Here is a 54,304-nt window from a genome sequence, read left to right on the forward strand (position 1 = left end):
TCGCTCCATTCCTCGATGTAGCCGCAGCCGCCGCGCACTTCCATCGCGTCGCCCGTGACCTTGCGCGCATCGCGGCAGGCGCGGAACTTGATGAGCGGCGTGAGGATGCGCAGCAGTGCGTATGCATCGGGCTCGGCCGCGTCGGAACGGGCCAGCGCCAGCGCCGTCTGGCACACCATCGTGCGCGCCTGTTCGGCCGGCAGGCGCAGCTTGTCGAGCTGGCGCTGCATCAGCGGCATCTGGTCGAGCGTGCGGCCGAAGGCGCGGCGCTCCGATGCGATGAACTCGGCCTCGGCCACCGCGCGGCGCATCAGGCCGGCGGCGCGCACGCCGTTCGACAGGCGCGAGTTGTTGACCATGTCGGCCATCTGCACGAAGCCGCGGCCCGCTTCGCCCACAAGGTACGCGACCGCGCCTTCGAGGCGGATCTCGCCGCTGGCCATCGAGCGCGTGCCCAGCTTGTCCTTCAGCCGGATGATGCGGTAGTGGTTGGGGTTGCCATCTTCGAGCCGGCGCGGCAGCAGGAACAGCGACACGCCCTTCATGCCGGGCAGGCCGTCATCGGCACGCGCCAGCACCATCGCGAAGTCGGCGTCGGGGTTGGAGCAGAACCACTTGTCGCCCGTGAGGCGCCAGCTGCCGTCGGCTTCCTGGTGCGCCATCGTGGCAGTGGCGGCAATGTCTGAGCCGGCCGCCTGCTCGGTCATGAACATCGCGCCTTGCGCCAGTTCGTCGAAGTCGAGCGAGCTCAGGCGCGGCAGGTATTTGGCGACCAGCTCCGGGTTGCCGAACTTCTTCAGCGTACGTGTGAGCGAATCGGTCATCGACACCGGGCAGCACAGGCCGAACTCGGCCTGCACGAACAGGTAGGTCAGCACGTACTTGACCAGCGGCGGCATCTTGCCCTTCCAGCCCAGCGTGTCGTCGCGATGCGAAATGGCGGCCAGGCCGAATTCGCTGAGCGCCAGGCGTTCCATTTCGACGTAGGCGGGGTGCTTCACCACCTTCTGCTCGTCGAGGCCGGTGCGCGTGCGCTGCTTCAGCACGGGCGGGTTGCGGTCGGCGGTGCCGGCCAGCTCGTCGAGCAGGCCGCCCGCGAGGCCGCCCAGGCGCTCGAAGTGCGGCTGCATGTGGCGGCGCAGGTCTTCGGGCAGGTAGAGCGCGAGCAGGGCGTGCAGCTCGGCGTCGGTGGTGAACAGGTTCTGGCCGTGGCGATCGGGGATCGGATGGGCGTGCTCTGAGGACATGCGCTTTGTCTCCATGGTTTCCTTGGTTTGGCGCATTGTTGAAGTCGCGACGATCCGTGTCTAATATCGATTTGGTCTTGTTCGATTCGATCTGACTATCCATGGAATTGCGGCACCTGCGCTACTTCTCCGTGCTCGCCGAAGAACTGCACTTCGGGCGAGCGGCGCGGCGCCTGTCGATCTCGCAGCCGCCGCTGTCGGTGGCGATCCGGCAGCTGGAAGACAACGTGGGCGCGCGGCTGTTCGAGCGCAACAGCAAGGAGGTGCGGCTCACGCCCGCCGGCGAGGCGCTGCGCATCTCGGCGCGGCGCGTGCTGCTGCAGGCGGAAGAAGCCGCCATCGAGGCGCGCGACGTGGCGCTGGGTTCGGCCGGGCGGCTGCGCATCGGCTTCGTGGGCGCGATGCTGTACCGGGGCCTGCCGCAGGCGCTGCGCGCCTTTCAGGCGAAGCATCCGGCGGTGCGCATCACGCTGAGCGAGCTCAACTCCGGCGTGCAGATCGCCGAGTTGCTGAACGACCGGCTGGACATCGGCTTTGCGCACACGCGTCGCGTGCCGCTCGAACTGCAGTACCGGCTGCTGCTGTCCGAACCCTTCGTGGCCTGTCTGCCGGCGGGGCATGCGCTGGCGCGCAAGCGGGTGCTGGCGCCGGCCGACCTGCGCGACCAGCCCTTCGTGCTGTTCTCGCGCGAGGCCTCACCCGACTACCACGAGCGCATCCTGTCGATCTGTGCCGACGCGGGCTTTCTGCCCGAGGTGCGGCACGAGGTGCGCCATTGGCTGGCCGTGGTCTCGCTGGTGTCGCAGGGCATGGGCGTGGCGCTGGTGCCGCAGGCGATGCGGCATTCGGCCTTGCGCGGCGCGGTGTTCAGGCCGCTCGACCGGGTGGTGGCGCAGTCGGAGGCCTATGGCATCTGGCGCAACGGACCGGCCAATGTGCTGGTCGAGCGTCTGCTGCAGGGCATGGCGGACAGCATTGCCGCCGAGCAGGCTCAGGCGTAGAGGGGCTCCTCAGCCATCTGCTCGCACTGGTCTTCCAGCACGAGGATCTGCCCCTTCCAGTAGTCGCTGGAGCCGAACCACGGAAAGTTGATCGGGAAGATCGGGTCTTCCCAGCGCCGCGCCAGCCAGGCGCTGTAGTGGATGAGCCGCAGCGTGCGCAGCGGCTCGATCAGCGCCAGCTCGCGGCGGTCGAACTCGCGGAACTGCTCGTAGCCGTCGAGCAGGCCCGACAGCTGCGACGTGCGCTGCGCGCGGTCACCCGACAGCAGCATCCACAGGTCTTGCACCGCGAAGCCAGTGCGCGCGTCGTCGAGGTCGACGAAGTGCGGGCCGCCGCCGGGGCGGTCGGTGGGCGTCCAGAGGATATTGCCGGGGTGCACGTCGCCATGCAGGCGCAGCTTGCGGGGCTTGAAGTCGGAGGCCGGCGGCTGCAGCGCGAGGGCGGTCGCGCGGACCATGTCCAGTGCCTCGTTGCAGGTCTTTTCCCAGTCGCGCTGCATGTCGAGCGGGATCTTGTCGTTCTCCAGCAGCCAGTCGCGCGAGTCGAGGCCGAAGGTCTGCAGGTCGAGCGCGGGGCGGGCCTCGAAAGGCTTTGCGCTGCCCACGGTGTGGATGCGCGCCAGAAAGCGGCCCACCCATTCGAGCACCTCGAAGTTGTCGAGCTCGGGCGCGCGGCCGCCGCGGTAGGGGCTCACGCTGAAGGCGAAGCCGGCGTGGTGGTGCAGCGTCTTGCCGTCGAAGGCCAGTGGCGGCACGGCCGGCACTTCGCCGGCGGCCAGTTCGAGCGAGAAGCCGTGCTCTTCGAGGATCTCGGCTTCGCTCCAGCGGCCGGGGCGGTAGAACTTGACCACCACGGCACTGCGATCCTCCAGGTAGACCTGGTAGACCCGGTTTTCATAGGAGTTCAGGCCTGTGAGCCGGCCGTCGCCGTACAAGCCGAGCGTCGCGAGCGCGTCGAGCACCACGTCTGGCGTGAGGCTCTCGTAAGGATGTGTGTTCGCGGGCGCCGCGGAAGAAAGGGTCATGCGGCGATTGTCGCCACACGGCGCCCCGCGGGCTCACGCGCTCGCAGGTTGTTTGTAAAGAGAAAGGATATGGCCCGTGCGCGGGTCGCCCTTGCCCGCGAGCACCTGCGCGTAGGCGGCTTGCACCGCCTCGCCGCCATCGTGGTGTTCGGCGTGCAGCCAGGGGGCCTTTGCATCGGTGACGGTGGCCAGGAAGTTGTGCCAGGCCGCGACCATGCGGCGCCCGAACTCCTCGGCGCCCCATTCGGTGGTGCGCTTCTTGATCTGTGCCGGTGCGAAGAACAGCGTGGCGCGCGGGCCCGACAGGTCCTTGCCCGCGCCCTTGGTCGCAAGCTGCTCGACGTGCGTGCCGCCGATGGAGCTGCTGTACGCGAGGTTCGCGAAGCGCTCGTGGATGGCATTGCGCAGCGCGCCATTGCCGGCGAAGTCGACGTACACGCAGGGCGTGTCGGCCGCGATGGTGTCGAGTGCGTCGTAGGTCACCACGCGGTCGTAGCAGCCGAGGCTTTCGCAGAAGGCCACGTTGGCGGGCGAGGTCAGGCCGATCACCTCGATGCCTTCGCGCTGGTGCAGCTGGAAGGCAGTGCCGTAGGCCGTCTTGCTCGATGCGCTCGACAGCAGCATGGTCTTTGCGCCGAAGAAATCGTTGTCGGCCATGAAGTCGTCGATCAGCCACGAGGTGATGAACAGCGGGCGCAGCAGGGCCTGGGTGTCTTCGGTGTCGGCCGTGTAGAGCGGGTCGCTCGTGCAGCGGAAGTACTGGTTGTAGACCGCAGGCAGTTCCGCGCGGTGCGGCGCCACGTCGGTGAAGCGCTCGGGCGAGAGCCGTCCGGGGCTCAGCACCGTGGCCGAGGCCATCGGCCAGTAGCCGTAGAGCCGCTCGCCCACCGCCACGCCCGGGTGCAGCGACTGCACCACGCTCGCAAAGCCCCACACGGGGATGCTGCCCCAGCCTTCTTCGCCGCTCGGGAAGAACTGCCAGTAGCTCATCGCGTCGCCGAAGGCGGCATACGTGATGTTGTTGGAGGTGAGTGCAAAGCTGTCGATGCGCACGCGCACCTGGCCGTCGGCGAGCGCTTCGTCGGTGGCGGTGTGCAGGCGCGTGGTGGCGAGCTGGTCTTTGCGGATGAGGAAGCTGGTGGTGCTCATGAGCGGGGCTCCTGGCAGTTGGTGTCCAGCTACGTTAGCCAAGCTTGATGAAAGGCGCTATCTCGCGGCGGGTTTTGGCGTCACCCGTGAGACATCGGCGGGCATGAAAAAAGCGGCCCGGCTTGTGGCCGGACCGCTTGTTCGCGCGTGCAACGAGCTTTTAGGCGATCGTCAGTTCGACGTCGATGTTGCCGCGGGTCGCGTTCGAGTAGGGGCAAACCTGGTGAGCGGTGTCGACCAGCTTCTGCTTGGCATCTGCATCCAGGCCGGGCAGCGTGATCGCCAGCTTCACGGCGATGCCGTAAGCAGCGCCGCCGTTCGTCGGGCCAAGGGAAACGCTGGAGTCGATGGCGACGTCTTCAGGCACCTTCACGCCGATCTTCGGGCCGACGGCCTTCATCGCGCCGATGAAGCAGGCGGCATAGCCGACCGCGAACAGTTGCTCGGGGTTGGTGCCGGGCTTGCCGGAACCGGGCGAGCTCAGCTTGACGTCGATGGCGCCGTCGCTGGACTTGCCTGCGCCGTCGCGGCCGCCGACGGTGTGGGCTTCTGCGGTGTAGAGAACTTTGTCGAGCTTGGTGGTCATGGTGATTCCTTTGGTGATGATGAAACGGAGGGAGGGTGGTGAAAGGCTTCGTTCTCTCTTGATGGGATCGACCGAAGCGGGAGAAAAATGTTGCGCTGCGTCAGGCTGCCTTCTTGATGCGGTCGCGCAGGGTCTGGATCTGCTGGGTGAGTGAAATCAGTTCTGGCACCGAGCACTGGGCTGCGGCCATCAGGCAGGCCGGCACGTTGGATGCGCGGCTTTTGAGCCTGCGGCCGGCAGACGTCAGCGTGATGTGCACGCGGCGTTCGTCGGCCACGTCACGCACGCGGGCCACGTAGCCGTTGGCTTCGAGGCGCTTGAGCAGCGGCGTGAGCGTGCCCGAGTCGAGCGAGAGACGTTCACCGAGCTCGGAGACCATGAGGCCGTCTTGTTCCCAGAGGGCGAGCATCACGAGGTATTGGGGGTAGGTGAGCTGCAGCTTTTCCAGCACCGGCTTGTAGAGCCGCGTCATGGCCAGGGAGGCGGAGTACACGGCGAAACACAGCTGGTTGTCCAGCTTGAGCATTTCGTCGGCGGGGACTGGGGTGGAGCGCATGGGCTGAATTGTAGCGAGCAATTAGATTGTGTGCAACTTAATTTGCAAGCGGTGGTTTCGGCAGAGGCTACAGTCTGCCGGGAACGGGCATTCTGAACCTGCAAGGCCAGTGAATCCAACTTTCATGTCCGCCTGTTGACCCGGCCCCTGGGGCAGCCCTTAAAAAGGGAAGAACGTCGAAAAAGGTTCTCTTCATGCAATCCACCGCTCGCTCTTTCAGTCCATCCGAAGCCGCGAGGCGACTCGGTGTTTCGGCCAAGGCCCTGCGGCTCTATGAGCAGCGCGGGTTGGTGGAGCCTGGTCGTACCGCGGCGGGGTGGCGGGCGTATGGCCAGAAGGAGATGTCCCGGGCCGCCGAGATCGTCGCGCTTCGCGCGCTCGGCTTCAGCCTTGCGCAGGTGGAGCGGGCGCTGGAAGGTAACTCCCAAGGCCTTGAGCAAACATTGGCGGCGCACCAGATGGCGTTGGAAGCGCAGCTTCGCCAGCTTGCTCGCACGGTCGACAAGGTCCGTGGCGTGCGAAGCGAACTCGCGCAAGGCCGGACGCCGAGCATCGGCGAACTCACAGGCCTGCTGGCACCTGCTGCAGAGGTCCGCGTCGCATTCGAACTGCCGTGGCCATGGGGCGGGGAGCTCTTCGAGCTTCGCGACATGCGCTCCCTGAACTACATCATCGGTCCGCTAGGCAGCGGCAAGACCCAGCTGGCGCATTGCCTCGCCAAGGTGCTGCCCAACGCCACCATGCTGGGTCTGGAGAGGCTTGAAGATGACGAGGTGGCAGCGGCAAAGTCGCGGCTGGATGCCGCTCCCCTGCTGAAGTCCCGCGTCGACGAAGCCCTGACCTGGCTCACGGAAGATGGCGCCACGCCATCGGATGCCTTGACCGCATTGCTCGCCGGCCTGGAGGCCGATGGGCCGGATGCGCTGGTCATCGACATGATCGAGCAAGGCCTCGACCGCGCAACCCAGGAGGCATTGATTGCCTGGCTGCGCCGCCGCGGGCCCGGCGCGCGACCCCTCTTCATGCTCACTCGCTCCTGCGCCATCCTCGATCTGTCGGCAGTCGGACCGGACGAAACCATCATCCTCTGCCCCGCCAACCACAGCCCGCCGACCCAGGTGGCGCCCTATCCCGGCGCGCCCGGCTACGAGGCGGTTGCCACTTGCCTGGCTTCGCCCGAAGTGCGGGCCCGGACTGCGGGAGTCATGCAGCTGCAGGTGGTGAAGAGACCCAGCCTCACCCCTTGAACCGCTTGCGCGTCAACGCCAGCGCAATCCAGAATGCCACCACCGCATACACCGCCAGCACCGCCGCATGCAGCCACCAGTCGGCTGGCCACTGGTCCATGAACAGCGGCCGCACCAGCGCCACCGCATTCGTCAGCGGCAGCCAAGCCGCCACGGCCTTGACGGCGGAGGGCAGTTGCTCGAGCGGAAAGAAAACGCCGCTCAGGAACATCATCGGTGTCATGAACAGCGTGAAGTAGTACGTGAAGAAGTCATAGCCCTTCGCCAGCGCATTGAAGATCAGCGCGATCGACGAAAAAGTGATGCCCGCTCCGATCAGCACCATCCACGCAACGATGAGCTTCGGGCTGTGGCTGATGCCCAGCCCGAGCATCACGAACAGGATCGCCGTCACGGTGAAGATCGACTTGAACGCCGCCCACAGCATCTCGGCCATCACGATGTCGTCGAGCCCGACGGGCGCGTTCATGATGCCGTCCCAGGTCTTCTGCACGTGCATGCGCGAGAACGCCGAGTACAGCGCCTCGAAACTCGCCGCGTTCATCGCGCTCATGCAGATCGATCCGCTCGCCAGGAACAGGATGTACGGCACCTTCACGCCGTCGACCGACACCTGTCCCACCAGCGCGCCCATGCCGTAGCCGAAGGCCACGAGCCAGATCAGCGGCTCGGCGATGTTGCCGATCAGGCTGGGAATGGCGAGCTTGCGCCACACCAGCAGGTTGCGCAAAAAAACGGGCCACCAGCGCAGCGAGATTTCGGGGGCGCGCCATACGGAAGGTGAAGGAGGTGCGGCCGTTGCAGTCGTTGTTGTCGTCATCGTGTTCATGGTCTAGCCGTCCTCGCGAATCTGGCGGCCGGTAAGCTTGAGGAAGAGGTCCTCCAGATTGGCCGGCCGATGAAAGGTGCGCAGGCCGCTGTGCTGCGTCAGCGCATCCAGCAGCCGCCGCGCGTCCTGCGTGTAGAAGAACACCGTCTCGCCGCTGACTTCCACGCGCGCCGCCATCGCCTTCAGCTCGGGCGATTCCGCCAGCGACAGCGCGCCGTTGCCATACACCTCGACCACGTCGGGCTCCAGGTGCTCGGCGATCAGATCGCGCGGGCGACCTTCGGCGATCTTGCGGCCGTGGTCGAGCACCAGCAGGCGCGAGCACAGGCGCTCGGCCTCGTCCATGAAGTGGGTGGTCAGCAAGATCGACTTGCCCTGCTGCAGCAGAACCTGCAGCCGTTCCCACATCAGGTGCCGCGCCTGCGGGTCGAGCCCGGTGGTCGGTTCGTCGAGCAGCAGCAGCTTCGGGTCATTGACCAGCGCACGCGCCAGCGACAGCCGCCGCCGCATGCCGCCCGAGAGCTCGCCCGGCTTCGCATCGGCCTTGTGCGACAGCGCCGCGAACTCCAGCAGCTGCGGCACGCGTGCGCGCACATGCGCCTTGCTGAAGCCGAAGTAGCGGCCGTACACCACGAGGTTCTCGGCGCAGCTGAAATCCGGGTCGAGCGTGTCGAACTGCGTGACCACGCCAAGCTGTGCCTTGATGGCCAGCGCGTCGCGCGGCATCTGCAGCCCCAGTGCGGAGATATCGCCGCCGTCGGGTGCTGTGAGGCCCAGGCACATGCGGATGGTGGTGGTCTTGCCTGCACCGTTCGGGCCGATCACACCCAGGCACTCGCCGGGCGCGATCTCGAACGACAGGTCGTCGACGACCGTGGTGTGGCCATAGCGCTTGTGCAGATGGCTGGCGTGGAACAGAGGGGGTGAAGCGGAAGAGGTGATGGACGGCACGCAACCATTCTGACGCAGTCACCTGAAAATCACGGGCGCTCCAAGCCCTCGATAACCCGAGTCGAACCGCGCCCCGGCGGCCTCACAATCGACGCCCAATTGCATTGCGCGGTGGGAGGCCCAAGGATGCTGCGTTTCTGGTTGGCGCTGTCGGTCGTGCTGCTGCTCGGCGCCTGCGCACCTTTTCATCGGCCCCTGGCGGCTGCGGACCGCAACAAGGTCCAGGAAGTCGATGTACGCGTCGTCGTCGCGCAGGAGAGCTTCATGTTCTCCGCGCAGCCCCCCGGCGTGAGCGCAGCCACGGGCGGCGGGCTGATCGGCGCACTGATCGACTCGTCGGTGCAGCAAACGCGCCAGAAGGAGATGAGCGCCGAGGTGCAGGCCATCGTCGGCCCGCTGCTCGACTACGACTACCGCGTGGAGGCGGGCAAGGCGCTGACCACGCTGCTTGCCGAGCCGAGCTCGTTCCCGCTGAAGATCCGTTCCTCGCAGGTGCTCGCGGCCATGCCGCTGAAGGCCGAGCAGGAAGCCCGCATCGCCGCCACGAAAACCGGTCCCGCCTACATGGTGCTGCTGTTGCAGTACGCGCTTGAGCCCGGCCTGGGTGCCTTCACCACGCGCACCTCGGCCCTGCTCTGGCAGGACGGCCGCAGCGAGCCGAGCTACCGCGCCTCGGCCATCTTCCAGACGCCCATCGGCGGCACCGCGCGCGCCGCCGTGCTGCGAAGGCTCACCGCGAACGACGGGCAGGTGCTGCGCGGCGTGATGCGCGAGTCGATGGCACAGACCCTGCATGCGGTCGCACTCGACATTGCCGGCGCCCGTTCAGGTGGCGTTAAGACTGCGCGCTTTAATGTCAACGGTTCGTGGGTGACTCTGGCCGGCCAGAGCTTCGACGAGCAACCGGGCCGCGTGCTGTTCCGCGACCAGGACGGCGCTATGTATTCGGTCAGGAACACCGCCCCATGAGGTCACGCCAAGGACTTGCCATCGCCACGACACTGGCTGCGCTCTGCACCATGCCCACTTTCTCGCATGCCGTCACCGAGAGCGAGCCGCTCTCCATGGTTTTCGAGCCGGCACCCGAGCCGGCCGAGCGCCCCAACAGCGTGCCGGTCGCGTCGCTGCGGCTCGCGCGCGGCTGCACGCTGTACCTGCCGTCGATCGAGGACGCGCGCAGCAACAAGGCCAATGCCGGCAACCTCACCGTGATGTTGCCGACGGTGCATGCCACGCCCCGGTCCGTGCAGTCGCTGCGCAGCGGCGACGCCACCGGATGGACGCGCGGCGCGCTGCAGTCGACGAGCCGCTACGGGTTCCAGACGGTGCTGGGCACACCGCCCGCGCGCGCCGGTGCCAGGCAGGTGACTGCGGACGTGGCCCTGCGCCTGGCCCACGCGTGGTCGGTCGATCTGAACCTGGTCTCGCACGTCGTGCTCAAGGTGAACTACCGCCTGCCCGGCGGCGAGACAGTCTTGCGCCAGTACCACGGCATGGGCACGCGCACCAACTGGGCCAGCGCCAACGGCGAGTTCATGTCGGTGCTGAATCTCGGCCTCGAAGAGGCGGTGCACAGCATGGCGAGCGATGCCGCCGCGCTCTGCGATGGCCTGCCCTTGCCTGCGCCGGTGGTCGTGCCATGAAGAGCAGGCTGGAACTTCACCTGACCTGCGGTGTGCCGCACGAATCGCAGATTCCGTTATTCGTCGAGGTGTGCGAACAGATCGGGCTGCGGCCGCTGCTGATCGACCATCACCACGACAACAGCGGCAAGCGAAACCAGCAGCTCTCGGCTACCGCCTGGTTGCGCGCCGATCTCGAAGAAGCCAAGGCCGAAGCGATGGCACTGGCGCAATGGCTGGCGCGGGCGGGCATGGCAGTGCTGGGCGTGAAGGTCGATGCGCCCGTGCAGGACGCCGAGCAGCTCGACTGCGCCGGCCAGTATTTCGAGTGGCGCGGCAAGCTGCGTCAGCAGCAGTGCGACATGTCTGCGCTGCAGCAGCTGTGCGAGGCGCACGGCGCGCAGCTGTCTCGAGACAGCCTCCGTGAGGAAGCCTGCACATGCTTCGTGACGCTGCGCAGCTGCGAATCCCTGGAGGAATTCACATCGCGCGTATCGGCCGTGACCGGACAGCTCGAGCGCGACGGCTGGCCGGTGCTGAAGCAGGATTCGGAAATCTGCCTGCTCGACAGCCGCGAGTTGCCCCGCAACTGCAACTGCACCTAGAGCCTGAGCCCGCTGAACTCCATCTTCATCCATTCGATGAACGCCCGCGTGCGCGCGGGCAGCAGCCGCGCATTGGGATAGATCACGCTTACCGGCCGAGGCGGCGGCTCGAAGTCTTCGAGCACCAGCTTCAGCCGACCCTGCGCCACGTGCGGCATCACCTGGTACGAGAAGAAGGTGCCGAAGCCCATGCCCGCTGCGCACGACTCGATGGCCGGCGCGAGGTGGTTGAACTCCAGGCGGTTGTTCGGCGTCACGCTGATCGTCTTGCCGCCTTCGTGGAACAGCCACTGCGCCGGTGCGTCGACGCGGCCTCGCACGCAGGGCGCGCCGTTCAGGTCGCGCGGATGCGTTGGCGTGCCGTGCCGCGCCAGGTAGTCGGGGCTCACGGCCACCACGCGGCGGATGGTGCCCAGCGTTTGCGCCACCAGTGACGAATCTTCCAGCGGGCTGATGCGGATGCCGACGTCGATGCCCTCTTCGAGAAGACTCACGGTGCGGTCGTACAGCCGCACGCTGCAGCGCACCTTCTCGTAGCGCTGCATGAAGCGCACGATGGCGGGCGCCACGTACATGTGGCCGAAGAGCACCGGCGCGGTGATGGTGAGCTGGCCCGCCGGTTCACGCGCCTCGGCCTTCAGCGCAAGGTCGGCGGCGTCGGCCGCGAGCAGCACCTCGCGTGCGCTCGACAGGTAGTGGCGACCTTCCTCGGTGAGCGAAAGGCGACGCGTGGTGCGGTGGAACAGGCGCACGCCCAAGTGCGCTTCCAGCGCGGCGAGCGAGCGCACCACCGCGGGCAGCGAGGTGCCGAGCGCCTCGGCGGCGCGGGTCAGGCTGCCCTGGTCGGCAATCTGCACGAAGGTCTGCATGGCCTTGAAACGATCCATCGGACGATTAAACCGGAAAACGCAGCAGTCAAATACAGAAAAGGCTATTCATTCATTCAATGCAAGAGAGAAGAATCCGGACATCGCACCAGCAATTGAAGAAAAGGAACGCCTCCATGAACGCTGCAGCCGCCAATCGCCCCGCCCAGCCCATCAAGCTCTACGGCACCACGCTCTCTGGCCACGTGCATCGCGTGCGGCTGTTCCTCGCGATGCTCGGCCTGCCCTTCGAGAGCATCGAAATCGACATGCGCAAGCGCGACAACCGCGCGCCGGAGTTCCTGGCGCGCAACCCATTCGGCCAGGTGCCGGTGATCGAGGACGGCGACCTCACGCTGGCCGACTCCAACGCCATCCTGGTCTACCTCAACGAGCGCTATGCGCCCGACCCCGCGCGCTGGATGCCGCGCGACGCTGTCGGTGCGGCGCGTGTGCAGCGCTGGTTCTCGGTGGCGGCGGGGCCGCTGGCGTACGGCCCGGCGGCTGCGCGGATCATGGCGCTGTTCGGCCACACCACCGACCCGACGGAAACCGTCAAGCGCTCGCATGCGCTGCTCTCGGTGATGGAGATGCATCTGCAGAAGCAGCCCTTTCTCGCCGGCCCTGCCGCCACGCTGGCCGACATCGCGAACTACGCCTATGTGGCGCATGCGCCCGAAGGCAGTGTGGCGCTCGATGCCTACCCGAACGTGCGCGGCTGGCTCGAGCGCGTGGAAGCCTTGCCGGGCTTCGTACCAATGGTGCGCACGCCCATCGGGCTGGCGGCGGTCGCATGATCGCCGCGCCGTTCCACGCGGGCGAGCGGGCGTTGCAGGCCCTGGCGGGTTCGCGCGAGCAGATGGAGGTGGCTGGGCCTCGCGTCATTCGCGACTACATGCCTGACCAGCACCGCGAGTTCTTCGGGCTGCTGCCGTTCCTCGTGGTCGGCAGTCTCGACGCGGATATGCAGCCATGGGCCAGCGTGCTCGCGGCGCCCGCTGGCTTCGTGCATTCGCCAGATGCCACGCATCTGCGCGTCGACGCGCTGCCCGCCGCAGGCGATCCGCTCGCCGGCCAGTTGAAGCAGGGCGCCACGCTGGGCCTGCTCGGCATCCAGCCGCACACGCGTCGGCGCAACCGCATGAACGGAACGGTCGAGGCGCTCGATGACGCGGGCTTCATGGTTGCGGTGCAGCAGAGCTTCGGCAATTGCCCGCGCTACATCCAGGCGCGCGAACCGGTGTTCGTTGCGCCGCGTGCCGATGCGCCGCCGCAGGCGCAATGGCTCGACAAGCTCGACCTGGCGGCGCACCGTCTTATCGGCAGTGCCGACACGCTGTTCATCGCCACCGCTTATCCGAACGAGGCGGCGGCGGGTGACGAGGCCGATGCGAGTTCGCACGGCGTCGATGTGTCGCACCGCGGCGGTCGCCCGGGCTTCGTGCGCATCGACGGTGATGACGTGCTCACCGTGCCGGACTTCAACGGCAACCGCTTCTTCAACACGCTCGGCAACCTGGCGGCGCATCCGCGCGCGGGGCTGCTGTTCGTCGACTTCGACAGCGGCGATCTGCTGCATGTGGCAGTCACGGCCGAGATCATTTGGGATGGGCCTGAGGTTGCCGAGTTCGAAGGCGCGGAGCGGCTGATGCGCTTCCATGTCACGCATGCGCTGCGCCGTCCGGGAGTATTGCCGCTGCGATGGGGCGATGCGCAACTGTCGCCCCACCTGGCGGGCACGGGTCAGTGGAACACAGGGATGCGCCCGTTGACCGACGGCCGGTAGCTCCAGCCGCGCAGGTGTTGCGCATCGAGGTCGGGCGCGCGGCGCAGCAGGGCATCGAGGCTGGCCGCCGCCAGCGTGCACGCCAAGGCCTGGCCGGGACATGCATGCATGCCGTGGCCGAAGCCGAGCATGCGGCGCCTTGCGCGCACGGGCATGAAGCTGTCGGGATCGGGGTTGAACGCAGGATCGCGATTTGCCGAGGCCAGCAGCACCAGCACCGCATCGCCTGCGGCCAGCGGCGTGCCGGCGATGGTGACGGCTTCGGCGGCAAAGCGCCGCGTGTTGTGCACCGATGGGTCATGCCGCGCGGTTTCTTCGACGATGGCCTGCAGGCCATCGCGTGTACGAGTCGACACGCGCAGCGAAGGCTCGCGCATCAGCGCTATCAGGCTGTTGCCGACCAGGCCCGCCGTGGCATCGCAGGTCTGCGACAGCAGGCCGGCGACGTTTGCCAGCAGCGAGCGCGACAGCGTTGCATCGCCCGCACTTTCGGCGAGCACGGCCGCGAGCAGCGTGCCGTGCCGTGGCGGCTCGCCTGCCACCAGAACTTCAAAGCGCGTCATCAACTCGCCCGCGGCGGCGCTCGCACGCTGCAACTGCTCGGGCGTGGACAACGGCGACAGGCAGGCCACGAAGTCGCGCATCCACCGGTCCACCTGCGGCAGCGCGTCGTCGGCAAAACCGAGCAGGTGTGCCACGGCCTGCACAGGCATCGAGAACAGCGTGTCGGACAGAGGTTGCTGCTGCGGCACACGCAGCGCCACCTGCAGGGCCGCCGCATGCACCGCGTTCAGGTCGAGTCCGGCCAGTGCTCGTTGCAGAGTGGGCCGATGCGCCTGATGTGCCACGCCGTCGTTCATGCGCACCAGATGGCCGAACACTTCGCCGGCCGCGCTGCCCACGATGGCGCGCGGCACCGGCTCGGCGGGCGGCCGCACGCGCAACGCGCCGTGCGCGAGCAGCACCTCTTCGACTACGTCAGCGCGGCTCGCGATCCAGAGGCGCAGCTTCTCGTTCCACGCGAGCGGCGGCCCGTCGCGCAGTGCGGCGTAGTACGGATAGGGATCGGCATGCGTGACGGCAGCGACCGGGTCGGCGGGCATGTCGGCGAGGGTGGCACTGTGGCTTGAGTTCATGGCCGCAGTGTGCGATCGAAGCCGCCGCCACACTTCGTCCGCGAACGAAGTGTCGGATGCTCCGCCGTCTTACGATGAGCGCATGGACACCACCGCTTCATCCGCCGATTTCCAACTGGCCCGCCTGGCCGGCGCCATCGCCGAACCGGCGCGCGCCCGCATGCTGAGTTGCCTGATGGACGGCCACGCGCGCACTGCCACCGAGCTCGCCACCGTCGCCGAGGTGGCCGCCTCGACCGCCAGCGCGCACCTCGCGCGCCTGAAGGACGAACGGCTGGTCGACCTGCTGGTGCAAGGCAAGCACCGCTACTTTCGCCTCGCCAACGACGACGTCGCCGCCGCGCTCGAAAGCCTGATGGTGGTGGCCGGCGCGCCGCGCACGCCCGAGTTCAAGCCGAACACGCCGAGCCGCCTGCGCAGCGCGCGCACCTGCTACGACCACATGGCGGGCACGGCCGGCGTCGCGCTGCACGACCGGCTGCATGCGCAGGGCTGGCTCAGTGGCCTGCAGAGCGGCTCGTACGAACTCACGTCCGAAGGCGCGATCGCGCTGGAGAGCCTGGGCGTCGAGGTCGATGCGGTGCGCCGCTCGCGCCGCCGGTTCGCCTGTGCCTGCCTCGACTGGAGCGAGCGCCGCCCGCACCTGGGTGGCGCGCTGGGCGCCGCATGGTTGCAGCTGTCGCTGCGCCGCGGATGGGTGCGGCAGGAGCTCGATGGGCGGGCGCTCACGCTCACGCCGAAGGCGCAGCGCGAAATGCCGGAACTCTTCGCGTGAAGTGCCGAAGGATCAGGCCTTCAGCTTGAGCAGGTAGATCAGCGGCCCGGCCATTGCCGTATCGAGATCGAGGAAGCTCTCGAAGTCCTTGCCCGCCATCCAGTACGCGTCCCAGTTGTTGCGCTTGATGGTCTTTTGCCAGACATCGGCCATGGTGGCGCGGCGCACGGCTTCGAGCAGCACGGCCTTGCGCTCGGCCGGCACCTTCTTGCCGGTGAGCACGCCGCGCCAGTTGGCGAGGTCGGCGTCCACGCCCTGTTCGCGCACCGATGGAATGCCCTGGAACGGGCGCTTGGCCGAAACCCCGATGGCGCGCAGCTTGCCGCTGGCCAGGTGATCGCTGAATTCGCTGTAGCCCGAGATGCCGGCGGCTGCCTTGCCCGTTTCGAGCGCCTCGACCACCTGTGCGCCGCCGGGGTGCGGCAGGTAGACCAGCGCCCCCGCGTTGCCGGCCACGCGGGCCAGCATGCCGGCATACATGTGGTCCACGCCGCCGGCCGAGCCGCCGGCGATGACCGTCTTTGCAGCATCCGCGCGCAGTTGCGCGATCAGGTCCTTGGGAGTCTTGATGGGCGAATCGGCCTTTACCGCCACCACTTCGTAGTCGCTGGTGAGCCGTGCCACCGGCGCGACCTGCGCCATCGTGACTGCGGGCTTCTGCAGCGCCACAGCGCCGACCATGACCATGCCGCTCATCAACAGGGTGTCGGGGTCGGCATCGTATTTCTCGACGTACTTCGCCAGGCCGATGGTGCCGCCCTTGCCGCCGATGTTCTCGTAGCTGATGTCGCCCACCGCGCCCGAGGCGATCATCGCGGCGCCGAGCGCGCGGCCGGTCTGGTCCCAGCCGCCGCCTTCGTTGGCGGGAATGACGATGCGCAGCTTGGTAGCGAGCTGCGGTTCGGCCGCGCTGGCCATCGTGGGCCATAGCGCTGCGGGCATTGCGCCCGCGGCAGCTGTCGATGCGATCCATGCCGCAAGGCTGCGGCGAGAGAGGCCGGTCGGCACGAAATGCGACATTTTGTTTCCAGTTCCCTGTAAAAGTAACCGGATGATGTCCGAAAAACGTGTCAATCCCTTGCCTTTGCGGCCTAGGGAAAACCCGCGGGAACGAGCGCTCTCAGGCTTTCAGCTTGAGCAGATAGATCAGCGGGCCGGCCATTGCGGTGTCGGTTTCGAGGAAATTCTCGAAGTCCTTGCCCTCCATCCAGAAGGGGTCCCAGTTGTTCTGTTTGATGGCTTTTTGCCACACATCGGTGGCGGTGGCACGCCGCACCACCGTCAGCAGCGCCGCCTTGCGGTACGGCGGCACCTTGCGGCCGGTGAGCACGCCGCGCCAGTTGGCAAGGTCGGCTTCCACGCCCTGCTCGCGCACCGAGGCGATGCCCTGGAATGGCCGCTTCGACGACACGCCGATGGCGCGCAGCTTGCCGCTGGCCAGGCCCTCGCTGAATTCGCTGTAGCCGGAGATGCCGGCCGCGGCCTTGCCGGTTGCCAGCGCCTCGACCACTTCCGCGCCGCCGGGGTGCGCCTGGTAGACCAGCGACTGCGAAGCGTCGGCCACGCGCGCCAGCATGCCGGCGTACATGTGATCCACGCCTCCAGCGGAGCCGCCCGCGATGACGGTGTTGGCCGCATCGGCGCGCAGCTGAGCGATCAGGTCCTTCGGCGTCTTGATGGGCGAATCGGCCTTCACCGCCACCACTTCGTAGTCGCTGGTGAGGCGGGCGATCGGCGCCATGTTGGCCATCGTGACGGCGGGCTTCTGCAGCGCGACCGCGCCGACCATGACCATGCCGCTCATCAGCAGGGTGTCGGGGTCGGCATCGTATTTCTCGACGTACTTCGCCAGGCCGATGGTTCCGCCCTTGCCGCCGATGTTCTCGTACACCACGCTACCGACCGCGCCTGACGCCAGCATCGCGGCGCCGAGCGCGCGCCCGGTCTGGTCCCAGCCGCCGCCTTCGTTGGCGGGAATCACGATGCGCAGCTTGCTGCTCACAGGTGCATCGGCGGCGTGGGCAGCGCGAGGCCACAGTGCGGCATGTCCCCCGCCTGCTGCTGCGGCCGAGGCCGCGATCCATGCAGAGAAGCTGCGGCGGGAGAGGGGAACGGAACGCGACTGGGTCATCTTCTTTCCGGTTGCTGTGGGGTAAACCGGATGATGTCCGCGAAACGGCGCAATCCCGCGCGGTGGCGGGCAGGACAAACCCTGAGGGCCCGACCTCTGCCGGGGCCCTCCAGAAGCCCTTCTTCTTACTGGAACGCCACCTCGGCAAAGCTGCGCAGCTTGCGGCTGTGCAGCCGCGTCGAGCCCTCTTCGCGCAGGATCTCGATGGCCCGCATGCCGATGCGCAGGTGCTGCTCCACGCGCTCGCGGTAGAAGTGGTTGGCCATGCCGGGCAGCTTGATCTCGCCGTGCAGCGGCTTGTCGCTCACGCACAGCAGGGTGCCGTAGGGCACGCGAAAGCGGAAGCCGTTGGCCGCGATGGTCGCGCTTTCCATGTCGAGTGCCACGGCGCGGCTCTGGCTGAAGCGGCGCTGCGGCTGGTTGCCGGGCAGCAACTCCCAGTTGCGGTTGTCGGTGCTGGCCACGGTGCCTGTGCGCATGATCTTCTTCAGGTCGGGGCCCTCGTAGCGAGTGACATCGGCCACGGCCTTCTCCAACGCGAGCTGGATTTCCGACAGCGCCGGAATCGGCACCCACAGCGGCAGTTCTTCGTCGAGCACGTGGTCTTCGCGCACGTAGGCGTGGGCCAGCACGTAGTCGCCGAGCTGCTGCGTGTTGCGCAGGCCGGCGCAGTGGCCCAGCATCATCCACGCATGCGGGCGCAGCACGGCGACGTGGTCGGTGATGGTCTTGGCATTGGCCGGGCCGACGCCGATGTTGACCATGGTGGTGCCGCTGCAGTCTTCGCGCACGAGGTGGTAGGCCGGCATCTGCGGCAGGCGCGGCGGCGCGGTGCCCTGGCTGCCGTCGAGCAGGTGGCCGTAGGTGGCGCTCGAACCTGCGGCAAGCCCGCGCCGGCGCGTGACCACGTTGCCGGGCTCGATGAAGGCGACGTACTCACTGTTCTCGTCGGCCATGGCCTCGTGGCCCAGGCGCACGAACTCGTCGATGTAGAACTGGTAGTTGGTGAACAGCACGAAGTTCTGGAACCACTCGGGCGCGGTGCCGGAGTAGTGGCGCAGGCGGTGCAGCGAGTAGTCCACCCGCGCGGCCGTGAAGAGCGACAGCGGCTGCGCCTCGCCGTCGCGCGCCTCGTAGGTGCCGTTGGCGATGCCGTCGTCCATCACGCCCAGGTCGGGCAGGTCGAACACGTCGCGCATGAGGGCGCGGCGATCGGCGCTCATGGTGCCTTCGATGTGGTCGTTCTCGGCAAAGGAGAAGTGGATGGGAATGGGCTGCGTGCTGGTGCCCACCTCGAGCTCGACCTGATGGTTTTCGAGCAGCAGGCGGAACTGGTCGAGGTAATAGCGCGAGAACAGGTCGGGCCGCGTCAGCGTGGTCTCGTAGCGGCCCGGGCCGGCCACGAAGCCGTAGCTCAGGCCGGCGTTGGCCGGCGGCGTGTGGCGCGAGACGGTGTGCGTGTGCACCCGCACGAAGGGGTAGCAGGCCCGCACCCGGCCCGGCAGTGCCTCGCCGGCAACGAAGCGCAGCATCGATTCACGCAGATGGGCGAGGCCGCCCTGGTAGATGGCCTTGACCTGTTCGAGTGCAGCGGCGGCATCGGTGAAGCGGGCGGGAGCGACAAAGGTGGGCATGTAGGGCATGCCGTCATTGTGCAATGCGCCCGTCGCGTCAGCCCGGGGCAGTCAGGCCAACAGGCAGGCGAGCACTTTCGTGAGCATGTCTTCTACGTCCGTGGCCTGCACCGCGCCGGGCAGCGCCACGTCGCCATGCATCACGAACACCGGCTTGCCCCATTTGAGCCCCAGCGCCATTTCAGACAGCGTGCCCATGTTGCCGCCGATGGCGACCAGGCACACGCCGCTGCGCGCGACGATGCCGTTGCGCATCTCGCCCATGCCGGTGGGAATGGCCACGCTGAGCCATTCGTTGGCGTTGCGGTCGTCGTCCTCGGGCAGGATGCCCACGACGACACCGCCGGCCTCCGCGGCCCCGCGCGATGCCGCGGCCATCACGCCGCCGCGCCCGCCGCAGACCACGGACATGCCCGCGCCGGCCAGCGCATGTGCCACCGCGTGGGCGGCTTCGCATTCGGCCGGGCCGCCGTCGCCCGGGCCGATGATGGCCACCGGCTGGCGGTAGCGCTCGGGCCCCCGCTGCTTTTGCGCGAGGCGCACCAGCGCCTCAGTGACCGGCGCCGACAGCACCACGCTCGCGCCTTCGCGTAAAGACATCGCCTACTCCCATCACGATCACACACACCACCATCAGTACCAGCGACAAGGCCGCCGCCACCGCGAAATCGGAACCGCCATCGCCCACCTGCGCGAGCAGCATCAGCGGCAGGATGTTCAGCTGCGTGCCCACCAGCGCCAGCGCCGTGCCGTAGGTGCCCATCGCGATCGCGGCCACCATGCAGGCATTCGACAAGACCGAGGGCATCACCTCGGGCGCCACCGTGTCCCAGAAGGCGCGCGCTTTCGAAGCACCCAGCGTGCGCGCCGCCTGCGCCGGGCGCATGTCGAGGTTGGCGAACACCGGGTACAGCGACAGCGCCACGCGCGGAATCAGGTAGTAGGCATAGGCAAAGCCCAGGCCCGACACGCTGTAGATCCAGCTGCCGATGGCGGCCGGGTCACCGCCCAGGCCCGCGAGCAGTTGCGTCACGAAGCCCGCGCGGCCGAAGGCCAGGATGAAGCCGTAGGCAATCACCAGTCCCGAGAAGGCCAGCGGCAGGCCCAGCAGGGTCATCATCCATTGGCGCCGGCCTTCGGGCTGGCGCGCCAGTTCGATGGCGATGCAGGTGCCCACCAGCGCCGAGATTGCGCCCGCCGCGAGGCCGAGGCCCAGCGTGTTGCGCAGCGCACCCAGGAACAGCGGGTTGCCGAACAGCCGCCCGAAAGCGCTGCCGCCATCACCGAATGCCTCTGGCAGCAGCGCCGCGAGCGGCACCGCGAAGAAGAGCGCCATGAAGGCCCATGCGGGCCAGGCGCCAAAGCGTCGCATCACGGCCTGCTTACTTGCCCAGCGCGGCCTGCGCCCAGAGCTTGTCGACTTCGGCCTTGCGCTCCGAGGCCTTCACCACATCGAGCGGCTTGATCTGCGGCGCGGCCGGCATCTTGGCCGCCACGTCGGCGCTCAGCGGCGTGCCCGGCACGGCCGGACGCACGAAGCCCTGTGCGAACAGCGACTGGCCGGCCTCGCTCATGATGAAGTTGAGCCACAGTTTGCCGGCGTTCGGGTTCGGGCCGTTCTTCACGAGGCTGATGGCGTACGGCGCGGCCACGCTGGCTTCCTTCGGAATGACGACTTCCACCGCATCGCCCATGCCGTCGACGTGCTTGGCCTTGAGGCCGTCGTTCTCGTAGCTGATCCACACCGGGATCTCGCCCTTCAGGAACTTGGCGTACGGCGTCGTGCCCTCAACGCGCAGCACATTGCCGGCCGCATGCAGCTTGCCGAGGTAGTCGGTGCCGGGCTGCACGTTGTCGACGCTGCCGCCGTTGGCATATGCCGCTGCAAAGGTCAGCACCTGGCCGATGCCGGTGGAGCGCGGGTCGAGATACACCACCGTGCTCTTGAACTCCGGCTTGAGCAGATCGGCCCAGCCGGTGGGCACGGTCTTCACCAGCTTCTTGTTGACCAGGAAGGCGATGTTGAGCGTGTGGATGGTGAACCAGCGGCCCTCGGCCTCGCGGAACACGGGCGGCAGCTTGTCGAAGTTGACGGGCTTGAAGGGCGCGACCACGTCTTTCTTGGCGGCATCGACGGCCGAGGCTGCGAAGTAGTAGGCGGTGTCGGCCTGCGGGCGGCGCTTGGTCTTTTCGAGCGCGACCACGGTGGCGGCGGAGCCGATGTCGTTGTAGGTCAGCTCGATCTCGGGGTAGCGCTTCTTGAAGTCGCGGAACAGCGACTTCCAGTTGGCCCATTCGGGGCCGGTGTCGAAGGAGACGCAAAGGCCTTCCTTCTGCGCCTCGGCGTACAGCGCCTTCTCGCCCGCGTAGAGCTCGGGGCCGTCGAAGGCGAAGGCGGTGCGTGCCGCGAGGGTTGCCAGCGGCAGTGCGCCGGCGGCCTGGATCAGATGTCTGCGTTGCATGGTGGCTCCTTGAAGGAAAAGGTCAGTGGTCAAGTAAACGAAGGTGTTCGGGCGCGATGGCGATGGCTTCTGCAGCCGGTGCTGCCGACTCGGCAAGGAAGGGCTTGCCCGCACCCGGCACTTCGAAGTCGTAGCGCGTCAGCGCACCCAGGTAGCGCTGCGCGCCGATGCGGCCAGCGAGGCGATTCACGGCGTCGGGCGCCGGGTCGGGCCGGATGTGTTCGGGGCGCACCAGCACATGCAGCGCGGTGCCGAAGGGGCGGTGGCCGGTGTCGGCGAAGACTTCGGCAAAGCCCAGGTCCAGCCGGCCCGGCGCTGCCACCTTCGCGGGCAGGATCGTCGACAGCCCGACGAACTCGGCTACCGCGCGGCTCGCGGGGTTCTCGTAGATCTCGCGCGGCGTGGCGATCTGCAGCAGCCGGCCGTCTTTCAGCATGGCCACGCGGTCGGCCATTACCAGCGCTTCTTCCTGGTCGTGCGTGACCAGCAGCGTGGTGGCGTTGAAGCGCTGCTGTATCGAGCGGATCTGGTCGCGCAGATGGCCGCGCACGCTGGCGTCGAGGGCCGACAAGGGCTCGTCGAGCAGCAGGGCGCGCGGGTCGATGGCCAGCGCGCGGGCAAGAGCCACGCGCTGCTGCTGTCCGCCCGAGAGCTGCGCCACGGCGCGCTGCGAGAAGTCGCCCAGCCCCACGATGTCGAGCAGTTCCTGCGCGCGCTTGCGCCGCTCGGCCGTCGCCACCTTGCGCAGCTTGAGCCCGTAGGCCACGTTGTCGAGCACGCTCAGGTGCGGAAAGAGCGCATAGCTCTGGAACACCATGCCGATGTGGCGCTGGTGCACCGGCGTGCGCGACATGTCTTCGCCGCCGAGCATGATGCGGCCGGTGTGGCCCGTCTCGAGGCCCGCCACCAGCTTCAGCAGGGTCGACTTGCCAGAGCCGCTGGGCCCGATCACCGCGACCAGCTCGCCGGTGCGCACGTCGAGCGACACGTCGTGCAGGCCGTGCGTGCTGCCGGGGTAGTTGTAGCTGACGTTGTCGAACAGAAGGCTCATGCGCGCTGCTTTACAAGGGAAGAAGAAAGAAGCGCCGACGCACTGGCCAGCACAAGAAGGATCACCGTGGCCGCGCAGGCAAAGCCCGTTGCGCCATAGAAGGCCTGCAGCAGCACCACCGGGTAGGTGCGGTTCTGGAAGCTCGTGAGCAGGTTCGACACGCCGAATTCGCCCACCGAAATGGCCGCCACCATCACCAGCCCGCTGATCAGGCTCTGCCGCAGGCTCGGCAGCACGATGCCCGTGAACTGCTGCCAGCCCGAGGCGCCGAGCGTGGCTGCCGCCTGTTCGAGCCGGCCGAGGTCGAGGTGGCGCAGGTCGGTCAGCAGCGTGTTCGTGAGGTAGGGCAGCGTGAGGATCGCGTGGGCCGCGATCAGCAGCGGCATCGAGCCCAGCCAGGGCGCGAGGTCGGTGTTGAACACGATCATGTAGCCGAAGGCCAGCGTGATCGCCGGCACCGCCACCGGCGTGGCGCTCACGATGCGCGCCGCCAGGCTGCCGCCGCGCCGCGCTCCGTGATACAGCGCATAGGCCAGCGGCAGCGCCAGCACGGTGTTGATGGCGCAGGCCGCCATGGCAACCACGAGGCTGCTCACGAAGGCTTTGCGAAAGGAGGTGTCGAGCCAGAGGTCGACATACCACTGCCCCGTGATGCCCGTGGGCAGCAGCGTGTTGGTCCAGTTGCCGCCCACGCTGCCGACCAGCAGCAAGGCGATGGGCAGCAGCAGGTACAGGCCGTAGATGAGCGAGATGCCGCGAACCAAGGTTGTCTCCAATGTCATGGACACCCGGCATACTTTCCGGATGCGCTACTGTTCGCGCCGGACATGCCGCCGCGTTGTCTCGAATTCTAGGAACCGCATGCGAACTTATGGGTGAAAGTTGGATGACGACACTTGAGCAATCGGAAAGCGTTTTTCATGCGGCTTTCACAAAGCGGAGCCATGCATGAAGCGCGACTGCCCCACCATCCAGGAACTGCTGGCCTTCGATGCCGTGGCGCGCCACCAGAGCATCACGCTCGCGGCTGGCGCCCTGTGCATCACCGTGAGCGCTGTCAGCAAGCAGATCGCGGGGCTCGAGGCCTTCCTTGGCCGCGAGCTGTTGCAGAAGAACGGGCGCGGCGTGCAGCTTACGCCGCAGGGGCGCGTGTACTGGCAGAAGATCTCGGGCGGCCTGCGCGCCATCGAGACCGCTACCTTCGAGGCGCGCTCGGGTGACGCGGGCGCCGGGCTGCTCACGCTTGCGAGCGTGCCCACCTTCCTTACCAAGTGGCTGATTCCGCGCCTGCCCGCCTTCAGCCAGAAGAGCCGCCACGTGATGCTGAGCTTCAGCCGCCACCTGGAGCCGAGCGACGGCATTCCGGCGGGCGTGGACGCCGCGATCCGCTACGGCCCCGACGGCTGGCCCGGCGTGGTGTCCGAATACATCGCGGGGCGCGAGTTCGTGCTGATCGTGGCGCGTTCGCTGGTCGAGGGGCGGCACCGCATCGCGCAGCCCGCCGACATCGTCGGCCACACGCTGCTGCATCACGAGGGCGCGCCCGGCGCCTGGCGCCAATGGGCCGCGCAGCACGGCGTGCCCGAAGTGCAGGCGGTGGCCGGCCCGCGTTTCGCGCAGTATTCGGCGCTGATCCAGGCGGCGCTCAACGGGCTGGGCATCGGCCTCGTGCCGAAGCTGCTGGTGCAGGAAGAACTCGCCGAAGGCTCGCTGCTGAGCCCCTGCGGCACGCCGGTGAGCGTGAACCAGGGGCACTACCTCTGCTACCGGCCCGACCGGCTCGACCTGCCGGCCTTCGCAGCATTTCGCGAATGGCTGCTGGACGAAGGTCTGAAATCGCGCGGCGTGGAGACCGAGGCATGATCGCCGCGACAACCAAGGAATCGAACCGATGAAAGTCGCAGTCATGGGCGCCGGCGCAGTCGGCTGCTACTACGGGGCCATGCTGGCGCGCGCCGGGCATGAGGTGGTGCTGATCGGTCGGCCTTCGCACGTGGAGGCCGTCAACGCCAAGGGGCTCAGGCTGGAGACCAAGGCTTTCGACGAATTCGTGAAGGTGGCTGCGAGCACCGAGGCCGACGCGGTGCAGGGCGCAGACCTCGTGCTGTTCTGCGTGAAGTCGACCGACAGCGAATCGGCCGCCGCGCAGATCAAGCCGCATCTCGCGCCCCATGCGCTGGTGCTCACGCTGCAGAACGGCGTGGACAACGACGAGCGTGTGCGCTCGGTGCTGCCGTCGAACGGGGTTGCCGCGGCGGTCGTCTACGTGGCGACCGAGATGGCGGGGCCGGGCCATGTGAAGCACCACGGGCGCGGCGAGCTGGTGATCGCGCCTTCGCGCATGAGCGAACAGGTGGCGCAGCATCTCGTTGCCGCAGGCGTGCCCACGCAGATATCGGGCAACGTGCGCGGCTCGCTGTGGGCCAAGCTGATCCTCAACTGCGCCTACAACGCGCTCTCGGCCGTCACGCAGCTGCCCTACGGCGTGCTCGCAAAGGGCACGGGCGTGACCGACGTGATCCGCGACGTGGTGGCCGAATGCCTCGCTGTCGCGAAGGCCGAAGGCGTCGAAGTGCCCGGCGATACCGACGCCGCCGTGCGCGGCATCGCGCAGAGCATGCCCTCGCAGTATTCGTCGACCGCGCAAGATCTTGCGCGCGGCAAGCTCAGCGAGATCGACCACCTCAACGGACTGGTCGTGCGGCGCGGCGAGGCACTGGGCGTGCCCACGCCGGCCAACCGCGTGCTGTTCGTGATGGTGAAGCTGCTTGAAGGCAAGCAGCAGGCGGTGCGCGGCTAGCCGGGCATCGGTTCGCGCATCGTCACGAACTCTTCGGCGGCCGTGGGGTGGATGCCCACGGTGCTGTCGAACAGCGCCTTCGTTGCGCCCGCGCGCATTGCCACCGCGAAGCCCTGCACCACTTCGCCCGCATCCGCGCCCACCATGTGCAGGCCCACCACGCGGTCGCTCGCCTTGTCCACGATCAGCTTCATGAACGTGCGCTCGCTGCGGCCCGACAGCGTGTGGCGCAGCGACTTGAACTCGCTCGAGAACACGGTGACATCGCCGAACTTCGCGCGCGCGTCGAGCTCGCTGTAGCCGCAGGTGCCGATGTTCGGGTGCGTGAACACGGCAGTGGGAATGAACTCGTAGTCGAGCCGGCGCTTGCCCTTGCCGAAGAGCTCGTCGACCACCACCATCGCTTCGGCCAGTGCCACTGGCGTGAGCTGCACGCGCGTGGACACGTCGCCCACCGCGTAGATCGACGGCACCGAGCTGCGGTAGTGCGCATCGACCGCGATCGCGCCGCGCTCGTCGAGCTTCACTCCCGCTGCTTCGAGGCCGAGCCCCTGCGTGTTGGGCACGCGGCCGGTGGCAAAGAGCACCGTGTCGGCCTCGATCTGCTGGCCGCGCGCCAGCGTGACCGTGAGTCCGTTCGGTCCGCGCGTGACCGAGGCGGCTTCGCAGTTCAGCCGCACGTCGACGCCGGCCTTTCCCATTTCGTTCGCCAGGAACTGCCGCACGTCGTCGTCGAAGCCGGTGAGCAGGTGCGCGCGGCGGTGCAGCTGCGTGACCTTGGAACCCAGCCCGTTGAAGATCGACGCGAATTCGCAGGCGATGTAGCCGCCGCCCACCACCAGCAGGCGCTTGGGGAACGGGTCGAGGTCGAACATCGCGTCGGAGGTCACGATGTGCTCGCGGCCTGGAATGTCGGGCACGAAGGGCGTGCCGCCGGTGGCGACCAGCAGGTGGCGCGCGGTGTGGCGCTGGCCATCGATTTCGACCGTGTGGGCATCGACCAGTTGCGCCCATCCGGTGACGAGCGTGACGCCCGAGTTCTTAAGCAGCGAGGCGTAGATGCCGTTGAGCCGCGTGATCTCTTTTGCGCGCTGCGACTTGAGGTGCGCCCAGTCGAACTGCGGCGCCCCGTGCAGCTTCCAGCCGAAGCCCGCGGCTTCCTCGAAGGATTCGGCATAGCCGGCCGCATAGCTGTAGAGCTTCTTCGGAATGCAGCCCACGTTGACGCAGGTGCCACCGAGTTCGGCGGCCTCGGCGATGGCAACGCGGGCGCCGGTGTGCGCCGCCATGCGAGCGGCGCGAACGCCCCCGCTGCCGCCGCCGATGACGAAGAGATCGAAGTCGAATGTGGGCATGAAAGGCTTGCTCCTTGGCCGCCGACTGTAGCGGCGGGGCGAAGGCAGCGCTTTCAGCGGGGCTTGCGGAGAGCTGTTCTCAGCGCGAGTCCGGCGAGGTCCAGAGCCTGCGCGGATCGTCGCTGCGCTGGCCTTGCGGCTGCGGTTGGGGCGCGATGCCGCGCTGCTGCTGGAGTGCACGCAGCTGGGCCTCCTGCGCCTGGCGCATCGCGTTCTGCTGGGCCTGCTGCTGGGCTTGCACCTGTTGCTGCGCCTGCGCGGCGCGCAACTGCATTTCCTGTTGCTGGCGAAGCATCTGTTGCTGGGCCAAGGCCTGCTGTTGGGCCGCGCGCTGTTGCTGGAGCTGCATCTGCTGCATTTGCTGTTGTTGAAGCAATTGTTGCTGCTGCTGGGCTTGCGCCTGTGCGGCGCGCTGCTGCATTTCCTGCTGTTGACGCAGCGCCTGTTGCTGCTGGGCCTGCAGTTGTTGCTGCTGTTGCTGTTGCCAGCGCTCCTGCTCGCCGCGCTGGCGCCAGTCTTGTTGTGCCCGCCAATCCTGCTGTTGGCGCCATTCCTGTTGCTGACGCCCGCCCTGCTGGCGCTGCCATTCCATCTGCTGTTGTTGCTGCAGCTGCTGCTGTTGTTGGATCTGTGCGGCCTGCGCCGCGCGTTGCTGCATCAACTGCTGCTGTTGCGCCTGCTGGAGCTGGACTTGCTGTTGCTGCCGCGCCATCAGCGCCGCAGCCGGCGGCATCACGGCGGCGGGCCGGCCGAAGCCGCCGCCGAAGCCGTTGATGGCGATGCCCGGGCTGGGCGCCACCGGTCCGCGCGAGAAGCGGTCGTCGGGCAGCCGCACCAGGTCGCGCCGCCCGAAGGTGCCGCGGCCGAAGCGGTCGGCGGGCAGCACGGTCACGGCGCCCGGCATCTGCTGGTTGGCATAGAAGTCGTTGCGGGCCTGCCGGTTGTAGATGGCCATGCGGTTCACCTGGTCCATATAGCGCTGGCTCGCGTGGTAGCCGGGGCGCCATTGCTCGCCCGGGGCCAGCGGGAACCAGCCCACGCCGTTGCGGCCGTTGCCGATCTGCACGCCCGCGTTGGCACCGCCACCCACGAAGCCGACCAGCGCCGGCGAATACACCGGCCGCCCGTTCGGGCGCCCCGGCACCCAGCCCCAGCGCGGACCCACGCGCGCCCAGCGGCCGTAGTGGAAGGGCGCGAAGCCCCACGGCGCGGCGTCGACCCAGGTAAGTCCCCAGGGCGCGACGTTGACCCATTGGCCGTCACGGTACGGCGCCCAGTCGGCATCGACGTTGCGCGGGAACCAGACGTCGCCATACGTGGCGTCGCTTTGCCAGTCGCCGTAGTTGTCGAGCTGCTGGTAGCCGACCACCTCGCGCGACACATAACGCGCGGAAACCGACTGGTCTTCGAGGCGGTTGCGCTCGGCCACCCAGGCTTCAAAACCGCCGGTCTGTTGCGGCGCCCCGCCCACGGCCGAAAGGTCGCGGCCCGACACGGTGAGCTGCTGCCGCGCGCCCAGCGATTGCGACTGGCCGTTGTCGCCGTAGAGCGTGACGCGGCCCGAGGCCACCGCCACCCAGGTGGTGCCGGCAGCCGGATCGGATGCGATTCGGTATTCGCCCGGCTCGTCGATCACCACCGCGAGGTTGCCGGTGTCGACCTCTACGCGCTGGCCCGCGAGCTCGTCGCGCACGCGCAGCTGCAGGTTGCCCTGGTTCGATGTGATGCGCGCCGTGTCGTCGTCGAGTTCGGAAAACTCCACGTGCGTCTGCCCGTCGAGCCGCAGTGCCGCCGAGCCGATGTACAGCTCGGCCCGCGCGTTGCGGTCGGTCCAGAGGCGGTCGCCGGTGGTGATGGGGCGGTTGGGCTGCGCGTCGTACCAGCTGTCTTCGCCGGCAGGCGCGAAGCTCACCGTGCCCTGCTGGAAGTTGAGGCGGGCGACGCGGCCCGGCGGGTCCTGCTGCGCGTTGGCCGCGAGGCCGACGCACAGCAGGGCCAGGCCGAGCAGCCATCGGCGCGGGGCGTAAAGCATGGAAAGGGCGGGTTGGCTCATGGCGTTGTTCTCTGATCCTCGGGACGATGCGAAAGCGCTGTGTTTGTAACGCGCGAGAATCCGCTGCCGCTGTCACCGCCTGTCCACTGCTTGGTGAAGCGCGCGTGCATTCGGCAACCGGCTGTAAGGAGGGATACCCATGAAAAACCAGAAAAACGCATGCCGCACAAGCGTCGCGCGCTCCCGAAACAATAGCGTGACTGCGTTGTGCCTCGTGGCCTTGGCGACCTTTGCGGCCATGCCCGCGACCGCCATTGCTCAGCTGGCGCGCAAGCCGTCTTACTACCAGCAGCAGAACCAGCCGCAGCCCGAAGGCCCGGCCGCGCAGCTCGTGCCGCGCCCCGCGGTGCCGTCGTCGCTGCCCGCGCTGCGCGGCCAAGGCGACTTCGACCAGATGGCGCGCGTCTACGACGCCGGCACGCCCATGCAGCTCGCGCACGTTCTGTTCGCCATCGACCGGCAAGCCAGGCCGGCGCGCATGTACTACATCGACACGCCGCGCTATCAACTGCACGTGCGCTTCCTGCGCGACACCCGGCTGGCGTCGAGCACCGCCAAGCGCGAGATCGACCGCAACTACCTCGTGCCCGACCGACGCTTCCTGTTCGGCACGCTGAGCTGGCAGCAGAACATCGGCACCTTCACCTACGAGTTCTGGGAGGGCGACCGGCTCACTGCGCCGCTGCTGCGGCAGGCCGACGAGCAGGTCAAGGCCAGCTTCTTCGCGCCGGTGAAGTTCAAGACCAACTCCACGCTGCACGAACGCGTGGCGAAGGAAGCCGGCATCGACTCCGTGAGCCAGGAGGCGCTGATCCGCGAGCAGCCCTTCCTGCCGATGAACCTGGGCACCGCCACCGGCCGCGTGCGCATCGTGGACGACGAATCCGGCATCAACGCGCTGCTGCCCGACGACATCGCCGTGCTGCGGCAGGTGCCGATCAGCCTGCCGCCGGTGGCGGGCGTGCTGACCGAGCGGCCCTCGACCGCGCTCTCGCACGTCAACCTGCTGGCCAAGGGCTGGGGCATTCCGAACGCTTATGTACGCGACGCCGCCACGGTGCTGAAAGCGCACGCGGGCCAATGGGTCGCGTTGAAGGTGGCTGCCTCGGGCTACCAGGTGCGCCTCCTTACGCCTGAAGAGATCGCGGCGCTGCCACCGCGCGCCGCGCGCACAGCGTCCACCGGCGCCACGCCCGGCAGCGCGCGCGCCATCAAACCCGACCTGCGCGAAACCCGCCTGCTGCCGCTGGCGTCACTGCGCGCGCGCAACAACGCGCAGTGCGGCACCAAGGCCGCGAACCTCGGGGCCATGCTGGCCGCGCACATTCCGGGTACCTCGGTGCCCGACGGTTTCTGCATTCCGTTCGCGCACTACGATCGCTTCATGCGCGCCAACGGCCTTGCCGAGCGCATCGTGCGCATGCAGCAGCAGCCCGGCTTCGCAAGCGACCCGAAGATTCGCCAGAAAGCGCTGGCCCAACTGCGCGACGAGATCGTGCAATGGCCAGTCAATGCCGCCGCCGCGGCGGCATGGCGCGCCGCGTGGCAGTCGCAGCTGGGCGGTGGCGGCGTGTTCGTGCGCAGCTCGTCCAACTCCGAAGACCTGCCCGGCTTCAGCGGCGCGGGGCTCTACACCACGGTGCCCAACGTCAAGACCGGCGACGCGCTCGAAGTTGCGGTGAAGAAGGTCTGGGCCTCGGTCTTCAACCCCGAAGCCTGGGAAGCTCGCAGCGCCGCGGGCTTCGGCGCCGAATCGGTGTTGATGGGCGTGTTCGTGCAGACCGCCATCGACTCGACCAACGCCGGCGTGATGATCACCCGCGACCCGTTCGACGCGGGGCATCCGCACGTCACCTACATCTCGGCCAAGCGCGGCATCGGCATCCGCGTGGTCGAGGGGCAGCGCGTGGCGGAGCAGGTGATGTATTCGAGCTGGTCGAAGGCGATCCAGGTGCTGAGCCGGTCGGCCGAGGAAACCTCGCTGCAGCTCGACAAGGAGGGCGGGGTGAAAGAGGTGCCGGTGGAAGCCGGGCGCAACGTACTGACCGATGAGCTGGTGGTGCGCCTGGCGAACGTGGGCGCTGCGGTGAAGCGCACGTTCAACGCGGTCGATCAGGACATCGAGTGGGCCACCGTGGGCGACCGTATCGTGCTGCTGCAGGCGCGGCCGTATGTGGAGCGGCGGCGCTGAGTCGGCGCCGCAAGCTTCCGATAACCCTGAATGGATCGGCTCGCTTCCAGCCGAGCGAGCAAGCCAGCGTTTCCGCGGCTCTTGGCTTTGCAGCGTTCGCCATTCTGAAACGAGCGGGAACCACAATGCGCCGCAGTTCTGAGCGATGGATTCTTCTTGCCACGCACGAGGTCCATATGCTCGAACGCTTTCAAGAGCAAACCAAAAGACAGGGGGATCGAATGACCGAAGCCGCACACCGAGCGCGCCATACGGAGAGCAGGCACGCCACGCCCAAGCCAAAGTCCGGTTTTGAAAAGTGGCAGGACGACATCGGCAAATCGGATGACAGTTGGGACGTCTACGACTGCGAAATCCAGTTGGCAGTCAACGAGTTCAATCGCCATCTTTCCGGCAAGGCAGGCTACACACCGCTGAATTGGCAACTCGTCAAGGCGATGGTGTGGGTAGAGACGGGTGCCAACAAGGAGCTGTGGAAATCCAACCCCATCCAGATCGGGATGTACAACGATCCGGGCCTGAGCGATCTCCTGGCAAAGGACAAGGGCGGCGAGCTGATATTGCCGCCGCAGATGAACCTGTCGGCCAATCGCGTCCGAGCCGAACCGGCACAGAACATTCGCGCGGGCATTGGCTATCTGCTCATGCGCTCGGCCAGCTTCGAAACCCGCAGCGTTACCGATGCGGACATCAGGATTTACGAAGCCACAGTCCAGCCGGGCGACACCATCGAGAAGATTGCCAAGGCTCGAGGCAGCACCGTCGAGGTCATGAAGAAGATGAATCCATCTGCCCATGTACTTCGACCCGGGCAGACTTTAAATTACCGGAAGGCTTCCATGCAGAAGGTCATCACGCGGTGGATGCCTTTGACTTCAATGACGGTAGCGAACCGGTACAACACGGGAGATCCCCGATATTCCCAAAAACTTGACTATGCGATCAACGTGATCCAACAACGCGATGCCGCCGCATGCAAATGACGAGATTTGATTTCCCGCTTCTGGGCGCGCTTGGCCTGATGCTCGCCGGACCCGTGCTGGCAGCCGATCTTCCGTTCGTCGGCGAATATCAAGGCACCGGCAGGCAGTGCTTTGGAAAGCTGTCGGTACAGAGCAAGGTCATCGAGTGGCGCACACCCTTTGCGGCCTGCAGGAAAACGCCTTATCGGATGCTCAAGAAAGAATCCGACGGCTCTGAGCAAGAAGCAGTTTTCGTCTTGCAAGGAACGCCGTGCGGCTTTGGCGTGATCGTCCTGAGCCTGGACCCGAAGCAGCCGCAGTATTGGAATGCCACTGGATATCGATCGATGGCCGAATACGAGAAGAACAGCGACGACAAGCTGCTTTGCAGCGTTGAGCGACTCCCCGGGCACCCCAGGCGCTGAGCTGCTTGTCGCCGTCAGGCGCCGCCCACCGGCGTCGGCCCTCACCCGTACAGATACTGCGGCAGCCAAAGCGTCAGCCCCGGCCAGATGTACATGAACACCATGCACAGGATCACGATCAGCATGTACGGCATCATCCCCGCGAAGATCTGGTTGATCGTCACGTGCGGTGGCGACACTCCTTTCAGATAGAAGGCCGACATCGCCACCGGCGGCGAGAGGAACGCTGCCTGCAGGTTCACGAACACCAGCACGCCGAACAGCAGCGGGTCGATCTGGAAGTGCGCGAGCAGCGGCAGGAAGATGGGCACGAAGATCACGATGATCTCGGTCCACTCCAGCGGCCAGCCCAGCACGAAGATGATCGCCTGCGACAACAGCAGAAACTGCAAGGGCGTGAGGTTCATGCCCATCACCCATTCCTCGATGATGCGCTGCCCGCCCAGCAGCGCGAACACCGCCGAGAACAGCGCCGAGCCCACGAAGAGCCAGCAGACCATCGAGGTGGTCTTGAGCGTGAGGAACACGGCCTCCTTGGTCTTCTTGAAGTCGAGTGTGCCGGCCTGCCAGGCCATGAGAAAGGCGCCGGCCGCGCCGACCGCGGCCGATTCCGTGGCGGTGGTAATGCCGAACAAGATCACGCCCAGCACCACCAGTGTCAGCGTGGCCAGCGGCATCACCGACGACACCAGCATGCGCAGGATTTCGAACTGCTCGGCATCCATGCGCCAGTAGTACCAGGCGAGCAGCGCGAGCGTGAAGAGGCTGGCGAGCAGGAAGCCCGTGTAGAAGGCTTCGGGCACTGCGGCGGTTTTCGGTGCATCGACGGCTTCGCCAAGTTGTTGCAGGCCGCCTTCCGCAGCAGGCGGTGCTGAAGGGGCTTCGCTGCCGGGTGGTTCCTCGACACCGCCGGGAGGCTCTTGCAGGCTGCCTTCCGATGCGGACTCTTTCGGTTCGTCGGACGTGGGTGGCTCGGCGAGCCCAGTGCCGGAGGCCTCGGGCGATGCAGCAGCAGCCGGGGCTTCGGCCTTCTGCGTCGACTGCTGCTGCGCCACCACCGGCGCGTTGTTGTCCTTCTGCGAGTAGATCGTCACGTACCACCACACCGAGCCCAGCGTCGCAACTGCGAGCGCCAGCGGCACCAGCGCATTCAGCAGGCTGCGCAGCAGCAGCCACCAGGTGATGCGTACGCCTTCCGCCGCACCGCGCATGGCACGCGCAGGCGACACCACGGCCGCGAACAGCGCCGGCAGCATGCGCGGCGAATAGCTGGCCGCGATGTGCGCAACCCACGGCGTGACCGGCGCGCGTTGCTGGTCAGGCGGCAGCTTGGGCGCCACCTTCGGCTGCAGCACGGCCCAGCCGATCACGTAGAGCAGGTAGAGAAACGCGAGGAAGAAGCCCGGGAACATGGCGGCTGCATAGAGCTTCACCACCGACTGCCCGGCCACCGCCGCGTACACGATGATCATCACCGAGGGCGGAATGAGAATGCCGAGCGTGCCGCCGGCCGTGATCACGCCGGCCGCGAGCCGCGTGTCGTAGCCCGCGTTGAGCATCGGCCGCATCGCGATCACGCCCATCAGCACCACCACCGCGCCGACCAGGCCGCTCGCGATGCCCCAGAAGGTGCAGACGATCAGCGTTGTCACCGCGAGAGAGCCAGGCACGCGGCGGAACGCGAGCTGCACGCTGTGGAACATCTTGTCCACCAGCGCGCCGCGTTCCATCACGTAGCCCATCAGCACGAACAGCGGTATCGAGAGAAGCGTCTCGTTGGTCATGGCGCCGAAGGCGCGCTGCACCATCAGGTCGAAGACCTTGTTGTCGAGCCAGGGCGAAGCGGGGTCGTAGAAGGCGATGAAGCCGAAGAACATGCCAAGGCCCATCAGCGTGAACGCCGTGGGAAAGCCGAGCATGATCACGACCACGATCAGCCCGAGCATCAGGAGGCCGAGTGCGGGTTCGCTCATGCCGCACCTCCGGTCGAGTCGCTCTTGCGCTGCTGCGCAGCCTGCTCGATGGCCTTGGCCTTGTCGATCACCTCGCGCTTGTCGGCTTCATCGACGTAGCTGCTGCCGGCGAGCTGTTCGCCGACCACGTCCATTTCTTCCGCGTCCTTCAGGCGGGGTGTCCACACGCCGGTCTTCAGGCACAGCGCACAGCGCACCATCTCCGCGATGCCCTGCAGCAGCAGCACCGCGCCGGCCACGGGGATCACGAACTTGAACGGGTACACCGGAATCGGGTCGGCGTTGAAGGTCTGCTCGTGCATTGCCAGCGATTCGCCGAAGTAGGTCCAGCCCGACCAGGTGAGTGCCACCACGCCGGGCAGGAAGAAGAGCGCGAACAGCACGAGATCGAGCGCGGCCTGCGTGCGCGGCTTCATGCTGCCGTAGAAAAAATCGCCGCGCACGTGCCCCGCCTGCGAGAGCGTGTAGGCGCCGCCCATCATGAAGAGCGTGCCGTAGAGCATGTTGTTGGCGTCGAAGATCCAGGCGGTGGGCGCGTTGAGCGCATAGCGCTTGAACACCTCGCCGCACACCAGCAGCATCAGCGCCACGATGAGCCACGAGAAGGTCTTGCCCACGACCATGCTGAAGCGGTCGACGGTGTGGAGGAAGCGTTGGATGGTCATGAAGGCATGGGCAAACAGCAAAGCACGCATCGGAAAGCCAGCCATCCGGAACATTCCGTATGGCTGGCGCGAACCGTCACCGAGATTCTTCAGGCCTTCTTTTTACTGAAGTAGTGGTTGTAGGCCATCTTGAAGTCCACCCCGTAGTCGTTCTGCCACTGCAGCGCACGCTCGGCGAACACGCGCTGCGACTCCAGCACCTTCTTGAACAGCGGGTTCTCCTCGGCCTTCTTCGCCACGGTCTTGTCCCAGGCCGCGAGCTGCGCGCGCAGCACGGCGCCGGGCGTCTTGTAGAACTTGATGCCGGCCTTCTTCATGTCGGCATAGTCCTGCGAGTTGCGCTGCACCGCCTTCCAGCTCATGTCGGCGCTCGCGGCCTGCACCGCGTAGTCGATGATCGAGCGCAGCTCCTGCGACAGCGCGCTGTACTTGCCCTTGTTGAACAGCACCTCGAACTGCTCGCCCGACTGGTGGAAGCTCTGCAGCATGCAGTTCTTCACCACGTCGGGGAAGCCCAGCGTGCGGTCGCTCGATGCGTTGTTGAACTCGGCCGCGTCGATCAGCCCACGGTCCAGCGCGGGCACGATCTCGCCGCCGGGCAGCGGGTTCACCGCCGTGCCCATCTCGGTGAACATGTCGACCGCGAGCCCGACGGTGCGAAACTTCAGGCCCTTCATATCCTCGACCTTGGCCACCGGCTTCTTGAACCAGCCCAACGGCTGCGTGGGCATGGGGCCGTAGAGGTACGACACCACTTCCATGTTCAGGCTCTTGTAGATCTCCTCGAGCAGCGCCTTGCCGCCACCGTAGTTGTGCCAGGCCAGCACGGTGTTGGCGTCCATGCCGAAGCCCGGGCCCGAGCCCCACAGCGCGAGCGCCGAGTTCTTGCCGTAGTGGTAGGCCACCACGCCATGGCCGCCGTCGAGCGTGCCCTTGTTCACCGCCTCCAGCAGCTGGAAGGCGGGCACCACGGCGCCCGAGGGCAGCACTTCGATCTTGAGGCGCCCGCCGGCCATGTCATTGACCTTCTTGGCGAAGTCGTTGGCGTACTCGTGGAAGATGTCCTTGGCGGGCCAGGTGCTCTGGAAGCGCAAGGATGTGGTCTGGGCCACGCTGACCATCGGCACCGACATGGCGCCTGCGGCCACGGCTGCACCCTTGAGGAGGTTGCGGCGGCGGGGTGATTTGCTGTCTGTCATGTTGTCTCTCTCCAAAACAAGTTCTGATGACGAAGAAACCCTGCCCGCCCCTTGGAGTTATGTTTGGCAGGTCCAAGCCGCATCTTTGGCGCGCAGGAAAACGTGACAAACAGGGTTTTCACGAACTGGTGAAAAATTCCACCATCCGGCGAGGGCATCGGGCAACGTAAAGACGGCCGCTGCCTGGGAAGTAACCCTATTCATTTGAAGGACGCAAAGAGATGACTGAACCAGTTGGGGAAAAAGGCTATGCCGGCGACGTGACGCCCGAGCAGGCCGCGCAGTGGGTGGCCAGCGGCGAGGCCGTGTTGGTCGACGTGCGCACCGACGCCGAACGCGAATGGGTCGGCTACGTGCCCGGCGCCGTGCCTCTGGCCTGGAAGCAATGGCCGGGCATGGCGATGAACGCCGCGTTCGACGACGGCATCCGCGCCGCCGCCGAAGGCAAGAAGAAGCTGGTGCTGCTGTGCCGCAGCGGCGTGCGCTCCATCTCCGCCGCCAAGCGCGCGACGGAACTGGGTCTTGAGGCCTACAACATCCTCGAAGGCTTTGAGGGGAACCCGGACGAGCAGGGGCATCGTGGGCAGATTGGCGGCTGGCGCAAGCGTGGGCTGCCTTGGAAGCAGAACTAGGGATTCCTGTTCGGGGTGCGCTCTCGCCGCCGGGGGACATTCGCGGAGGGGAGTACCCGGTGTCATTCGCACGCACCCCGGAAAGAAACAAAAAAGGCCCACCGAAATCGGTAGGCCTTTTGCCGATCGAAGAACGAAAGATCAGCTCAGCGCAGGAATGCGCAACTTCTGCCCCGGATAGATCTTGTCCGGGTGCGTCAGCATCGGCTTGTTCGCCTCGAAGATCGCGTTGTACTTGTTGGCATCGCCGTAGTACTTCTTCGAGATGGCCGACAGCGTGTCGCCCCTCACCACGTCGTGGTACTGCGCGGGCGGCGCGGCCGGGGCGACGAGGTTGTTCTCGACGCTGGTCACGTTCGCCACGTTGCCCGCGGCCAGCGAAGCTTTTTCGCTGGCTTCCTGCGAGGGTGCATGGCCGGCAAGAGTGACCACGCCGCTGCTGGCGGTGTAGGTAACCTCGAGGCCCGTGAGGCCCAGGTTCTGCGTCTCGATGTAGGTCTTGATGGCGGCTGCCGCCGCCGCGTTGGCGTCGGGCGTGGCGGCCTGCGCCGACGATCCGCCGAACAGTTTCTCGCCCGCCTCCTTGATGAAACTCAGCAATCCCATGGCTTTCTCCTTGTGCGGTGGTGGATGGAATTGGCGAATGTAGCGGCGGAACACCGAGGGCTGGCGTAGGCCCATGCCGCGTGTGTCAGCGACGCGCCAGCAGGAATAGACACAAAGTCGCAATAATCCCGCGCATGTCATCCCCCTTCCTCGCCATCGACATCGGCAACACCCGCCTCAAATGGGCGCTCTACGACTCGGCCCGCCCCGGCGCCGCGTTGCAGGCGCAGGGCGCCGAATTCCTCGACCACATCGAACGGCTGGCCGACGGCCCCTGGGCCGACCTGCCTTCGCCCGGCTCCATGCTGGGCTGCGTGGTGGCCGGCGACGCGGTGCGGCGCCGCGCCGAAGAACAGATCGTCGAGCGCTTCGACTGCACTCCCCGCTGGGTGATGCCCAGCGCCGGCGAGGCCGGCATCGTCAACGGCTACGACCATCCCACGCGCCTGGGCGCCGACCGCTTCGTGGCGATGATCGGTGCGCGCCACCGCATGCTGGCCGAGAGACCCGGGCAGCCGCCGCGGCCGATGGTGGTGGTGCTGATCGGCACGGCCGTGACCGTCGAGGCGATCGACACCGAAGGCAAGTTCCTCGGCGGCCTGATCCTGCCGGGCCACGGCATCATGCTGCGCGCGTTGGAGTCGGGCACGGCGGGGCTGCATGTGCCCACCGGCGAAGTGCGCGAATTTCCCACCAACACCAGCGACGCGCTCACCAGCGGCGGCACCTACGCCATTGCCGGCGCGGTCGAACGCATGGTGCAGCACGTGCGCTCGCACTGCGGCATGGAGCCGGCCTGCTACATGACCGGCGGCGCGGGCTGGAAGATGGCGCCCGTCATGAACGGGCACTTCGAGCTGGTCGAGAGCCTGATCATGGACGGCCTCCTGGTCATTGCCCGCGAGCGGGCCGCCGCCTGAGCCTCAGGGGCGCATCAGCGCCTCGGCCATCGCCTGGAACGCGGGCAGCGTCAGCGGATCGTTCGCGCCGTTGGCTGCCACCGGGTGCGCCGCATAGCGCACGATCACCATCTCGGCCTTCGGGTCCACATAGATGCTCTGGCCGTGGATGCCGCGCGCCATGTATGCACCGTGCGGGTTGTGCGAGACCCACCACATGTCGCGGTACGACCAGCCCTTGAGCAGCGGATAGCCGGCCTTCACGAACTTCGCCGGGTCGCCGCCGCGCTGGATGTCTTCCACCACTGCCTTCGGAATGGCCTGCTGCCCGTTGGGCGCACGGCCGCCGTTGCGCATGGTCTCGCCGAAGCGCGCAAGGTCGCGCAGCACGGTGTTGAGGCCGCCGCCGCCTGACTCGGTGCCGATGCGGTCGACCATGAAGTAGGCGTCCTGCTCGGCGCCGATGCGGCGCCAGATCTTCTCGCTCAGCAGGTCGGCCAGCGACTGATTGCTGGCGCGGCGCACGATCCAGGCCAGCACCTCGGCGTTGACGGTCTTGTAGGCGAACGCGTCACCGTGCTCGCCTTCCTTCTTCAGCGTGACGAGAAACTCGTAGAACGACTTCGGGCCGGTGTAGTTCTGGCCTTGGGTGAGCATGCCGCCGGCACGGGCGTAGTCCCAGATCTCGGCCTTGGGGTCGGCGTAGTTCTCGGAGTAGTGCACGCCCACGGTCATGTCCATCACCTGGCGCACGGTGGCGTCGCCGTAGGCGGTGTCCTTGAGTTCGGGGAGGTACTTGGTGACGGGCGCGGCCGGGTCGAGCTTGCCTTCGTCCGCGAGGATGGCCGCCAGCGTGCCCACGAAGGACTTGGTGACCGACATCGCGATGTGCGGGCGCTCGGGCGTGAGCGCGCCGAAGTACTTCTCGTAGACCACCTTGCCGCGGTGCAGCACCAGGATGCCGTCGGTGTAGGTGCCGGAGATCATCTGGGCGAAGTTGAGCGTTGCGTCGCTGCCCAGCGGCTTGAACGTCACTGCCTCGATGTCGAAGCGCGGCGTTGCTGCCGGCAGCGGGCTGGCCGCACCGCTGCCGCGCCACACGTTGGCGGTGGGCACTGTCTCGCGCACGTGCGAGAAGCTCCAGCGCGTGCGCGGAAACACGCCACCGGCCGGGTTGTCGAAGGTGATGAGCTTGTCGGGCGGGGGCGGAAAGCCCTTCATCCAGCCCAGCGCATCGACCGAGGTGGCCGCGGGGTCTGGCAGCGCGGGGGGCGTGGGCGTCTGGGCGGAGGTGGTGTTCACGGCGAGCAGGGTGAAGGCGGCGGCAAGCGCCGTGCGAATGAAGAGGGACATGTTGTTGTTCTGGATGAAGGGGGATCAACGGCCGCTGAAACGCGCCGGGCGGCGTTCGATGAAAGAGCGCACACCCTCGGCGGCGTCCTCGCTGTTCGACAGGCGCTTCTGTGTCTCGATGAACTCCGACACCGCAGCCAGCGGCCCCTGCTCGACCGCCTTGATCACGTTGAGCCGCGTGGCCACCACTGCCAGCGGCGCCTGGGCTGCGATGCGCTGCGCAATGGCCAGCGCCGCATCGAGCTCCTGCCCTGCCGGCACCACCTTCTGCACGAAGTTCAGGCGATAGGCCTCGGCGCTGTCGAACTCATCCGCCGTCAGCAGGTGCAGCATCGCGTTGCCCACGCCCGCGCGCTCGGCCATGCGCAGCGTGGCGCCGCCCGTGGCCATGATGCCGCGCTGCACTTCCATCTGCGAGAAGCGGCAGTTGTCGGCCGCGACAACGATGTCAGCGCCCAGCATCAGCTCGATGCCTACCGTGAAGCAGATGCCCTTCACCGCCACCACCATCGGCTTGGTGCGGCGGCGGTAATCAGGCAGGCCGAAGTCGTGCGGCTCCACCATGCCGGCCGGAATGGCCTTCTCGCCGCGCTTCATGTACTCGGTGACCGCCGGCAGGTCGAGGCCTGCCGTGAAGTGGTCGCCGAAGGCATGCAGCACGCCCACGCGCAGGTTCGGGTCGTCGTCGAGCCGGGTGTAGGCCTCGGCCAGCTGCTTGAACATCGGCGGCGTCCAGCCGTTGCGCTTGGCAGGGCGGTTGATGCCGATCAGCAGCACATGGTCGAGCACCTGAGTGTCGATGCAGCCTTCTGCGGGCGGGTTGGTGGGGGTCGCAGTCATCGGTCTTGTCTCCGTGTTTTTGTTGTGGCTCTGCGGATCAGTAGGTGTACACGCCGCGGCCCGTCTTGCGGCCCAACTGGCCGGCCGCGACCATTTCCTTCAGCAGCGGGCAGGGGCGGTACTTGGAATCGCCGAACTGCTCCAGGTACACCTCCATCACGGCCAGGCACACGTCCAGGCCGATCATGTCGGCCAGCGCCAGCGGGCCGATGGGCTGGTTGCAGCCCAGCTTCATGCCGGCGTCGATGTCTTCCGCCGTGGCGATGCCCTCGGCCAGCACGAAGAAGGCCTCGTTGATCATCGGCACCAGGATGCGGTTGACCACGAAGCCCGGCGCGTTCTTCACCGTGATCGGCGACTTGCCGAGCGTCTCGGCCAATGCCTTCACTGCATCGTGCGTGGCGTCGCTCGTGAGGTAGCCGCGGATCAGCTCCACCAGCGCCATCATCGGCACCGGGTTGAAGAAGTGCATGCCGATGAAGCGGTCGGGGCGCGAGGTGGCGGCTGCCAGCTGCGTGATCGAGATCGACGAGGTGTTCGACGCGATGATCACTTCGGGCGCCAGCATGTCGTCGACCTGCTTGAGGATCTTGAGCTTGAGCGCGTGGTTCTCGGTGGCCGCCTCGATCACCAGTTGGGCGCTCTTCAGGTCTTCGTAGTTGGTCGAGCCCTTGATGAGCGCCAGCGCGGCGGCCTTCTGCTCGGTGGTGAGCTTTTCCTTCTTGATCAGGCGGTCGAGGCTGCCCGACACCGTGGCCAGGCCCTTGTCGACCGCCGCCTGGGCGATGTCGACCATCACCACATTCACGCCGGCCACAGCGCAGGCCTGCGCGATGCCGTTGCCCATCGTTCCGGCACCGATGATGCCGACAGTCTGGATAGCCATGAGAGAACTCCTTGAAGAAAACAAAAAGGGGGTGCGCGCGGCTGGCGCCACGGCAAAACATTGATTGTGAAGCAGCCCCGCGGCCGCGCCGTTGCCGCGTGCGACACCGGCGACCCGCCGGTGGCTTACAGTGCGGCGGTTGCTTTTCCCTGCTCGTTTTCCCGCTCTTTTCGACTCTCCGACCATGACCACCCTTGGCACCCCCCTTTCCCCTTCTGCAACCCGCGTGATGCTTTTGGGCTCCGGCGAACTAGGCAAGGAGGTGCTGATCGCCCTGCAGCGCCTCGGCGTCGAGACCATCGCCGTCGACCGCTACGAGAACGCCCCCGGCCAGCAGGTGGCGCACCACGCCCGCACCATCACCATGAGCGATCCCGAGCAGCTGAAAGCGCTGATCGAGGCCGAGAAGCCCACGCTGGTGGTGCCCGAGATCGAGGCCATCGCCACGCCCATGCTGCAGCAGCTCGAAGACGCCGGCGTGGTACGCGTGATTCCCACGGCCCGCGCCGCCCGCCTCACGATGGACCGCGAAGGCATCCGCCGCCTGGCCGCCGAGACGCTGGGCGTGCCGACCAGCCCCTACAAGTTCTGCGACTCGCTGGCCGAGCTGCAAGCCGCCATCGATGGCGGCATCGGGTACCCCTGCATCGTCAAGCCCGTGATGAGCAGCTCCGGCAAGGGCCAGAGCAAGATCGACGGCCCCGCCGACGTGCAGAAGGCCTGGGACTACGCCATGGCCGGCGGCCGAGTGAGCCATGGCCGCGTGATCGTCGAGGGCTTCATCGACTTCGACTACGAGATCACGTTGCTCACCGTGCGCGCCAAGGATGCCGGCGGCGCTGTGCAGACGCAGTTCTGCGACCCCATCGGCCACGTGCAGGTGAGCGGCGACTACGTGGAAAGCTGGCAGCCGCACCCCATGGCGCCCGCTGCGCTGCAGAAGGCACAGCAGATCGCACAGGCCGTGACGGCCGACCTGGGTGGCCAGGGCCTGTTCGGCGTCGAGCTGTTCGTGAAGGGCGATGAAGTCTGGTTCAGCGAAGTGAGCCCGCGCCCGCACGACACCGGCATGGTCACCATGGCCACGCAGTGGCAGAACGAGTTCGAGCTGCATGCGCGCGCCATCCTCGGCCTGCCGGTGGACACCTCGCTCAAGAGCCCGGGTGCCAGCGCGGTGATCTACGGCGGCGTGGACGCCACCGGCATCGCCTTCGACGGCGTGGCCGAGGCGCTGCAGGTGCCCGGCAGCGACATCCGCCTGTTCGGCAAGCCCGAGAGCTTCACCAAGCGCCGCATGGGCGTGGCGCTGGTGCATGCGGCCGACACCGACACCGCCCGCAAGCTCGCCAAGGAAGCCGCCTCGCGCGTGAAGCCGCGCAAGGCATAGCCAGTTTTCGCAAGCCGCGCCGCAACGGCGCGGGCATGGTCGAGCGGTTCCACCGGAGACACCATGCTGCACCCCCAGGCTCGCGCCTTGCTCGACTTCATCGAGGCGCGCGGCATTCCGCCGACGCACACCCTGTCGCCCGCCGACGCGCGGGCCTTCTACCGTGAACGCCGCGCCGCCACGCAGCCGCTGCCGGCCGAAGTGGCCGAGGTGCGCGACCTTGCCGCCGACGGCCCGCACGGCACCATCCCGGTGCGGCTCTACCGCCCGCTCGGTTCCGGCGCCGGCCCGCTGCCGGTGCTGGTGTATTACCACGGCGGTGGCTGGGTCATCGGCGATCTCGACACACATGACGTGCTGTGTCGCGAGTTGGCCAACGGCGCAGGCTGTGCGGTGGTCGCGGTCGACTACCGCATGGGCCCGGAGCACCGCTTTCCCGCCGCCGTCGACGACGCGCTGGCCGCCACCCGCTGGGTGCGTCGCGAAGCCGCGGCGCTGGGGCTCGATGCGAGCCGTCTCGCGGTGGGCGGCGACAGCGCTGGCGGCAACCTCGCGGCGGTGGTCTCGATTGCCGCGCGCGATGCCGGCGACCTGCCCATCGCCTTCCAGCTGCTGATCTACCCGGCCACCGACATGCGCCGTGGCCATCCGTCACACCAGGCCAACGGGCAGGGCTACCTGCTGACCAGCGACACGATGACGTACTTCCACGACCACTACATCACCGACCCGGCGCACGACCTCGACTGGCGCGCCTCGCCGCTGCTGCACACCGACCTGTCGAAGCTGCCGCCTGCGCTGGTGCTCACCGCCGGCTACGACCCGCTGCGCGACGAAGGCGCCGCGTATGCCGAGGCGTTGACCGCCGCCGGCAACCATGCCGTGTACGTGTGCTTCGAGCGCCAGATCCATGGCTTCATCACCATGGGCAAGGTACTCGACGAGGCCAACACGGCAGTGGCGCTCTGCGCCGCCGAACTGCGCCGCGCACTGGCACCGGCCTAGGGAAAGTCCCCGCGCAAATCGATATCGCGCGGGCGGCTCGCGCCGCTACGATCCAGCCAACAAAGACGCCACCCCGCAGTGGCAGTCCACCGATGCAGGAGACAAACACCATGCAGCGAACAAGGACGACGCCGCCAACGCACACAAGGTTGAGCGGCGCCGCACGGCAGGGGGAACGCCTGATGTGGCTCACGCCGCATCGCGTGTTCTATGCCGGTCTGCTCGGCGCCGCCGCCGAGCGCACGATGGGCGGGCACGGCGTGTACGTGTCGCCTGCCGGCGCGCCGCCGAACCGCATCCGCATTGGCGGCGGGGCGTGGATGACCGGTGAATTCATCGTGGTGCCGCCGCATGTGCTGCACCAGGTGGAGTGCGCGCATCCGCTGATCTTCAACCTGCTGATCGAATCGGAGTCGGTCGATCCGGCGCGCATGCCGGCCTTTTTGCAGCATTGCGGCCCGGTCGAGGCGCCGGCCTTCGTGCAGCGCGTGCGCGAGGCCCATGCGCACCTGCTGGCGGCCTCGGCGCGCGGCATGAGTTTCGAGGGCTTCGACTTCGACGCGATGTTCTTCGGCGAAGCGCTGGCGCCGCGCGCGCTCGATGCGCGCATCCGCAAGGTGGCCGACGCCATCAACGCCGACCCCGCCACGCCGATGTCGGCCGAGGAGTGCGCAGCCTCGGTGCACCTGTCTTTCTCGCGCTTCCTGCATCTGTTCAAGCAGGAGACTGGCATGGCCTTCAGGGCCTTCCGCGCCTGGAAGCGTGCGCGCAGCCTGCTGCGCTACGTGCAACAGGGCAGCACGCTGACCGACATCGCGCTCGACACCGGCTACCCCGACTCGACGCACTTCAGCCATTCGATCCGCCAGGTCTACGGCCTCAAGCCCAGTGACATCGTGGCCGGCTCGCGCCGCCTTGCGCTGCACGACGCGGCCGGCGGCTTCAGGCAGTAGGCGCGGCGCAGGGGCCCCATGCAGATCCTTCAACTCCTGCTGTCGGGCATTGCGCAAGGTTGCATATACGGCCTGATCGCGCTGGGCTTCGTGCTGATCTACAAGGCCACCGAAACCGTGAGCTTCGCGCAAGGCGACCTGATGATGCTCGGTGCCTTCGGCGCGTTCGCGGGCATGTCGCTGTTCGGCATGCCGTTCTGGCTCGCGGTGATCTTCGCGGTGGTGGCGATGGCGGCCTTCGGCGTTTTGCTCGAACTGGTGGTGATACGGCCCATCCTCGGGCAGCCGCAGTTCTCCATCGTGATGCTGACCATCGGCATCGCCTACGTGGCGCGCGGGCTCATCACCATGGTGCCAGGCATCGGCACCGAAACGCACACGCTGGCCGTGCCCTACAAGGACCAGATCTGGAAGCTCGGCGAGCTGGTGGTCAACCTGGAGCAGCTGGCGATCATCATCGCCACGGCCATCCTGTGCGGGCTGCTGTTCGCGATGTTCCGCTACAGCAAGCTGGGCATCGCGATGCAGGCTTCGTCGCAGAACCAGCTGGCGGCCTACTACATGGGCATTCCGGTGAAGCGGCTCAACGGGCTGGTGTGGGGGCTCGCGGCGGCGGTGGCAGCTATTGCGGGCATGCTGCTAGCGCCCATCACCTTCGTGCACGCGAACATGGGCTTCATCGGGCTGAAGGCTTTTCCGGCGGCGGTGGTGGGAGGCTTCGGCAGCCTGCCGGGCGCCATCGTCGGCGGGCTGGTGATCGGCATCGTCGAGTCATTCGCGGGCTTCTACCTGCCCGACGGTTTCAAGGACACAGCACCATACATCGTGGTGCTGCTGATGCTCATGATCAAGCCGAACGGATTGTTTGGCGAGAAGCTGCGCAAGAAGGTGTAAGTCTCATATGCGCTTCATCTTCAAGACCAGCTACGACCAGGACATTCGCCTTGCGCGCCACGGCGGGCATGTGTTCTGGTATGGCTTGCTCATTGCGTTCCTCATCGTCGCGCCTTGGGTCATCGACGAGTACTGGCTGGCGCAGCTGACCTTCGTGCTGATCTACGGGATCGTCGGGTTGGGGTTGATGCTGCTGGCCGGCTTCACGGGGCAGTTTTCCATCGGGCATGCGGCGTTCCTCGGCACGGGTGCGTATACGCAGGGCGTGTTGACGAATCTTGGCGTGCCATTTCCGCTGGCGCTGGTGGCTGCCGCAGCGTTGTCGGCGGCGGTGGGCGTGGTGGTCGCGCTGCCGGCGTTGCGCGTGAAGGGCATTTACCTCGGCATCGCGACGCTGTCGTTCGGCTTCATCGTCGAGGAGGTGTTTGCGCGGTGGGAGAGCGTGACGGGCGGCAATGCGGGGCTGCACGTGAAATCGCCGCAGCTCTTCGGCTGGTCGCTGGGCTCGGGCGACGGTTTCTACTTTCTGTGCCTGGTGGTGGCGGTGCTGAGCACGCTGGGCATCCTGAACCTGCTGCGCTCGCCGACCGGGCGGGCCTTCGTCGCGATTCGTGATTCGGAAATTTCGGCGCAGAGCATGGGCATTCACCTCGCGCGCTACAAGACGATGTCGTTCGCGATCTCGGCCGCGCTCGCGGGACTGGGCGGGGCCTTGTATGCGCACAAGCTCAGTTTCATCTCGCCGGACCAGTTCAGCATCCTGCAGTCCATCGACCTGCTGCTGATGGTGGTGATCGGCGGGCTCGGTTCGGTGCACGGCGCGTTCCTGGGCGCGATCTTCCTGATCGCGATGCCGCAGCTGATCTCCATCGGGAAGGACTGGCTGCCGGCGGTCATCGGCCAGGCGCCAGGGTTGCAGGGGCTGGTGTACGGCGTGGTGCTGATTGCCTTCGTGCTGTTCGAGCCGCTGGGCCTGTACGGCCGTTGGCTGAAGATCCGCACCTGGCTGCAGCTCTTTCCGTTCTACCGCAGGGGGCTGTTCAAGCGGCAGAAGTCGTTCACCAAGTCGGACCGGCTGAGATGAGCAGCGACGTTCTTCTTTCCGCCAAGGATCTGAGCGTGCGCTTCGGCGGTGTGCTGGCGGTCAACAAGGTGAGCTTCGACGTGCGGCGAGGCGAGGTGTTCACGCTGATCGGCCCGAACGGCGCGGGCAAGACGACGGTGTTCAACCTGATCAGCCGCATCTACACGCCGACCACGGGCGAGATCACGTGGCATGGCGAGGGGGGTGGCCCGATTGCGCTGACGCAGCAGACGCCGCATGCGATTGCTGCGTTGGGCATTGCGCGCACTTTCCAGAACATCGAGCTGTTCGAGCACGCGACGGTGTTGCACAACCTGCTGATCGGTCGCCACACGCACCGGCAGACGGGGTTCTGGAGCGAGGTGTTCTTCACACCTGCGACGCGGCGAGCGGAGATTGCTGCGCGCGAGAAGGCGGAGCAGGTGATCGAGCTGCTGGACCTTCAGCACCATCGCGATTCGATGGTGGCGGGGTTGCCTTATGGCGTTCGCAAGGTGGTGGAACTGGCGCGTGCGTTGTGCACGGAGCCGAAGTTGCTGCTGCTCGATGAGCCGTCTTCAGGCCTCAATGTTGAAGAGACTGCGGATATGGCTTTCTGGATTCAGGACATTCAGCATGAGCTGGGGGTGTCTGTCTTGATGGTCGAGCACGACATGTCGCTTGTTTCGAAGGTGTCCGATCGGGTGCTGGCGATGAACCAGGGCGAAGTGTTGGCCACTGGGTCTCCTCGCGAGGTGCAGGCGGATTCGCGTGTTATCGAGGCTTATCTTGGGACTGTGGATGACGTGAGCAGTTTGAGGAGGGTGGCGGCATGAGCGACGCAGTCCTCCAACTCCTCAATGTCGAGAGCGCTTATGGCCCCATCAAAGCCATCAGAGGCGTGAGCCTGAAAGTCAGGCAAGGCGAAATTGCTACCGTACTCGGCTCGAACGGCGCGGGCAAGACAACCATCCTCAAGACCATCTCCGGAATCATCGATCCCCGCAAAGGCAGCATTGAATTCCAGGGCAAGGACATCACCGCCAAAGACCCGGCCTACATCGTCCAGCAGGGCCTGAGCCACGTACCCGAGGGCCGCGAGGTGTTTCCGCTGCTGTCGGTGAAGGACAACTTGCTGATGGGCGCCTACACCCGGAAGGATCGCGACGGCGTGGCGCGGGACATGGAGACGGTCTACACCTACTTCCCCATCCTGCGCGAACGGGCCACGCAGGACGCAGGCCTGCTTTCTGGCGGCCAGCAGCAGATGCTTGCCATCTCGCGCGCGATCATGGCCGCGCCGCATCTCATTCTTCTTGATGAGCCCAGCCTTGGCCTGAGCCCGAAGCTGACGAAGGAGATCTTCGAGATCGTCGTGCGCATCAACCGTGAGCGCGGCACCACGATCCTGCTGGTCGAGCAGAACGCCAACATGGCGCTCAATGCGGCCGATCATGGCTACGTGCTGGAGAACGGCCGCATCGTGATGGAAGACTCCTGCGAACGCCTGAGGGAGAAGGAAGACATCAAGGAGTTCTACCTCGGCGTGAAGGACGACGGCGTGCGCGGCGAGCGGCGCTGGAAAAAGAAGAAGACCTGGAGGTAGCCACCATGCAAGGACTCTGGGAACTCAACACCTTCGAGCCCCGGCTCGACGTCGTCGTGCCCGGCGACACCATTCCCGCGATGTTCTGGAATGCCGTGAAGCAGCGCGGCGACAACATCTGGATGCGGCAAAAGGAGCTGGGCATCTGGCGCAGCTGGAGCTGGCACCAGACGGCCGACGCGGTGCGCGAGATCGCGGCCGGGCTCCAGGCCATCGGCTTTGCGCCGGGCGAGTGCGCGTCGATTTTGTCGAACACCGTTATCGAATGGGTGCTCGCCGACCTGGCTGTGCTCAGCTGCGGGGGTGTGTCCAACGGCATTTATCCGACCGATGCGGCTTCGCAGGTGCACTACCTCTGCGAAGACTCGCGCACCACCGTGCTCTTCGTGGAAGACGACGAGCAGCTCGACAAGGCGCTCGAAGTGCGCGCCGGCCTGCCGGGGCTGCGCTGCGTGATCGTGTTCGACATGGAGGGCCTGCGCGACCTCGACGATGCGGCGGTGATGAGCCTCGACGCGCTGCGTACCCTCGGCCGCGCGCACCTGGCCGCCGACCCGCAGGCCGTGGAGCGCACTGTGGCGGCCTGCCGGCCCGAAGATCTCGCCATCCTCGTCTACACCTCGGGCACCACCGGCAAGCCCAAGGGCGCGATGCACAGCCACGCCGGGCTCGTGTACACCGCGCGCGGCTACAACACGCTCATCGCGCAGGACGAGAGGGACGAGCGCATGTGCTTCCTGCCGCTGTGCCACATCGCCGAGCGCATGGGCGGCGAGTACTTCGCGATGTATACCGGCTCGATCCTCAACTTCGTAGAGAACCCGGAGACGGTGCCCGAGAACGTGCGCGAGATTGCACCCACCGTGTTCACGGCCGTGCCGCGCGTGTGGGAGAAGTTTTATTCGGGCGTGATGATCGCGCTGAAGGAAGCCAGCCCGCTGCAGCAGGCCGCCTACAAGTGGAGCATCGGCGTGGGCGAGGAGATCGCCAACCGCGTGCTGGCGGGCGAAGACGTCGGCCCGGTGCTGAAGTTCAAGTTCAGGCTGGCGCGCGTGCTGGCGCTGGACAACGCACGAAAGCTCATCGGCATCCACCGTTCGCGCTTTCTGGTGACGGGCGCGGCGCCTATTTCGCCCGAGCTGGTGAAGTGGTATCTCGCGCTCGGCGTGCCGATGCTGGAGGTGTGGGGCATGACGGAGTCGTGCGGGGCTTCCACCGCCGTGCCGGCCACTCGCATCAAGCCGGGCTCGATCGGGCCGGCCACTGGCTACAACGAGGTGCGCATCGACGCCGCCTCCGGCGAGATTCTGGTGCGCGGCCCCAATGTCTTCATGGGTTACCTCAACCTGCCCGAGAAGACCGCCGAGACCATCGATGCCGAAGGCTGGCTGCACACGGGCGACGTGGGCGTGATGGACGAGGACGGGTATTTCCGCATCACCGACCGGATGAAAGACATCATCATCACGGCGGGTGGGAAGAACGTGACGCCGAGCGAGCTGGAGAACGAGCTCAAGTTCAGCCTCTACATCACCGATGCCGTGGTCATCGGCGACAAGAAGCCCTACCTCACGGTGATCGTCATGATCGACCAGGAGAACGTCGAGAAGTTTGCACAGGACCACGACGTGCCGTTCAGCAACTACGAGAGCCTGACGCGCACGAAGGAAGTGCAGGATTTGATCCAGGGCGAGATCGATCGCGTCAACGCCAGGTTCGCGCGTGTCGAGCAGATCAAGAAGTTCTTTCTGCTCGAAACGCAGCTCAGCGCCGAGGACGAGGAGCTCACGCCCACGATGAAGCTCAAGCGCAAGCTGGTGCAGACCAAGTACGCCGAGCGCATCGAGGCCATGTATCGCTGACCGAGATTGCTGCAGATCCGTTTTTTTCGTCAACCCGAGGAGACAACCGCATGAAGCTCAAGACACTGACGACGCTGGCCGTGCTGGGCCTGATCGCGACGCTTGCGTCCGCTCAGCAGCAGGGCGTGAGCAAGGACGAGATCCGCATCGGCACCATCCAGGACCTGTCGGGTCCGCTCGCGGGCTTCGGCAAGCAGGCGCGCAACGGCATGCAGCTGCGGGTGGACGAACTCAACGAGCAGGGCAGCCTCAACGGCCGCAAGCTCAAGCTGTTCGTCGAAGACTCGGGCTACGACCCGAAGAAGGCGGTGCTGGCCGCGCAGAAGCTGGTGAACCAGGAAAAGATCTTCATCATGGCCGGCCACATCGGCACGGCGCAGAACATGGCGGCAATGCCGGTGCAGTTCGACAAGAACGTCGTCAACTTCATGCCCATTACCGCGGCGCGCGAAATGTACGAGCCGCTGAACCGGCTGAAGTATTCGTTCGCGGCCACCTACTACGACCAGATCCGCCTGGCGCTGCCGAAGATGATCAAGGACAAGGGCGCCAAGAAGGTCTGCACCATCTACCAGGACGACGAGTTCGGGCTCGAGGTGCAGCGCGGCGCGGAGGCAGGCCTGAAGGCCGCGGGTATGGAGCTGGCCGAGAAAACCTCGTTCAAGCGAGGCGCCACCGACTTCAGCTCGCAGGTCGCGAAGATGAAGGCCGCCAACTGCGACCTCGTGGTGCTCGGCACCATCATTCGCGAGACCATCGGCACAGTGGGCGAGTCGCGCAAGACCGGCTTCAACCCGACCTTCCTGGGTTCGAGCGCTTCCTACACCGACCTGATCCACAAGCTGGGCGGCAAGGCGATGGACGGCGTCTACGCCACCATGACGGTGCAGAACCCCTACACGGACGAGCAGTCGCAGCCGCTGCGCTTCTGGGCCAACAAGTACAAGACCAAGTTCAACGAGGACCCGACGGTGTTCTCGGTGTACGGCTACGTGATCATCGATTCGTTCATCAAGGCGGCGACCAAGGCCGGCCCGAACCTCACGACCGACAGCTTCATCAAGTCCATGGACAGCATGACCTTCGAGCCCGACATGTTCGGCAGCCCGAAGAGCAACTACACGGCCACCAAGCGCCTGGGCAACGACCAGTCACGCCTGTCGCAGATCAAAGACGGCAAGTGGGTCGTGGTTTCGGACTATGTGACACCATGACGGGACCATGCCCAATTACTGGTTGATGAAATCCGAGCCCGACGAGGTCTCTATCGACGATGCGCTCACCGCACCCGGCGCCACTGTGGCGTGGACCGGCGTGCGCAACTATCAGGCACGCAACTTCATGCGCGACGGCATGAAGGTCGGCGACGGCGTGCTGTTCTATCACTCGAGCTGCCCGGAGCCGGGCATTGCCGGCATAGCGCGAGTGGCTTCGGGCATCAAGCCCGATCCGACGCAGTTCGACGCGAAGTCGCCCTACTACGACGCAGGCTCGAAGAAGGACGACCCGCGCTGGCTGCTGGTGGATGTGCAGGCGGTGCGCAAGACGCGGCTGCTGGCGCTCCCCGAGTTGCGCGCCAGGCCGGAGCTGGCCGAGCTGATCGTGCTGCGCAAGGGCAACCGGCTGTCGATCACGCCGGTGGAGCCTGCGCACTGGAAGATCATCGAGAAGATGCTGGCCTGAGCCGGCTGGCTTGATGTTCAGCTGATCTTGTTCAGGATCGGGAACAGCTTGCCGAGCCCGTCGGCCATCACCTCGACCGCGAGCGCCGCAAGAATCAGCCCCATCAGTCGCGTCATGATGTTGATGCCGGTCTTGCCGAGCACGCGCGCGATCGGCTGTGCGAGCGAGAAGGCCAGGGCAGTGGCCAGCGCCACCACCACGCCGTAGCCCACCAGAATTGCAAGCTCCCACAAGTGCTGTGCCTTGTCGGCGTAGATGACCACGGTGGAGATGGTGGCAGGGCCGGTGAGCAGCGGAATGGTGAGTGGCACCACTGCGATCGACGCGCCCATCGACGCCTTCACCTCGGTGGCGCGAAGCTCCTCGACGTTGGTCTTGCTCTCGGCCGGCTGGGCGTTGAGCATCGACAGCGAACTCATGAGCAGCAGCAGGCCGCCACCGACCTGGAAGCTCGCGATGGAAATGCCGAAGAAGGACAGCAGCTGCAGGCCCAGCAGCGCGCTCACCGCGATGACCACGAACGCGCTGAAGGCCGACATGCGCACCGTGTGGCGGCGCTGCGCGTCGCTGTAGCCCTGCGTGTAGTGGATGAAGAAGGGCACGATGGCCAGCGGGTTGACGATGGCCACCAGCGTCACCAGCGGCTTGATCAGGTCCATGGAGGTGCTCATGTTCAACGGCCTCCGGTAACGTCGAGCAGGGCCATGGTGGTGTAGCTGGCCTCCGGCGACAGCAGCCACAGGATCGCGCCGGCAATCTCGTCGGCGCTGCCGGTGCGCTGCATGGGCACGGTGGGCGCGAGGTCGAAGGCGCGGTCGGGCATGCCGCCGGAGGCGTGGATCTCGGTGTCGATCAGGCCGGGGCGCACTGCGTTGACGCGAATGCCTTCGGCGGCCACTTCCTTGGCCAGGCCAATGGTGAAGGTGTCGATGGCGCCTTTGCTGGCGGCGTAGTCGACGTACTGGTCGGGCGAACCCAGCCGCGCGGCGCCGCTGGAGATGTTGACGATGGCGCCGCCCGCGCCGCCGTAGCGGGTGCTCATGCGCCGCACGGCCTCGCGCGCGCAGATGAAGCTGCCGATCACGTTGATGCGGAACATGCGCTCCAGCCGCGCCACGCTCATGTCGGCGACGCGCGCCTGCACGTCGACCACGCCGGCGTTGTTGACGAGGGCTGTGAGGCGGCCGAATCTGGCATCGACCTTCTGGAACATGGCGAGCACCTGCGCCTCGTCGCCCACGTCGGCCTGCACGGCCATGGCGGCACCGCCGTTTGCGCGGATGGTGCGCACCACCTCGTCGGCGGCCAGCGAATTGCTGGCGTAGTTGACGGCCACCGCATAGCCGCGCTGCGCGGCGAGCAGGGCGGTGGCGGCGCCGATGCCGCGGCCGCCGCCCGTGATCAAGAGCACGTGGTCCAAAACCTACCTCCTGCAGAGAAACTGCGTGTCAGTTAAAACCGTTGGCTTGGATTACATCATCGGGGGCACGCGCATGAGCACCAGCAAGAGCAAGACGATTGACTACTACTTTGCGCCACAGAGCCCGTGGACCTACTTGGGGCATTCCCGCTTTGCGGCGATTGCCGCGGCCGCCGGCGCCACGGTGCGCGTGCGGCCCATCGACATGGGCAGCGTGTTTCCCGTGTCCGGCGGGCTGCCGCTGGGCAAGCGCGCGCCGCAGCGGCAGGCTTACCGGCTGGTCGACCTCGCGCGCTATTCGAGCTATCTCGGCCTGCCGCTGAACGTCAAGCCGAAGTTCTTTCCGGTGGCCAGCGACGACGCGGCGCGGGTCATCATCGCGGTCGATATGCACGACGGCACCGAGGCCGCGATGCGCATGTGCGCGGCGGTGTTCGCGGCCGTGTGGGTGCAGGAGCGCAACATCGGCGACCCGAAGGTGCTCGATTCGCTGATCGTCGAGTGCGGGCTGTCGCCCAAGCGTGGCGAGCAGTCGCTGAGCCAGGCGGTGCAGGAGCGCTACGAGGCCTACACGCAGGAGGCCATCGACATCCAGGTGTTCGGCGCGCCCAGCTACGTGATCGACGGCGAAATTTTCTGGGGGCAGGACCGCCTCGACTTCGTCGAGCGGGCGCTGTGCCCGTAACCCCGGCATTCATTCATCTATCTGTTTGCCATCAAGGAGCAAGACAACATGGGTCAATTCATCGATCTCAAGGCCAAGGACGGCTTCAGTTTCCCCGCCTACGTGGCCGAGCCGGCGGGCAAGCCGCGCGGCGCGGTGGTCGTGGTGCAGGAAATCTTCGGCGTCAATTCGCACATCCGCTCGGTGGCGGACGGCTATGCGGCAGAGGGCTACCTGGCCGTGGCGCCGTCGACCTTCCAGCGCGTCAA

At 66.7% G+C, this 54,304-nt stretch carries 55 protein-coding genes (2 of these 55 cut by a window edge); 27 read left to right on the forward strand and 28 right to left on the reverse strand.

From position 1 onward, the window contains the following. Positions 1-1,247, reverse strand: partial view of an acyl-CoA dehydrogenase family protein gene (locus tag NWF24_RS00460; protein WP_258352461.1) — the 5' portion only. It extends 448 nt beyond the left edge of the window; only the first 1,247 of its 1,695 coding nucleotides appear in the window; its start codon is at positions 1,245-1,247; its stop codon lies beyond the left edge, outside the window. 101 nt (positions 1,248-1,348) lie between these two features. Here NWF24_RS00460 and NWF24_RS00465 point away from each other — a divergent pair, with 101 nt between their 5' ends. Continuing rightward, the gene (locus NWF24_RS00465) at positions 1,349-2,248 is read left to right on the forward strand and encodes a LysR family transcriptional regulator (protein WP_258352462.1); all 900 of its coding nucleotides are present in this window, start codon (positions 1,349-1,351) and stop codon (positions 2,246-2,248) included. Here NWF24_RS00465 and NWF24_RS00470 read toward each other — a convergent pair. The 4 genes from NWF24_RS00470 to NWF24_RS00485 form a co-directional block, all read right to left on the reverse strand. Then, positions 2,239-3,273, reverse strand: a complete 1,035-nt coding sequence (locus NWF24_RS00470) for a serine/threonine protein kinase (protein ID WP_258352463.1) — start codon at positions 3,271-3,273, stop codon at positions 2,239-2,241. The genes NWF24_RS00465 and NWF24_RS00470 overlap by 10 nt on opposite strands. Positions 3,274-3,306: 33 nt before the next feature. Beyond that, positions 3,307-4,422 (reverse strand): DUF2855 family protein, encoded by a 1,116-nt coding sequence (locus NWF24_RS00475; RefSeq protein ID WP_258352464.1) that lies wholly within the window; start codon positions 4,420-4,422, stop codon positions 3,307-3,309. A gap of 160 nt (positions 4,423-4,582) precedes the next feature. After that, positions 4,583-5,008: an organic hydroperoxide resistance protein gene (locus NWF24_RS00480; RefSeq protein WP_093058675.1), complete on the reverse strand. Its 426-nt coding sequence runs from the start codon at positions 5,006-5,008 to the stop codon at positions 4,583-4,585. 100 nt (positions 5,009-5,108) lie between these two features. After that, positions 5,109-5,564, reverse strand: coding sequence for a MarR family winged helix-turn-helix transcriptional regulator (locus NWF24_RS00485; protein ID WP_258352465.1), 456 nt, complete (start codon positions 5,562-5,564; stop codon positions 5,109-5,111). 194 nt (positions 5,565-5,758) lie between these two features. On the opposite strand from NWF24_RS00485, the gene NWF24_RS00490 reads away from it, so the two are divergent. Further along, positions 5,759-6,811 (forward strand): MerR family transcriptional regulator, encoded by a 1,053-nt coding sequence (locus NWF24_RS00490; RefSeq protein ID WP_258352466.1) that lies wholly within the window; start codon positions 5,759-5,761, stop codon positions 6,809-6,811. Here the strand turns inward: NWF24_RS00490 and NWF24_RS00495 are convergent. Both NWF24_RS00495 and NWF24_RS00500 read right to left on the reverse strand, forming a co-directional pair. After that, complete coding sequence (locus tag NWF24_RS00495; RefSeq protein ID WP_258352467.1) at positions 6,801-7,640, reverse strand: ABC transporter permease; 840 nt, start codon at positions 7,638-7,640, stop codon at positions 6,801-6,803. The genes NWF24_RS00490 and NWF24_RS00495 overlap by 11 nt on opposite strands. 3 nt (positions 7,641-7,643) lie before the next feature. Further along, the gene (locus tag NWF24_RS00500) at positions 7,644-8,591 is read right to left on the reverse strand and encodes an ATP-binding cassette domain-containing protein (protein ID WP_258352468.1); all 948 of its coding nucleotides are present in this window, start codon (positions 8,589-8,591) and stop codon (positions 7,644-7,646) included. A gap of 126 nt (positions 8,592-8,717) precedes the next feature. On the opposite strand from NWF24_RS00500, the gene NWF24_RS00505 reads away from it, so the two are divergent. From NWF24_RS00505 to NWF24_RS00515, 3 genes are read left to right on the forward strand one after another with little or no spacing between them, the layout of a single operon-like run. Further along, positions 8,718-9,560, forward strand: coding sequence for a hypothetical protein (locus NWF24_RS00505; RefSeq protein ID WP_258352469.1), 843 nt, complete (start codon positions 8,718-8,720; stop codon positions 9,558-9,560). Next, positions 9,557-10,234, forward strand: coding sequence for a hypothetical protein (locus NWF24_RS00510; protein ID WP_258352470.1), 678 nt, complete (start codon positions 9,557-9,559; stop codon positions 10,232-10,234). Before NWF24_RS00505 ends, NWF24_RS00510 begins: the two co-directional genes overlap by 4 nt. Further along, on the forward strand, positions 10,231-10,818 hold the full coding sequence (locus tag NWF24_RS00515; protein ID WP_258352471.1) for a hypothetical protein: 588 nt from the start codon (positions 10,231-10,233) through the stop codon (positions 10,816-10,818). Before NWF24_RS00510 ends, NWF24_RS00515 begins: the two co-directional genes overlap by 4 nt. Here NWF24_RS00515 and NWF24_RS00520 read toward each other — a convergent pair. Continuing rightward, complete coding sequence (locus NWF24_RS00520; protein ID WP_258352472.1) at positions 10,815-11,705, reverse strand: LysR family transcriptional regulator; 891 nt, start codon at positions 11,703-11,705, stop codon at positions 10,815-10,817. The genes NWF24_RS00515 and NWF24_RS00520 overlap by 4 nt on opposite strands. A gap of 116 nt (positions 11,706-11,821) precedes the next feature. Between NWF24_RS00520 and NWF24_RS00525 the strand changes: the two genes are divergently transcribed. After that, positions 11,822-12,481: a glutathione S-transferase family protein gene (locus NWF24_RS00525; RefSeq protein ID WP_258352473.1), complete on the forward strand. Its 660-nt coding sequence runs from the start codon at positions 11,822-11,824 to the stop codon at positions 12,479-12,481. Beyond that, the gene (locus NWF24_RS00530) at positions 12,478-13,470 is read left to right on the forward strand and encodes a pyridoxamine 5'-phosphate oxidase family protein (protein WP_258352474.1); all 993 of its coding nucleotides are present in this window, start codon (positions 12,478-12,480) and stop codon (positions 13,468-13,470) included. The genes NWF24_RS00525 and NWF24_RS00530 overlap by 4 nt, the downstream gene beginning before the upstream one ends. Here NWF24_RS00530 and NWF24_RS00535 read toward each other — a convergent pair. Further along, positions 13,428-14,573 carry a cytochrome P450 gene (locus NWF24_RS00535; protein ID WP_258355402.1) on the reverse strand — a complete coding sequence of 382 codons (1,146 nt, stop codon included), beginning with the start codon at positions 14,571-14,573 and terminating at the stop codon, positions 13,428-13,430. The two genes, NWF24_RS00530 and NWF24_RS00535, sit on opposite strands and share 43 nt — an antisense overlap. A 115-nt stretch (positions 14,574-14,688) precedes the next feature. Between NWF24_RS00535 and NWF24_RS00540 the strand changes: the two genes are divergently transcribed. Beyond that, complete coding sequence (locus NWF24_RS00540; RefSeq protein WP_093058685.1) at positions 14,689-15,381, forward strand: ArsR/SmtB family transcription factor; 693 nt, start codon at positions 14,689-14,691, stop codon at positions 15,379-15,381. 12 nt (positions 15,382-15,393) lie between these two features. Here NWF24_RS00540 and NWF24_RS00545 read toward each other — a convergent pair whose 3' ends face one another. The 8 genes from NWF24_RS00545 to NWF24_RS00580 all read right to left on the reverse strand — a co-directional run bounded on the left by NWF24_RS00545 (position 15,394) and on the right by NWF24_RS00580 (position 23,441). Then, entirely contained in the window at positions 15,394-16,401 is a 1,008-nt protein-coding gene (locus NWF24_RS00545) for a Bug family tripartite tricarboxylate transporter substrate binding protein (RefSeq protein WP_258352475.1), read from the reverse strand. Positions 16,402-16,501: 100 nt separating this feature from the next. Continuing rightward, complete coding sequence (locus NWF24_RS00550) at positions 16,502-17,512, reverse strand: Bug family tripartite tricarboxylate transporter substrate binding protein (protein ID WP_258352476.1); 1,011 nt, start codon at positions 17,510-17,512, stop codon at positions 16,502-16,504. A 125-nt stretch (positions 17,513-17,637) separates the two neighbouring features. Next, complete coding sequence (locus NWF24_RS00555) at positions 17,638-19,155, reverse strand: AMP nucleosidase (RefSeq protein ID WP_097197760.1); 1,518 nt, start codon at positions 19,153-19,155, stop codon at positions 17,638-17,640. A 42-nt stretch (positions 19,156-19,197) separates the two neighbouring features. After that, entirely contained in the window at positions 19,198-19,746 is a 549-nt protein-coding gene (locus tag NWF24_RS00560; RefSeq protein ID WP_258352477.1) for a TIGR00725 family protein, read from the reverse strand. Next, on the reverse strand, positions 19,697-20,518 hold the full coding sequence (locus NWF24_RS00565) for an ABC transporter permease (protein ID WP_258352478.1): 822 nt from the start codon (positions 20,516-20,518) through the stop codon (positions 19,697-19,699). Before NWF24_RS00565 ends, NWF24_RS00560 begins: the two co-directional genes overlap by 50 nt. 10 nt (positions 20,519-20,528) lie before the next feature. Continuing rightward, positions 20,529-21,608: an extracellular solute-binding protein gene (locus NWF24_RS00570; protein ID WP_258352479.1), complete on the reverse strand. Its 1,080-nt coding sequence runs from the start codon at positions 21,606-21,608 to the stop codon at positions 20,529-20,531. 22 nt (positions 21,609-21,630) lie between these two features. Next, entirely contained in the window at positions 21,631-22,659 is a 1,029-nt protein-coding gene (locus NWF24_RS00575) for an ABC transporter ATP-binding protein (protein WP_258352480.1), read from the reverse strand. Next, positions 22,656-23,441 (reverse strand): ABC transporter permease, encoded by a 786-nt coding sequence (locus NWF24_RS00580; protein WP_258352481.1) that lies wholly within the window; start codon positions 23,439-23,441, stop codon positions 22,656-22,658. Before NWF24_RS00580 ends, NWF24_RS00575 begins: the two co-directional genes overlap by 4 nt. A gap of 166 nt (positions 23,442-23,607) precedes the next feature. On the opposite strand from NWF24_RS00580, the gene NWF24_RS00585 reads away from it, so the two are divergent. Both NWF24_RS00585 and NWF24_RS00590 read left to right on the forward strand, forming a co-directional pair. Further along, positions 23,608-24,522 (forward strand): LysR substrate-binding domain-containing protein, encoded by a 915-nt coding sequence (locus NWF24_RS00585; RefSeq protein WP_258352482.1) that lies wholly within the window; start codon positions 23,608-23,610, stop codon positions 24,520-24,522. A 28-nt stretch (positions 24,523-24,550) separates the two neighbouring features. Further along, complete coding sequence (locus NWF24_RS00590) at positions 24,551-25,459, forward strand: ketopantoate reductase family protein (protein WP_258352483.1); 909 nt, start codon at positions 24,551-24,553, stop codon at positions 25,457-25,459. Here the strand turns inward: NWF24_RS00590 and gorA are convergent. Further along, positions 25,456-26,814 (reverse strand): glutathione-disulfide reductase, encoded by a 1,359-nt coding sequence (gorA, locus tag NWF24_RS00595; protein ID WP_258352484.1) that lies wholly within the window; start codon positions 26,812-26,814, stop codon positions 25,456-25,458. The genes NWF24_RS00590 and gorA overlap by 4 nt on opposite strands. Positions 26,815-26,893: 79 nt before the next feature. After that, positions 26,894-28,867 carry a DUF6600 domain-containing protein gene (locus tag NWF24_RS00600; protein WP_258352485.1) on the reverse strand — a complete coding sequence of 658 codons (1,974 nt, stop codon included), beginning with the start codon at positions 28,865-28,867 and terminating at the stop codon, positions 26,894-26,896. Positions 28,868-29,006: 139 nt separating this feature from the next. Here NWF24_RS00600 and NWF24_RS00605 point away from each other — a divergent pair, with 139 nt between their 5' ends. From NWF24_RS00605 to NWF24_RS00615, 3 genes are all read left to right on the forward strand, one after another. Beyond that, the gene (locus NWF24_RS00605; RefSeq protein WP_258352486.1) at positions 29,007-31,058 is read left to right on the forward strand and encodes a PEP/pyruvate-binding domain-containing protein; all 2,052 of its coding nucleotides are present in this window, start codon (positions 29,007-29,009) and stop codon (positions 31,056-31,058) included. 176 nt (positions 31,059-31,234) lie between these two features. After that, positions 31,235-32,041 (forward strand): LysM peptidoglycan-binding domain-containing protein, encoded by an 807-nt coding sequence (locus NWF24_RS00610; RefSeq protein ID WP_309148854.1) that lies wholly within the window; start codon positions 31,235-31,237, stop codon positions 32,039-32,041. After that, a complete protein-coding gene (locus NWF24_RS00615) occupies positions 32,032-32,445 on the forward strand; it encodes a hypothetical protein (RefSeq protein WP_258352487.1) in 414 nt (137 codons plus the stop codon). The genes NWF24_RS00610 and NWF24_RS00615 overlap by 10 nt, the downstream gene beginning before the upstream one ends. A 41-nt stretch (positions 32,446-32,486) precedes the next feature. On the opposite strand, the gene NWF24_RS00620 is transcribed toward NWF24_RS00615, so the two are convergent. The 3 genes from NWF24_RS00620 to NWF24_RS00630 form a co-directional block, all read right to left on the reverse strand. After that, positions 32,487-34,418, reverse strand: coding sequence for a TRAP transporter large permease (locus tag NWF24_RS00620; RefSeq protein ID WP_258352488.1), 1,932 nt, complete (start codon positions 34,416-34,418; stop codon positions 32,487-32,489). Continuing rightward, on the reverse strand, positions 34,415-35,083 hold the full coding sequence (locus NWF24_RS00625; protein WP_258352489.1) for a TRAP transporter small permease subunit: 669 nt from the start codon (positions 35,081-35,083) through the stop codon (positions 34,415-34,417). Before NWF24_RS00625 ends, NWF24_RS00620 begins: the two co-directional genes overlap by 4 nt. A gap of 89 nt (positions 35,084-35,172) precedes the next feature. Continuing rightward, positions 35,173-36,282 carry a TRAP transporter substrate-binding protein gene (locus tag NWF24_RS00630; protein ID WP_258352490.1) on the reverse strand — a complete coding sequence of 370 codons (1,110 nt, stop codon included), beginning with the start codon at positions 36,280-36,282 and terminating at the stop codon, positions 35,173-35,175. 221 nt (positions 36,283-36,503) lie between these two features. On the opposite strand from NWF24_RS00630, the gene NWF24_RS00635 reads away from it, so the two are divergent. After that, complete coding sequence (locus NWF24_RS00635) at positions 36,504-36,914, forward strand: rhodanese-like domain-containing protein (protein ID WP_258352491.1); 411 nt, start codon at positions 36,504-36,506, stop codon at positions 36,912-36,914. 141 nt (positions 36,915-37,055) lie between these two features. Here NWF24_RS00635 and lysM read toward each other — a convergent pair whose 3' ends face one another. After that, entirely contained in the window at positions 37,056-37,520 is a 465-nt protein-coding gene (gene lysM / locus NWF24_RS00640; protein ID WP_258352492.1) for a peptidoglycan-binding protein LysM, read from the reverse strand. Between the two features lie 134 nt (positions 37,521-37,654). Here lysM and NWF24_RS00645 point away from each other — a divergent pair, with 134 nt between their 5' ends. Next, positions 37,655-38,440 (forward strand): type III pantothenate kinase, encoded by a 786-nt coding sequence (locus NWF24_RS00645; protein ID WP_093081040.1) that lies wholly within the window; start codon positions 37,655-37,657, stop codon positions 38,438-38,440. Between the two features lie 3 nt (positions 38,441-38,443). On the opposite strand, the gene NWF24_RS00650 is transcribed toward NWF24_RS00645, so the two are convergent. The 3 genes from NWF24_RS00650 to NWF24_RS00660 are packed head-to-tail and all read right to left on the reverse strand — an operon-like array spanning position 38,444 to position 41,498. Then, positions 38,444-39,772: a serine hydrolase domain-containing protein gene (locus tag NWF24_RS00650; RefSeq protein ID WP_258352493.1), complete on the reverse strand. Its 1,329-nt coding sequence runs from the start codon at positions 39,770-39,772 to the stop codon at positions 38,444-38,446. Between the two features lie 24 nt (positions 39,773-39,796). Continuing rightward, entirely contained in the window at positions 39,797-40,612 is an 816-nt protein-coding gene (locus tag NWF24_RS00655; protein WP_258352494.1) for a crotonase/enoyl-CoA hydratase family protein, read from the reverse strand. 37 nt (positions 40,613-40,649) lie between these two features. After that, positions 40,650-41,498, reverse strand: a complete 849-nt coding sequence (locus NWF24_RS00660; protein WP_258352495.1) for a 3-hydroxybutyryl-CoA dehydrogenase — start codon at positions 41,496-41,498, stop codon at positions 40,650-40,652. 184 nt (positions 41,499-41,682) lie between these two features. On the opposite strand from NWF24_RS00660, the gene purT reads away from it, so the two are divergent. The 10 genes from purT to NWF24_RS00710 all read left to right on the forward strand — a co-directional run bounded on the left by purT (position 41,683) and on the right by NWF24_RS00710 (position 51,951). Then, positions 41,683-42,885 (forward strand): formate-dependent phosphoribosylglycinamide formyltransferase, encoded by a 1,203-nt coding sequence (gene purT, locus NWF24_RS00665; protein WP_258352496.1) that lies wholly within the window; start codon positions 41,683-41,685, stop codon positions 42,883-42,885. Positions 42,886-42,948: 63 nt separating this feature from the next. After that, a complete protein-coding gene (locus NWF24_RS00670; RefSeq protein WP_258352497.1) occupies positions 42,949-43,890 on the forward strand; it encodes an alpha/beta hydrolase in 942 nt (313 codons plus the stop codon). Positions 43,891-44,000: 110 nt separating this feature from the next. Further along, positions 44,001-44,843: a helix-turn-helix domain-containing protein gene (locus tag NWF24_RS00675; RefSeq protein ID WP_258352498.1), complete on the forward strand. Its 843-nt coding sequence runs from the start codon at positions 44,001-44,003 to the stop codon at positions 44,841-44,843. A gap of 18 nt (positions 44,844-44,861) precedes the next feature. Continuing rightward, complete coding sequence (locus tag NWF24_RS00680; RefSeq protein ID WP_258352499.1) at positions 44,862-45,737, forward strand: branched-chain amino acid ABC transporter permease; 876 nt, start codon at positions 44,862-44,864, stop codon at positions 45,735-45,737. A gap of 7 nt (positions 45,738-45,744) precedes the next feature. Then, positions 45,745-46,821, forward strand: a complete 1,077-nt coding sequence (locus tag NWF24_RS00685; protein ID WP_093058708.1) for a branched-chain amino acid ABC transporter permease — start codon at positions 45,745-45,747, stop codon at positions 46,819-46,821. Further along, positions 46,818-47,636, forward strand: coding sequence for an ABC transporter ATP-binding protein (locus NWF24_RS00690; protein ID WP_258352500.1), 819 nt, complete (start codon positions 46,818-46,820; stop codon positions 47,634-47,636). The genes NWF24_RS00685 and NWF24_RS00690 overlap by 4 nt, the downstream gene beginning before the upstream one ends. Next, positions 47,633-48,406 (forward strand): ABC transporter ATP-binding protein, encoded by a 774-nt coding sequence (locus NWF24_RS00695; RefSeq protein WP_093058710.1) that lies wholly within the window; start codon positions 47,633-47,635, stop codon positions 48,404-48,406. The genes NWF24_RS00690 and NWF24_RS00695 overlap by 4 nt, the downstream gene beginning before the upstream one ends. Before the next feature lie 5 nt (positions 48,407-48,411). Next, positions 48,412-50,268 carry an AMP-dependent synthetase/ligase gene (locus NWF24_RS00700; RefSeq protein ID WP_258352501.1) on the forward strand — a complete coding sequence of 619 codons (1,857 nt, stop codon included), beginning with the start codon at positions 48,412-48,414 and terminating at the stop codon, positions 50,266-50,268. Between the two features lie 50 nt (positions 50,269-50,318). Further along, on the forward strand, positions 50,319-51,482 hold the full coding sequence (locus NWF24_RS00705) for an ABC transporter substrate-binding protein (RefSeq protein ID WP_258352502.1): 1,164 nt from the start codon (positions 50,319-50,321) through the stop codon (positions 51,480-51,482). 7 nt (positions 51,483-51,489) lie between these two features. Continuing rightward, on the forward strand, positions 51,490-51,951 hold the full coding sequence (locus NWF24_RS00710; RefSeq protein ID WP_258352503.1) for an EVE domain-containing protein: 462 nt from the start codon (positions 51,490-51,492) through the stop codon (positions 51,949-51,951). Positions 51,952-51,968: 17 nt separating this feature from the next. On the opposite strand, the gene NWF24_RS00715 is transcribed toward NWF24_RS00710, so the two are convergent. Together NWF24_RS00715 and NWF24_RS00720 are read right to left on the reverse strand one after the other, a co-directional pair. After that, the gene (locus NWF24_RS00715) at positions 51,969-52,622 is read right to left on the reverse strand and encodes a MarC family protein (RefSeq protein ID WP_258352504.1); all 654 of its coding nucleotides are present in this window, start codon (positions 52,620-52,622) and stop codon (positions 51,969-51,971) included. A 2-nt stretch (positions 52,623-52,624) separates the two neighbouring features. After that, positions 52,625-53,371: an SDR family oxidoreductase gene (locus tag NWF24_RS00720; protein WP_258352505.1), complete on the reverse strand. Its 747-nt coding sequence runs from the start codon at positions 53,369-53,371 to the stop codon at positions 52,625-52,627. Positions 53,372-53,444: 73 nt separating this feature from the next. Here NWF24_RS00720 and NWF24_RS00725 point away from each other — a divergent pair, with 73 nt between their 5' ends. Further along, a complete protein-coding gene (locus NWF24_RS00725) occupies positions 53,445-54,056 on the forward strand; it encodes a 2-hydroxychromene-2-carboxylate isomerase (protein WP_258352506.1) in 612 nt (203 codons plus the stop codon). A 48-nt stretch (positions 54,057-54,104) separates the two neighbouring features. Continuing rightward, positions 54,105-54,304: the 5' end (the start) of a dienelactone hydrolase family protein gene (locus NWF24_RS00730; protein ID WP_258352507.1), read on the forward strand. Its footprint extends 484 nt past the window's final position; the window shows 200 of its 684 coding nt (coding positions 1-200); the start codon lies at positions 54,105-54,107; its stop codon lies beyond the right edge, outside the window.

Source organism: Variovorax paradoxus (assembly GCF_024734665.1).
In the GTDB taxonomy this organism is placed as follows: domain Bacteria; phylum Pseudomonadota; class Gammaproteobacteria; order Burkholderiales; family Burkholderiaceae_C; genus Variovorax.

Excerpts from the sequence above, each read along its gene's own strand:
- NWF24_RS00525 (WP_258352473.1), top strand. The coding sequence starts at position 11,822 with ATGAACGCTGCAGCCGCCAATCGCCCCGCCCAGCCCATCAAGCTCTAC.
- NWF24_RS00600 (WP_258352485.1), bottom strand. The coding sequence starts at position 28,867 with ATGAGCCAACCCGCCCTTTCCATGCTTTACGCCCCGCGCCGATGGCTG.
- NWF24_RS00510 (WP_258352470.1), top strand. The coding sequence starts at position 9,557 with ATGAGGTCACGCCAAGGACTTGCCATCGCCACGACACTGGCTGCGCTC.
- lysM (WP_258352492.1), bottom strand. The coding sequence starts at position 37,520 with ATGGGATTGCTGAGTTTCATCAAGGAGGCGGGCGAGAAACTGTTCGGC.
- NWF24_RS00540 (WP_093058685.1), top strand. The coding sequence starts at position 14,689 with ATGGACACCACCGCTTCATCCGCCGATTTCCAACTGGCCCGCCTGGCC.
- NWF24_RS00475 (WP_258352464.1), bottom strand. The coding sequence starts at position 4,422 with ATGAGCACCACCAGCTTCCTCATCCGCAAAGACCAGCTCGCCACCACG.
- NWF24_RS00535 (WP_258355402.1), bottom strand. The coding sequence starts at position 14,573 with ATGCCCGCCGACCCGGTCGCTGCCGTCACGCATGCCGATCCCTATCCG.
- NWF24_RS00495 (WP_258352467.1), bottom strand. The coding sequence starts at position 7,640 with ATGAACACGATGACGACAACAACGACTGCAACGGCCGCACCTCCTTCA.
- NWF24_RS00465 (WP_258352462.1), top strand. The coding sequence starts at position 1,349 with ATGGAATTGCGGCACCTGCGCTACTTCTCCGTGCTCGCCGAAGAACTG.
- NWF24_RS00710 (WP_258352503.1), top strand. The coding sequence starts at position 51,490 with ATGCCCAATTACTGGTTGATGAAATCCGAGCCCGACGAGGTCTCTATC.
- NWF24_RS00515 (WP_258352471.1), top strand. The coding sequence starts at position 10,231 with ATGAAGAGCAGGCTGGAACTTCACCTGACCTGCGGTGTGCCGCACGAA.
- NWF24_RS00645 (WP_093081040.1), top strand. The coding sequence starts at position 37,655 with ATGTCATCCCCCTTCCTCGCCATCGACATCGGCAACACCCGCCTCAAA.
- NWF24_RS00590 (WP_258352483.1), top strand. The coding sequence starts at position 24,551 with ATGAAAGTCGCAGTCATGGGCGCCGGCGCAGTCGGCTGCTACTACGGG.
- NWF24_RS00670 (WP_258352497.1), top strand. The coding sequence starts at position 42,949 with ATGCTGCACCCCCAGGCTCGCGCCTTGCTCGACTTCATCGAGGCGCGC.
- NWF24_RS00655 (WP_258352494.1), bottom strand. The coding sequence starts at position 40,612 with ATGACTGCGACCCCCACCAACCCGCCCGCAGAAGGCTGCATCGACACT.
- purT (WP_258352496.1), top strand. The coding sequence starts at position 41,683 with ATGACCACCCTTGGCACCCCCCTTTCCCCTTCTGCAACCCGCGTGATG.
- NWF24_RS00570 (WP_258352479.1), bottom strand. The coding sequence starts at position 21,608 with ATGCAACGCAGACATCTGATCCAGGCCGCCGGCGCACTGCCGCTGGCA.
- NWF24_RS00545 (WP_258352475.1), bottom strand. The coding sequence starts at position 16,401 with ATGTCGCATTTCGTGCCGACCGGCCTCTCTCGCCGCAGCCTTGCGGCA.
- gorA (WP_258352484.1), bottom strand. The coding sequence starts at position 26,814 with ATGCCCACATTCGACTTCGATCTCTTCGTCATCGGCGGCGGCAGCGGG.
- NWF24_RS00470 (WP_258352463.1), bottom strand. The coding sequence starts at position 3,273 with ATGACCCTTTCTTCCGCGGCGCCCGCGAACACACATCCTTACGAGAGC.
- NWF24_RS00610 (WP_309148854.1), top strand. The coding sequence starts at position 31,235 with ATGCTCGAACGCTTTCAAGAGCAAACCAAAAGACAGGGGGATCGAATG.
- NWF24_RS00565 (WP_258352478.1), bottom strand. The coding sequence starts at position 20,518 with ATGCGACGCTTTGGCGCCTGGCCCGCATGGGCCTTCATGGCGCTCTTC.
- NWF24_RS00560 (WP_258352477.1), bottom strand. The coding sequence starts at position 19,746 with ATGTCTTTACGCGAAGGCGCGAGCGTGGTGCTGTCGGCGCCGGTCACT.
- NWF24_RS00715 (WP_258352504.1), bottom strand. The coding sequence starts at position 52,622 with ATGAGCACCTCCATGGACCTGATCAAGCCGCTGGTGACGCTGGTGGCC.
- NWF24_RS00625 (WP_258352489.1), bottom strand. The coding sequence starts at position 35,083 with ATGACCATCCAACGCTTCCTCCACACCGTCGACCGCTTCAGCATGGTC.
- NWF24_RS00695 (WP_093058710.1), top strand. The coding sequence starts at position 47,633 with ATGAGCGACGCAGTCCTCCAACTCCTCAATGTCGAGAGCGCTTATGGC.
- NWF24_RS00675 (WP_258352498.1), top strand. The coding sequence starts at position 44,001 with ATGCAGCGAACAAGGACGACGCCGCCAACGCACACAAGGTTGAGCGGC.
- NWF24_RS00530 (WP_258352474.1), top strand. The coding sequence starts at position 12,478 with ATGATCGCCGCGCCGTTCCACGCGGGCGAGCGGGCGTTGCAGGCCCTG.
- NWF24_RS00485 (WP_258352465.1), bottom strand. The coding sequence starts at position 5,564 with ATGCGCTCCACCCCAGTCCCCGCCGACGAAATGCTCAAGCTGGACAAC.
- NWF24_RS00505 (WP_258352469.1), top strand. The coding sequence starts at position 8,718 with ATGCTGCGTTTCTGGTTGGCGCTGTCGGTCGTGCTGCTGCTCGGCGCC.
- NWF24_RS00605 (WP_258352486.1), top strand. The coding sequence starts at position 29,007 with ATGAAAAACCAGAAAAACGCATGCCGCACAAGCGTCGCGCGCTCCCGA.
- NWF24_RS00725 (WP_258352506.1), top strand. The coding sequence starts at position 53,445 with ATGAGCACCAGCAAGAGCAAGACGATTGACTACTACTTTGCGCCACAG.
- NWF24_RS00585 (WP_258352482.1), top strand. The coding sequence starts at position 23,608 with ATGAAGCGCGACTGCCCCACCATCCAGGAACTGCTGGCCTTCGATGCC.
- NWF24_RS00635 (WP_258352491.1), top strand. The coding sequence starts at position 36,504 with ATGACTGAACCAGTTGGGGAAAAAGGCTATGCCGGCGACGTGACGCCC.
- NWF24_RS00630 (WP_258352490.1), bottom strand. The coding sequence starts at position 36,282 with ATGACAGACAGCAAATCACCCCGCCGCCGCAACCTCCTCAAGGGTGCA.
- NWF24_RS00575 (WP_258352480.1), bottom strand. The coding sequence starts at position 22,659 with ATGAGCCTTCTGTTCGACAACGTCAGCTACAACTACCCCGGCAGCACG.
- NWF24_RS00680 (WP_258352499.1), top strand. The coding sequence starts at position 44,862 with ATGCAGATCCTTCAACTCCTGCTGTCGGGCATTGCGCAAGGTTGCATA.
- NWF24_RS00700 (WP_258352501.1), top strand. The coding sequence starts at position 48,412 with ATGCAAGGACTCTGGGAACTCAACACCTTCGAGCCCCGGCTCGACGTC.
- NWF24_RS00550 (WP_258352476.1), bottom strand. The coding sequence starts at position 17,512 with ATGACCCAGTCGCGTTCCGTTCCCCTCTCCCGCCGCAGCTTCTCTGCA.
- NWF24_RS00685 (WP_093058708.1), top strand. The coding sequence starts at position 45,745 with ATGCGCTTCATCTTCAAGACCAGCTACGACCAGGACATTCGCCTTGCG.
- NWF24_RS00520 (WP_258352472.1), bottom strand. The coding sequence starts at position 11,705 with ATGGATCGTTTCAAGGCCATGCAGACCTTCGTGCAGATTGCCGACCAG.
- NWF24_RS00555 (WP_097197760.1), bottom strand. The coding sequence starts at position 19,155 with ATGCCCTACATGCCCACCTTTGTCGCTCCCGCCCGCTTCACCGATGCC.
- NWF24_RS00615 (WP_258352487.1), top strand. The coding sequence starts at position 32,032 with ATGCAAATGACGAGATTTGATTTCCCGCTTCTGGGCGCGCTTGGCCTG.
- NWF24_RS00620 (WP_258352488.1), bottom strand. The coding sequence starts at position 34,418 with ATGAGCGAACCCGCACTCGGCCTCCTGATGCTCGGGCTGATCGTGGTC.
- NWF24_RS00690 (WP_258352500.1), top strand. The coding sequence starts at position 46,818 with ATGAGCAGCGACGTTCTTCTTTCCGCCAAGGATCTGAGCGTGCGCTTC.
- NWF24_RS00480 (WP_093058675.1), bottom strand. The coding sequence starts at position 5,008 with ATGACCACCAAGCTCGACAAAGTTCTCTACACCGCAGAAGCCCACACC.
- NWF24_RS00650 (WP_258352493.1), bottom strand. The coding sequence starts at position 39,772 with ATGTCCCTCTTCATTCGCACGGCGCTTGCCGCCGCCTTCACCCTGCTC.
- NWF24_RS00705 (WP_258352502.1), top strand. The coding sequence starts at position 50,319 with ATGAAGCTCAAGACACTGACGACGCTGGCCGTGCTGGGCCTGATCGCG.
- NWF24_RS00660 (WP_258352495.1), bottom strand. The coding sequence starts at position 41,498 with ATGGCTATCCAGACTGTCGGCATCATCGGTGCCGGAACGATGGGCAAC.
- NWF24_RS00490 (WP_258352466.1), top strand. The coding sequence starts at position 5,759 with ATGCAATCCACCGCTCGCTCTTTCAGTCCATCCGAAGCCGCGAGGCGA.
- NWF24_RS00580 (WP_258352481.1), bottom strand. The coding sequence starts at position 23,441 with ATGACATTGGAGACAACCTTGGTTCGCGGCATCTCGCTCATCTACGGC.